General features: G+C 37.0%; 53 protein-coding genes and 1 tRNA gene (2 of these 54 running past the window's edge). 29 read left to right on the top strand and 25 right to left on the bottom strand.

What is annotated here, in order from left to right; all coding sequences use genetic code 11:
* Positions 1-1,396: the 3' portion of a TonB-dependent siderophore receptor gene (locus EHE21_RS04760; protein ID WP_194952000.1), read on the top strand. It extends 767 nt beyond the left edge of the window; 1,396 of the gene's 2,163 nt are visible here — the last part of the coding sequence; the start codon falls outside the window, past its left edge; the stop codon is at positions 1,394-1,396.
* Positions 1,397-1,486: 90 nt separating this feature from the next.
* On the opposite strand, the gene dinB is transcribed toward EHE21_RS04760, so the two are convergent.
* Positions 1,487-2,542 (bottom strand): DNA polymerase IV, encoded by a 1,056-nt coding sequence (gene dinB, locus EHE21_RS04755; RefSeq protein ID WP_194951999.1) that lies wholly within the window; start codon positions 2,540-2,542, stop codon positions 1,487-1,489.
* 233 nt (positions 2,543-2,775) lie between these two features.
* Between dinB and EHE21_RS04750 the strand changes: the two genes are divergently transcribed.
* Positions 2,776-3,648 (top strand): glycerophosphodiester phosphodiesterase family protein, encoded by an 873-nt coding sequence (locus tag EHE21_RS04750; RefSeq protein ID WP_194951998.1) that lies wholly within the window; start codon positions 2,776-2,778, stop codon positions 3,646-3,648.
* Positions 3,649-3,741: 93 nt separating this feature from the next.
* Here the strand turns inward: EHE21_RS04750 and nqrM are convergent, their stop codons facing one another.
* From nqrM to EHE21_RS04710, 8 genes are all read right to left on the bottom strand, one after another.
* Positions 3,742-3,969 carry a (Na+)-NQR maturation NqrM gene (nqrM, locus tag EHE21_RS04745; protein WP_023580998.1) on the bottom strand — a complete coding sequence of 76 codons (228 nt, stop codon included), beginning with the start codon at positions 3,967-3,969 and terminating at the stop codon, positions 3,742-3,744.
* Positions 3,970-3,988: 19 nt separating this feature from the next.
* On the bottom strand, positions 3,989-5,011 hold the full coding sequence (locus EHE21_RS04740; protein WP_102949400.1) for an FAD:protein FMN transferase: 1,023 nt from the start codon (positions 5,009-5,011) through the stop codon (positions 3,989-3,991).
* A gap of 80 nt (positions 5,012-5,091) precedes the next feature.
* Positions 5,092-6,318, bottom strand: coding sequence for an NADH:ubiquinone reductase (Na(+)-transporting) subunit F (gene nqrF / locus EHE21_RS04735; protein ID WP_194951997.1), 1,227 nt, complete (start codon positions 6,316-6,318; stop codon positions 5,092-5,094).
* A 16-nt stretch (positions 6,319-6,334) separates the two neighbouring features.
* Positions 6,335-6,931 (bottom strand): NADH:ubiquinone reductase (Na(+)-transporting) subunit E, encoded by a 597-nt coding sequence (gene nqrE, locus EHE21_RS04730; protein WP_006534792.1) that lies wholly within the window; start codon positions 6,929-6,931, stop codon positions 6,335-6,337.
* A gap of 5 nt (positions 6,932-6,936) precedes the next feature.
* The gene (locus EHE21_RS04725) at positions 6,937-7,566 is read right to left on the bottom strand and encodes an NADH:ubiquinone reductase (Na(+)-transporting) subunit D (protein WP_088493503.1); all 630 of its coding nucleotides are present in this window, start codon (positions 7,564-7,566) and stop codon (positions 6,937-6,939) included.
* Positions 7,559-8,347 (bottom strand): Na(+)-translocating NADH-quinone reductase subunit C, encoded by a 789-nt coding sequence (locus tag EHE21_RS04720; RefSeq protein ID WP_194951996.1) that lies wholly within the window; start codon positions 8,345-8,347, stop codon positions 7,559-7,561. The genes EHE21_RS04725 and EHE21_RS04720 overlap by 8 nt, the downstream gene beginning before the upstream one ends.
* Positions 8,340-9,578 (bottom strand): NADH:ubiquinone reductase (Na(+)-transporting) subunit B, encoded by a 1,239-nt coding sequence (locus EHE21_RS04715; protein WP_099075142.1) that lies wholly within the window; start codon positions 9,576-9,578, stop codon positions 8,340-8,342. Before EHE21_RS04715 ends, EHE21_RS04720 begins: the two co-directional genes overlap by 8 nt.
* 3 nt (positions 9,579-9,581) lie before the next feature.
* Positions 9,582-10,922, bottom strand: a complete 1,341-nt coding sequence (locus tag EHE21_RS04710) for a Na(+)-translocating NADH-quinone reductase subunit A (protein WP_194951995.1) — start codon at positions 10,920-10,922, stop codon at positions 9,582-9,584.
* A gap of 415 nt (positions 10,923-11,337) precedes the next feature.
* On the opposite strand from EHE21_RS04710, the gene EHE21_RS04705 reads away from it, so the two are divergent.
* A complete protein-coding gene (locus tag EHE21_RS04705) occupies positions 11,338-12,105 on the top strand; it encodes a L,D-transpeptidase family protein (RefSeq protein WP_194951994.1) in 768 nt (255 codons plus the stop codon).
* On the opposite strand, the gene EHE21_RS04700 is transcribed toward EHE21_RS04705, so the two are convergent.
* Both EHE21_RS04700 and lpcA read right to left on the bottom strand, forming a co-directional pair.
* Positions 12,076-12,843: a class II glutamine amidotransferase gene (locus EHE21_RS04700; protein ID WP_075672373.1), complete on the bottom strand. Its 768-nt coding sequence runs from the start codon at positions 12,841-12,843 to the stop codon at positions 12,076-12,078. The genes EHE21_RS04705 and EHE21_RS04700 overlap by 30 nt on opposite strands.
* A gap of 53 nt (positions 12,844-12,896) precedes the next feature.
* On the bottom strand, positions 12,897-13,475 hold the full coding sequence (gene lpcA / locus EHE21_RS04695; protein ID WP_006534804.1) for a D-sedoheptulose 7-phosphate isomerase: 579 nt from the start codon (positions 13,473-13,475) through the stop codon (positions 12,897-12,899).
* 238 nt (positions 13,476-13,713) lie between these two features.
* Here lpcA and fadE point away from each other — a divergent pair, with 238 nt between their 5' ends.
* Positions 13,714-16,161 carry an acyl-CoA dehydrogenase FadE gene (gene fadE, locus EHE21_RS04690; RefSeq protein ID WP_194951993.1) on the top strand — a complete coding sequence of 816 codons (2,448 nt, stop codon included), beginning with the start codon at positions 13,714-13,716 and terminating at the stop codon, positions 16,159-16,161.
* Positions 16,162-16,269: 108 nt separating this feature from the next.
* On the opposite strand, the gene lysA is transcribed toward fadE, so the two are convergent.
* Positions 16,270-17,511, bottom strand: a complete 1,242-nt coding sequence (gene lysA, locus EHE21_RS04685; protein WP_194951992.1) for a diaminopimelate decarboxylase — start codon at positions 17,509-17,511, stop codon at positions 16,270-16,272.
* A gap of 112 nt (positions 17,512-17,623) precedes the next feature.
* On the opposite strand from lysA, the gene EHE21_RS04680 reads away from it, so the two are divergent.
* Complete coding sequence (locus EHE21_RS04680; RefSeq protein ID WP_194951991.1) at positions 17,624-18,550, top strand: LysR family transcriptional regulator; 927 nt, start codon at positions 17,624-17,626, stop codon at positions 18,548-18,550.
* Here the strand turns inward: EHE21_RS04680 and EHE21_RS04675 are convergent.
* Positions 18,527-19,447 (bottom strand): LysR family transcriptional regulator, encoded by a 921-nt coding sequence (locus EHE21_RS04675; RefSeq protein ID WP_194951990.1) that lies wholly within the window; start codon positions 19,445-19,447, stop codon positions 18,527-18,529. The two genes, EHE21_RS04680 and EHE21_RS04675, sit on opposite strands and share 24 nt — an antisense overlap.
* A 105-nt stretch (positions 19,448-19,552) precedes the next feature.
* Here EHE21_RS04675 and EHE21_RS04670 point away from each other — a divergent pair, with 105 nt between their 5' ends.
* Together EHE21_RS04670 and EHE21_RS04665 are read left to right on the top strand one after the other, a co-directional pair.
* Entirely contained in the window at positions 19,553-20,425 is an 873-nt protein-coding gene (locus tag EHE21_RS04670; protein ID WP_194951989.1) for an MBL fold metallo-hydrolase, read from the top strand.
* The gene (locus EHE21_RS04665; protein ID WP_194951988.1) at positions 20,413-21,081 is read left to right on the top strand and encodes a DsbA family protein; all 669 of its coding nucleotides are present in this window, start codon (positions 20,413-20,415) and stop codon (positions 21,079-21,081) included. Before EHE21_RS04670 ends, EHE21_RS04665 begins: the two co-directional genes overlap by 13 nt.
* 132 nt (positions 21,082-21,213) lie before the next feature.
* Here EHE21_RS04665 and EHE21_RS04660 read toward each other — a convergent pair whose 3' ends face one another.
* Positions 21,214-21,849: an A24 family peptidase gene (locus EHE21_RS04660; protein WP_194951987.1), complete on the bottom strand. Its 636-nt coding sequence runs from the start codon at positions 21,847-21,849 to the stop codon at positions 21,214-21,216.
* A gap of 251 nt (positions 21,850-22,100) precedes the next feature.
* On the opposite strand from EHE21_RS04660, the gene rsmE reads away from it, so the two are divergent.
* From rsmE to ruvX, 4 genes are all read left to right on the top strand, one after another.
* The gene (gene rsmE / locus EHE21_RS04655) at positions 22,101-22,832 is read left to right on the top strand and encodes a 16S rRNA (uracil(1498)-N(3))-methyltransferase (RefSeq protein ID WP_165125430.1); all 732 of its coding nucleotides are present in this window, start codon (positions 22,101-22,103) and stop codon (positions 22,830-22,832) included.
* Positions 22,833-22,842: 10 nt separating this feature from the next.
* The gene (gene gshB, locus EHE21_RS04650) at positions 22,843-23,799 is read left to right on the top strand and encodes a glutathione synthase (protein WP_075672353.1); all 957 of its coding nucleotides are present in this window, start codon (positions 22,843-22,845) and stop codon (positions 23,797-23,799) included.
* A gap of 142 nt (positions 23,800-23,941) precedes the next feature.
* A complete protein-coding gene (locus EHE21_RS04645; protein WP_023581015.1) occupies positions 23,942-24,505 on the top strand; it encodes a YqgE/AlgH family protein in 564 nt (187 codons plus the stop codon).
* Positions 24,505-24,924: a Holliday junction resolvase RuvX gene (ruvX, locus tag EHE21_RS04640; protein ID WP_194951986.1), complete on the top strand. Its 420-nt coding sequence runs from the start codon at positions 24,505-24,507 to the stop codon at positions 24,922-24,924. Before EHE21_RS04645 ends, ruvX begins: the two co-directional genes overlap by 1 nt.
* 47 nt (positions 24,925-24,971) lie before the next feature.
* On the opposite strand, the gene EHE21_RS04635 is transcribed toward ruvX, so the two are convergent.
* Complete coding sequence (locus tag EHE21_RS04635; RefSeq protein ID WP_194951985.1) at positions 24,972-25,976, bottom strand: type IV pilus twitching motility protein PilT; 1,005 nt, start codon at positions 25,974-25,976, stop codon at positions 24,972-24,974.
* A 21-nt stretch (positions 25,977-25,997) separates the two neighbouring features.
* Here EHE21_RS04635 and EHE21_RS04630 point away from each other — a divergent pair, with 21 nt between their 5' ends.
* Genes EHE21_RS04630 through hemW form a run of 5 tightly spaced genes read left to right on the top strand, consistent with a single transcriptional unit; the run spans position 25,998 to position 29,833 of the window.
* The gene (locus tag EHE21_RS04630; protein ID WP_194951984.1) at positions 25,998-26,696 is read left to right on the top strand and encodes a YggS family pyridoxal phosphate-dependent enzyme; all 699 of its coding nucleotides are present in this window, start codon (positions 25,998-26,000) and stop codon (positions 26,694-26,696) included.
* A gap of 14 nt (positions 26,697-26,710) precedes the next feature.
* The gene (proC, locus tag EHE21_RS04625; RefSeq protein ID WP_088493518.1) at positions 26,711-27,529 is read left to right on the top strand and encodes a pyrroline-5-carboxylate reductase; all 819 of its coding nucleotides are present in this window, start codon (positions 26,711-26,713) and stop codon (positions 27,527-27,529) included.
* An 18-nt stretch (positions 27,530-27,547) separates the two neighbouring features.
* Entirely contained in the window at positions 27,548-28,105 is a 558-nt protein-coding gene (locus EHE21_RS04620) for a YggT family protein (protein ID WP_194951983.1), read from the top strand.
* An 11-nt stretch (positions 28,106-28,116) separates the two neighbouring features.
* Complete coding sequence (locus EHE21_RS04615; protein WP_194951982.1) at positions 28,117-28,710, top strand: XTP/dITP diphosphatase; 594 nt, start codon at positions 28,117-28,119, stop codon at positions 28,708-28,710.
* Complete coding sequence (gene hemW / locus EHE21_RS04610) at positions 28,703-29,833, top strand: radical SAM family heme chaperone HemW (RefSeq protein WP_194951981.1); 1,131 nt, start codon at positions 28,703-28,705, stop codon at positions 29,831-29,833. The genes EHE21_RS04615 and hemW overlap by 8 nt, the downstream gene beginning before the upstream one ends.
* Positions 29,834-29,948: 115 nt before the next feature.
* On the opposite strand, the gene EHE21_RS04605 is transcribed toward hemW, so the two are convergent.
* The 5 genes from EHE21_RS04605 to trmB form a co-directional block, all read right to left on the bottom strand.
* Positions 29,949-30,899, bottom strand: coding sequence for a siderophore ABC transporter substrate-binding protein (locus EHE21_RS04605; RefSeq protein WP_194951980.1), 951 nt, complete (start codon positions 30,897-30,899; stop codon positions 29,949-29,951).
* 167 nt (positions 30,900-31,066) lie between these two features.
* Complete coding sequence (locus EHE21_RS04600) at positions 31,067-31,804, bottom strand: DUF2884 family protein (protein WP_194951979.1); 738 nt, start codon at positions 31,802-31,804, stop codon at positions 31,067-31,069.
* A gap of 22 nt (positions 31,805-31,826) precedes the next feature.
* Positions 31,827-32,753, bottom strand: a complete 927-nt coding sequence (gene glsB, locus EHE21_RS04595; RefSeq protein WP_075672333.1) for a glutaminase B — start codon at positions 32,751-32,753, stop codon at positions 31,827-31,829.
* A 74-nt stretch (positions 32,754-32,827) separates the two neighbouring features.
* Positions 32,828-33,154 (bottom strand): YggL family protein, encoded by a 327-nt coding sequence (locus EHE21_RS04590; protein WP_023581025.1) that lies wholly within the window; start codon positions 33,152-33,154, stop codon positions 32,828-32,830.
* Positions 33,154-33,873, bottom strand: a complete 720-nt coding sequence (gene trmB, locus EHE21_RS04585) for a tRNA (guanosine(46)-N7)-methyltransferase TrmB (RefSeq protein WP_088493525.1) — start codon at positions 33,871-33,873, stop codon at positions 33,154-33,156. The genes EHE21_RS04590 and trmB overlap by 1 nt, the downstream gene beginning before the upstream one ends.
* A 216-nt stretch (positions 33,874-34,089) precedes the next feature.
* Between trmB and mutY the strand changes: the two genes are divergently transcribed.
* From mutY to EHE21_RS04560, 5 genes are all read left to right on the top strand, one after another.
* Entirely contained in the window at positions 34,090-35,130 is a 1,041-nt protein-coding gene (mutY, locus tag EHE21_RS04580) for an A/G-specific adenine glycosylase (protein WP_194951978.1), read from the top strand.
* Between the two features lie 29 nt (positions 35,131-35,159).
* On the top strand, positions 35,160-35,432 hold the full coding sequence (locus EHE21_RS04575; protein ID WP_006534840.1) for an oxidative damage protection protein: 273 nt from the start codon (positions 35,160-35,162) through the stop codon (positions 35,430-35,432).
* 63 nt (positions 35,433-35,495) lie between these two features.
* Positions 35,496-36,566, top strand: a complete 1,071-nt coding sequence (mltC, locus tag EHE21_RS04570; protein ID WP_194951977.1) for a membrane-bound lytic murein transglycosylase MltC — start codon at positions 35,496-35,498, stop codon at positions 36,564-36,566.
* Between the two features lie 249 nt (positions 36,567-36,815).
* Positions 36,816-36,891: transfer RNA gene (locus tag EHE21_RS04565), tRNA-Phe, on the top strand.
* A 1,694-nt stretch (positions 36,892-38,585) separates the two neighbouring features.
* Positions 38,586-39,842: a Zn-dependent hydrolase gene (locus EHE21_RS04560; RefSeq protein ID WP_194951976.1), complete on the top strand. Its 1,257-nt coding sequence runs from the start codon at positions 38,586-38,588 to the stop codon at positions 39,840-39,842.
* Here EHE21_RS04560 and EHE21_RS04555 read toward each other — a convergent pair.
* Both EHE21_RS04555 and EHE21_RS04550 read right to left on the bottom strand, forming a co-directional pair.
* Positions 39,836-40,720, bottom strand: coding sequence for a helix-turn-helix domain-containing protein (locus EHE21_RS04555; RefSeq protein ID WP_194951975.1), 885 nt, complete (start codon positions 40,718-40,720; stop codon positions 39,836-39,838). The genes EHE21_RS04560 and EHE21_RS04555 overlap by 7 nt on opposite strands.
* Before the next feature lie 273 nt (positions 40,721-40,993).
* The gene (locus tag EHE21_RS04550) at positions 40,994-42,190 is read right to left on the bottom strand and encodes an ROK family protein (protein WP_194951974.1); all 1,197 of its coding nucleotides are present in this window, start codon (positions 42,188-42,190) and stop codon (positions 40,994-40,996) included.
* 205 nt (positions 42,191-42,395) lie between these two features.
* Here EHE21_RS04550 and EHE21_RS04545 point away from each other — a divergent pair, with 205 nt between their 5' ends.
* From EHE21_RS04545 to EHE21_RS04515, 7 genes are all read left to right on the top strand, one after another.
* On the top strand, positions 42,396-43,214 hold the full coding sequence (locus tag EHE21_RS04545; RefSeq protein WP_194951973.1) for a purine-nucleoside phosphorylase: 819 nt from the start codon (positions 42,396-42,398) through the stop codon (positions 43,212-43,214).
* Between the two features lie 84 nt (positions 43,215-43,298).
* Positions 43,299-44,531, top strand: a complete 1,233-nt coding sequence (locus tag EHE21_RS04540) for a nucleoside permease (protein WP_194951972.1) — start codon at positions 43,299-43,301, stop codon at positions 44,529-44,531.
* 190 nt (positions 44,532-44,721) lie between these two features.
* The gene (locus tag EHE21_RS04535) at positions 44,722-46,335 is read left to right on the top strand and encodes a M10 family metallopeptidase C-terminal domain-containing protein (protein ID WP_194951971.1); all 1,614 of its coding nucleotides are present in this window, start codon (positions 44,722-44,724) and stop codon (positions 46,333-46,335) included.
* 331 nt (positions 46,336-46,666) lie between these two features.
* Positions 46,667-48,094, top strand: coding sequence for a serralysin family metalloprotease (locus EHE21_RS04530; RefSeq protein WP_194951970.1), 1,428 nt, complete (start codon positions 46,667-46,669; stop codon positions 48,092-48,094).
* Positions 48,095-48,258: 164 nt separating this feature from the next.
* Entirely contained in the window at positions 48,259-49,998 is a 1,740-nt protein-coding gene (locus tag EHE21_RS04525) for a type I secretion system permease/ATPase (protein WP_194951969.1), read from the top strand.
* Between the two features lie 16 nt (positions 49,999-50,014).
* A complete protein-coding gene (locus tag EHE21_RS04520) occupies positions 50,015-51,340 on the top strand; it encodes an HlyD family type I secretion periplasmic adaptor subunit (RefSeq protein WP_194951968.1) in 1,326 nt (441 codons plus the stop codon).
* A complete protein-coding gene (locus EHE21_RS04515) occupies positions 51,340-52,692 on the top strand; it encodes a TolC family outer membrane protein (RefSeq protein ID WP_194951967.1) in 1,353 nt (450 codons plus the stop codon). The genes EHE21_RS04520 and EHE21_RS04515 overlap by 1 nt, the downstream gene beginning before the upstream one ends.
* A gap of 493 nt (positions 52,693-53,185) precedes the next feature.
* Here EHE21_RS04515 and arnT read toward each other — a convergent pair whose 3' ends face one another.
* Both arnT and EHE21_RS04505 read right to left on the bottom strand, forming a co-directional pair.
* On the bottom strand, positions 53,186-54,832 hold the full coding sequence (arnT, locus tag EHE21_RS04510; RefSeq protein WP_194951966.1) for a lipid IV(A) 4-amino-4-deoxy-L-arabinosyltransferase: 1,647 nt from the start codon (positions 54,830-54,832) through the stop codon (positions 53,186-53,188).
* A 389-nt stretch (positions 54,833-55,221) separates the two neighbouring features.
* Positions 55,222-55,560 carry a carboxymuconolactone decarboxylase family protein gene (locus EHE21_RS04505; RefSeq protein WP_006534886.1) on the bottom strand — a complete coding sequence of 113 codons (339 nt, stop codon included), beginning with the start codon at positions 55,558-55,560 and terminating at the stop codon, positions 55,222-55,224.
* A 131-nt stretch (positions 55,561-55,691) separates the two neighbouring features.
* Here EHE21_RS04505 and EHE21_RS04500 point away from each other — a divergent pair, with 131 nt between their 5' ends.
* Entirely contained in the window at positions 55,692-56,081 is a 390-nt protein-coding gene (locus EHE21_RS04500; RefSeq protein ID WP_194951965.1) for a DUF1992 domain-containing protein, read from the top strand.
* A gap of 61 nt (positions 56,082-56,142) precedes the next feature.
* Here the strand turns inward: EHE21_RS04500 and EHE21_RS04495 are convergent, their stop codons facing one another.
* Positions 56,143-57,671: the 3' portion of an AbgT family transporter gene (locus tag EHE21_RS04495; protein WP_088493544.1), read on the bottom strand. Its footprint extends 46 nt past the window's final position; the window shows 1,529 of its 1,575 coding nt (coding positions 47-1,575); its start codon lies off the right edge, out of view; it ends in the stop codon at positions 56,143-56,145.

Below are 57,671 nucleotides of genomic sequence, written 5' to 3'. Positions count from 1 at the left end.
TCAGCAAGAGCCTGAAGCTGGGTATCGTAATTTTTTACCTGCTTATGGTACGGTTAAAAGCACTCCGGCTGGTACGATCCCCTTTGATTTTGATGTTAACAATCCCGATTACCATAAATCATGGCGTCAACAATATGGTATAGGCTATGAATTTGAACACGAATTTAGTGATTTACTAAAAATTGTACAAAATGCTCGATATAGCCATATTAATCAGAAATATAAATATCTTGTATTTGGCTCTTTAAGAAAAGATAACCCTTATGTTCTTGAACGCCGAGCGCAACAAGAGCAGCGTGAAACAGATACTTTAGGAATAGATACTCGTTTACAAGCCGATTTTACTACTGCAAAACTTAATCATACTGTGATTGCTGGTATTGATTATCAGTGGAGCAAAGATCAAGATAATTTGCTCCGAGCAATGGGTTCAGAGTACGATCTTGACTGGCGAGATCCTAATTATCACTATCCAATTGATATGAGTTTACAAAAACCTGCGACCGATCAGCTACAAAAACGTGATCAAATCGGGTTATATCTACAAGATCAGATCCAATGGAAAAATTGGATCTTACTTGCAGGATTACGCCAAGATTGGGCTCAAGTTCGTACTCATGATTTCTTAGCTAAAAGTTATGATCAACAAGATGATAATAAGTTAACGGGTCGTGCAGGGCTTTTATACGCTTTTGATAATGGTATTTCGCCATATATTAGTTATAGCACCTCGTTTGAACCTAATTTACAAACTCGCAGAGCACCAGGAAGTGCGCCTTTTGAGCCTAGTGAAGGCCGTCAATTAGAAGCTGGAATAAAATACCTCACACCAAATGAGCAAACATTGGCAACACTCTCTGTTTATCAATTACAACAACGTAATGTGACCAACTACAATGCTGAAAAAGCGTATTTTGAACCGGTCGGTGAAATTAGAAGCCGTGGTGTTGAAGCTCAAATTAATAGCCAATTAACTGAAAATATTTCATTTATCAGCAGTTATGCTTATACCGATACTGAAGTAAGAAAAACCATTATTGCGGGAACACAAGGAAAAGAACTCCCTAGAGTTCCTAAGCATATGGCATCACTTTGGGGTCAATATGATGAAACATCTGGGCTATTTAATGGTGCTAAAGCAGGTGTTGGTGTGAGATATGTAGGTGTATCTCAAGGTGATACCAAAAATACAGTTAGTGTACCTGCTGTGACTCTTTACGATGCGATGATTGGTTATTCATTAGGTGAGCTATCACCTTCTTTAAAAGGTGCTGAAATTCAGCTTAATATGAATAATATTGCGAATAAACATTATGTTGCATCTTGTGCTGGTGATACTGCTTGTTTTTATGGTATTGGCAGGACAATGACAGCAACTATGAATTATCGCTGGTAATACTATATAAATTAACTAAATAGATTAACTACATACATTAACTGCGTTAACCATAGTCAATCTGTTGATCGGCTATGGTTTTTTTAATTTTTATAGCGCTAAAAGAAGTTGTCGTTCTATTTGTGGATCTTGCAAGGTGACATGAAATCCGATCAAACGCACACCTCTGCCATTTCGACGCTCATGCCATGCTTGGTAGGCAATATTAATTAAATCAGCTTTCTCTAAAATAGGGTGAGTATGCTCTTGTGTCGTTAATTGAAAATCATCAAATTTTAATTTAACGCCTTGCCTTGCTATCCTTAGATCCGGTTTAACTTTTGTTAATCGTCTTTCTAATTCGCTATATAATCCATCAAGTAATGCCAAGCAATCATCCCAAGAATTAATATCTGAGGCAAAAGTACGCTCAACTCCGACTGATTTTCGAAGTCTATCTGGGTTAATTTCACGTTCATCGATGCCATGACTACGTTCCCATAAATTTTGACCAAATTTTCCAAACGCTTTTACCAAAGAAATGACATCGGTGCGACGAATATCAGCGCAAGTCTCTAATCCCATTTCTTGCAAACGAGCAAATGTTACCTTACCTACACCGGGTATTTTATTAAGTGGCAATTTTAAAATAAAATCATCGATTTGCTCTGGTGTAATAACAAATTGTCCATTTGGTTTATTCATATCAGAGGCAATTTTTGCAAGAAATTTAATCGGTGCAATACCTGCAGATGCCGTGAGATTTAACTCATCAAAAATTTGTTGGCGAATTTCTTGAGCCATCAACGTTGCTGAGCCATGACAATGCTTACTGTCAGAGACATCAAGATAAGCTTCATCGAGTGAAAGAGGTTCAATAAGGTGAGTATAACGAGAAAAGATTTGACGTATTTTTGCTGATGTCTCTTTATAGAGAGCCATCCTACCGGGTAGCACTTTTAAGTGAGGACATAACTTCAACGCTGTTGCTGTTGACATAGCACTACGAACACCAAAACGACGAGCGGGATAATTCGCCGTGCAGATCACACCTCGACTAGAAGCATTGCCTCCAACCGCAATTGGGATCTCTTTTAGTGCTGGATTATCTCGTATTTCAATCGCAGCATAAAAACAATCCATATCAACATGAATAATTTTACGCATACAATCACCTCACTTTATTTACTGTTTAAATATACAGTAAGCAAATATTAACTACAATTTTTATTCGCTCTTATCTCCCTCTATTGAGGTGTATTTCTCATAAAAATCTGAATTAGTCTGTTTATTTATAGAATTGTCACAAAGTGATGATAGATTGTTTTTGCTCGTTGATTAATTACATTAATTTTAAATATTGTTTTGTAACTATATATAAAACAAGGAAATAATTTTTCATGATCAAGTTATTCATCGCTATTTCTCTCTTTTTTTATTCTGTAATCCTTATGGCATCTCCTAAAATTATCGCACATCGTGGTGGCACAGCTGATGCCCCTGAAAATACTGAAATTGCTATAAGAACAGCGCTCTCTAATCAAGCTGATGCAATTTGGATCACTATTCAATTATCGAAAGATAATATTCCTGTCCTTTATCGCCCTAGCGATTTAAAAAGCTTAACGAATGGGCAAGGTAGTGTTTCTGAATTTACTGCACAACAACTGAAGCAATGGGATGCCGGCTATAAATTTGGTGAAGCTCAGCAATTTCCTTATCGAAATAAAGGTGTCACCATTCCCACATTGGATGAGATCTTAACTCTATTCCCCACAACACAATTTTATCTTGATCTAAAATCCCCAGATGCTGATCCAGCAATCCAAGGGGAAGCATTAATAACCGTACTTCGTAATCATAACGCACTGGATAGAACTCGCGTTTATTCTACAAATACCGCATTTCTTGATGCCTTACCGACTAATGTACAACGTTTTGAAAGCCGTGATATCACTCGTGATATTTTAGCCAATATCACAATGAGCCATGTTTGCCTGTTACCTGAAAATTTAGATATTACTCGTTGGTACGGACTTGAGCTTCACCGCAAAGTCGAGGTTGTTGAGAAGTACACATTAGGAGAAGCGCGTTCCGCTTCAGTTCTGAGTTGGGATAAAGATGCAATGTCTTGTTTTCGTGCTGGTGGCAATGCTCATATTGTCCTTTTTGGGATCAACACAGAGAAAGACTATATTCAAGCCACTGAATTGGGTGCTGATGCAGTTATGGTTGATTCACCCGCAAATATGAAAGCATTTAGAAAAGAGTAAGCGCCCTCGCTTTTATCTTAGTTTTCTTAGAAAGAAATAAAAAAGAGTGATGTAAATATATACATCACTCTTTTTCTTATTCTTATATCTTACTTAAAGAATTCTATTTTTATTAAGTAATTCTTCTCTTGCTGCATCTTTTGCCATACGTTTTTTACGTGCATCACAAGGTTCGGGGCAATCACACTCTTTCTCTATGCCCATAGCACCTAAACCGCCACAGCTACCTTGAAGGCTTTTACGTTTTACAATATAGCCTAACGCCATACCAAAGAAGGCAATCAAGAATAAGATGAAGGCAAATAGAAATATTTTTAACATAACCTTCTCTCCTTAAATTCTACTTTTTCAAGAATGGGGCGAACGCTTTACTATAACGCTCTTCAAACCCATTTTCAGTTTTCACTATCATAAAGACAGGAATATTTAGTTCGTTTGCTACTGCTAACCCTTTTTCAGGCCCTAAAACATTCAACCCTGTTGAAAGACCATCAGCACTCATGCAAGTTGGTACAATCACAGTGATAGAAACAAGGTTATGTTTAATAGGGTGACCTGTGGTTGGGTCAATAGTATGAGAAAAACGAACACCATTTTCTTCAAAATAGTTACGATAGTCACCAGAAGTGGCAATTGAGTTATCACCCGGTTCAATAATTAACTGAACACTCTGTTTCGTGCCATCATTTGCCGGTTTTTCAATCGCTATACGCCAAAGCTTGTCATTACCATTCACACCTTGGGTTCTTACTTCACCACCAATATCAACCATATAGTTAGTGATATTCTGTGAAATTAAATATTCAGCTACAGCATCAACACCATAGCCTTTAGCAATTGAAGAGAGATCAACATAAAGTTCAGGGATCTTCTTAATTAACGAATTACCTTCAACAGCAAGATAATCAATTCCAATCCACTGTTTACGTTTTGCTAATTCATCTTCAGAAGGTTGATGCGTAAATCGACCTTCTGGACCAAATCCCCATAAATTCACTAACGGCCCCACAGTCACATCTAAAGCACCATCAGTCATTTTATTAATGCGGATAGCTTCACTGACTACTTTTGCTGTTGCCGGTGAAACAGGAAATGGAGTATTAATTTCACGGCTTTGATTGAAACGACTGAGTTCAGAATGAGGACGATATGTTGACATTTGATCGTTAACTTCTTCAAGAATACGATCAATCTCTGTTTGTAAGACGTTTTGTGGAGGTGAATTACTATCCGGAACATATTTAATCGAGTAATAAGTTCCCATGGTTTCGCCTTCTAATACCTGCTGTTTTTCACCACATGCAGATAATAGAACTAATGCAGACAGCATCACTATCCAATTTATCATCTTTCTTTTTAACATAACTCTCTCTTCTGATCATGAGCGCCCACATTAGTGGGCGCTTGTCATTTCATTCATTTATGCTTTATCGGACGTTAGGATCAACCTCCAAAGTCATCCAGCATAATGTTTTCATCTTCAACGCCTAAATCTTTGAGCATTTTAATAACTGCTGCGTTCATCACTGGCGGTCCACACATATAGAATTCACAATCTTCTGGTGCTGGATGATTTTTGAGGTAATTCTCAAACAACACATTGTGAATAAATCCAGTATAGCCAGTCCAATTATCTTCAGGTAATGCATCTGAAAGTGCGACATTCCATGTGAAATTTTCGTTTTCTTTTGCAAGCATATCGAAATCTTCAGTGTAGAACATTTCACGAACAGAACGTGCACCATACCAGAAGCTGATTTTGCGTTTAGAATGTAAGCGCTTCAATTGGTCGAAGATATGTGAACGCATTGGCGCCATACCTGCACCACCACCAATAAAGATCATCTCAGCATCGGTTTTCTTAGCAAAGAATTCACCAAATGGTCCTGAAATTGTCACTTTATCGCCCGGTTTTAATGACCAAATATACGATGACATAATTCCTGGTGGCACATCAGGATTACGTGGCGGAGGTGTTGCAATACGCACGTTTAACATGATGATGCCATGCTCTTCAGGGTAGTTCGCCATTGAATAAGCACGTACAGTGGTTTCTTTAACGTCAGAAACATAACGGAATAAATTAAATTTATCCCAATCTTCACGATACTCTTCTGGTACATCAAAATCTTCATAACGTACCGTATGAGGAGGACATTCGATTTGAATAAATCCACCAGCACGGAAAGGTACAACCTCACCTTCAGGGATTTTTAACACTAATTCTTTAATGAAAGTAGCTTTATTATCATTTGAGATAACTTCACATTCCCACTTTTTAACACCAAAGATTTCTTCTGGTAATTCTAATTTCAAGTTGTTTTTTACGTTTACCTGACATGCTAAACGACAACCTTCTTTAGCTTCACGCTTGTTAATATGCGAAAGTTCTGTCGGTAAAATATCACCGCCACCTTCCAGCACTTTAACGCGGCACTGACCACAAGAGCCACCGCCACCGCAAGCTGATGAAATAAAAATACCTTCGTTTGATAATACGTTAAGTAATTTATCACCTGCTGGTGCATCAAAACTTTTTTCTGGGTCTCCATTGACCTCAACTGAAATATCCCCTGTATTGACCAGTTTTGATTTTGCGAACAAAATCAACGCTGTTAATACCAATACAATCAGGGTAAACATCACGACACCTAGAATAATTATATCCATGAGTTCTTCTCACCCTTTATAGCTGAACACCAGAGAAGGACATGAAACCTAATGCCATCAACCCTGTGGTGACAAAAGTAACGCCTAACCCTTTCATACCTGCCGGTACATCCGCGTACTTCATTTTCTCACGAATAGAAGCCAGTAATACGATGGCTAACATCCAACCAATCCCAGAGCCGAAACCATAAACAATAGATTCACTAAAGTTATAGTCACGTTGTGCCATAAATGACACACCACCGAAAATGGCGCAGTTAACGGTAATAAGTGGCAAGAAGATCCCTAGTGCGTTATACAGCGCAGGGAAATAACGGTCTAAAATCATCTCTAGGATTTGTACCAGTGCCGCAATCACACCAATGAAAGTGATAAAGTTTAAGAAACTTAAATCAACACCTTCCATCAATGCATTATCACGTAACACATAGTTGTAAACCAAGTTATTCAACGGTACAGAAAGACCCAGAACAACGGTAACAGCGATACCTAATCCAAAAGCGGTTTTTACGTTTTTAGAAACAGCGAGGAATGTACACATCCCTAAGAAGAATGCGAGCGCCATATTCTCAATAAAAACAGCACGAACAAACAGGCTTATATAATGTTCCATGGCGATTAGTCCTCTTCAACCTGTGCAGGTTTTAATGTACGTAATCCCCAAATTAGCAAGCCAATAATAAAGAACGCACTTGGTGCTAACAGGAATAAACCGTTTGGCTGATACCAGCCACCATTTTGGACAGATTCCATTACTGTAATGCCGAATAATTTACCAGAACCAAAGAGTTCACGTAAAAAACCAACAAGGATCAAGATAACGCCGTATCCTAAGCCGTTACCAATACCATCCATAAAGCTTTCAACAGGAGGTGCTTTCATCGCATAAGCTTCAGCACGACCCATTACAATACAGTTAGTAATGATAAGACCAACGAAAACAGATAGTTGCTTAGAAATTTCATACGCATAAGCTTGTAGTATTTGGTCAACAACGATAACTAATGAAGCAATAATCGCCATTTGAACAATAATACGAACACTACTTGGTATGTAATTACGAATTAGTGAAATAAAGAAGCTTGAGAATGCAGTAACCAAAGTTACCGCTATTGTCATCACTAATGCGGTTTCAAGTTTTGTTGTTACCGCCAATGCAGAACACACACCTAATACCTGTAAGGCAATCGGGTTGTTATCTAACAATGGCCCAAGTAAAACTCGTTTAATTTCTTTTGTATCAGCCATTGATCTCTCCTTCACGAACTTTTTTCAGGAATGGGCCGAAACCTTTTTCACCTAACCAGAAATCGAACATATGCTGGATACCATTTGAGGTCAGTGTTGCACCAGAAAGTCCATCAATGCCATAAGGATTACCAGCCGCTGCGCCGCTGCGCACAATTTTAATTGCAGGTACGCCTTCTTCATTAATTAAGCGCTTACCTTTCCACTGTGCTTTCCATTGAGGGTTATCAACTTCACCACCTAAGCCTGGCGTTTCACCATGAGCATAATAGGTAATACCTTTAGAAGTCACACCATCAATATCAACCGCAATAAATGCATACATCACAGACCATAAGCCAGAACCATAAACTGGTAAAACGACTTCTGTGGTTTTGCCTTGTTCATCAAGAACAAAGTACACTTCTGCGGTATTTGCACGTCGACGAATTTTAGCTGCATCGTCGGCTGGAGATAATGCAATGGAAGTATCATCACTACGTAATGCAGCGTTTAAATCAAAATTGCCTTTGCTATCAGTCAGTTCACCTGTCTGGAAATTAACAATTTTTGCTTTAATACGAGTGTCATACACTTTCAGTACATCTGTCGCACTCATTTTAGGTACGAGCAGACCCGCAACATCAAGAATATTACGTTGTTTATCAAGAAGTTTTTGCTCTTCTTGTTTAGACTTCAGTCCAACAGCGGCTCCTGCTACTACCACGGAACACACTAGACATAGAATAAATACAACGAGGAACGTTCTTGCGACGCTATCTTTGTTTTTCTCTTTAGCCACGAGCTTTTCTCCGCTTAATATTCGCCTGAACAACCACGTAATCGAACAGTGGTGCAAATAAGTTTGCGAATAAGATTGCCAGCATCATACCTTCTGGGTAAGCCGGATTGACGACACGAATAAGCACAGCCATTACGCCAATCAAAATACCGTAAGCCCATTTACCTTTATCAGTAAACGATGCGGATACTGGATCTGTTGCCATAAACATCATACCGAAAGCAAAACCACCTAATACTAAGTGCCAGTGCCAAGGCATTGAGAAGAGAGGATTGGTATCTGAACCGATGAGGTTAAACAGGTATGACATTGCAATCATGCCCACCATTACCCCAGCGACAATACGCCATGAAGCAATGCGAGCAAAAAGAATGACAGCACCACCGATTAAAATCATCAGCGTTGAAACTTCACCGATCGACCCTGGAATATATCCAAGGAAAGCATCCATCCAAGAGATAGGTTGTTGAGTGACGGTATTTACTAATGCACTTTCACCCGATACAGACCATTGTGACAATGGTGTTGCACCAGAGAAACCGTCAGCCGCAGTCCAAACTAAATCACCTGAAATTTGAGCCGGATAAGCAAAGAACAGAAATGCACGACCTGCCAATGCTGGGTTTAAGAAGTTACGTCCTGTCCCACCAAAGATTTCTTTCGCGATAACAACACCAAACGTAATACCTAATGCAGCCTGCCAAAGTGGTAATGTTGGCGGTACGATTAAGGCAAATAAGATTGATGTTACAAAGAAGCCTTCGTTAATTTCATGACCACGAATAAAGGCAAAAAGAACTTCCCAAAATCCGCCAACCGCAAAAACAACTAGATAAATAGGTAAGAAGTAAGTTGCACCAAGTAGCATCTTACTTGCCCAACCCGCATCTGTTGTTAATGATGCGCCGAGGAATTCAGCAAGGCGATAGTGCCAATCTGAAGCAATGATTTGCTGTAATTCAGCACCACTATATAACTGATTAAGTGCAGGGATCGCTTGATGACCTACGTTATACATTCCCCAAAACATTGCTGGGAAAACGGCTAACCAAACTAAGATCATCATGCGTTTTAGGTCAATAGTGTCACGAACATGACCGCCATTACGCGTGACAGTACCTGGCGTATAAAATACCGTGGTCACTGCCTCATAAAGTACGTACCATTTTGCTAATTTGCCACCGGGCTCAAAATGGTGCTCTACTTTTTCAAATAAATTTTTCAAACCCATGAGTTACCCTTCCTGCTCAATTTTGGTCAATACTTGGCGCAGTGCTGGGCCATACTCATATTTGCTTGGGCAAACATAAGTACATAATCCCAAATCTTCTTCATCCAATTCCAAACAACCTAATGCTTGAGAACTGTCAGTATCACCTACAACTAAATCACGTAATAAATGCGTTGCCATAATGTCTAACGGCATCACACGCTCATAGTTACCAATTGGTACCATTGAACGTTCGCCACCATTCATAGTAGTTGTGAATGCAAAGCGTTTATTTTTTAAGAAGTGACCGATAGTGGTACGAGTGATAGAAAATTTATCGCTACCCGGCATACCCCAACCAAATAACTCTTTATCACGACCTTCACGTAATACAGAAACTTGGTTATGGAAACGACCTAAATAGTGATGAGCCTCATCAGATTTCCATCCCCATAATACAGAGCCAGAAATAATGCGGTTTTCACCATCAACTAATTGATCTTTAGTTAACTCATAGAGATCAGCCCCTAAACGAGTACGCACTAAACGAGGTGCTTTTACTTGAGGGCCAGCTAATGCAACAACACGCTCTGTATATAAAGAACCTGTTGTAAACAGATAACCAATAGCAATAACATCTTGATAATTTAAATGCCAAACCATTTTCTTAGTACTAACAGGTTCTAAGAAATGGATATGCGTACCGACTAATCCTGCTGGATGTGGGCCTGCAAATTGGTTATAGCTAATTTGTCCGTCATTTAATTTTGTCGGTGATTTTTCACCATGACAAACATAGACTTTCCCTTCGGTTAAACGAGTTAAAACAACAAGGCCATCATTAAATGCCTTCTCATTTTGCTCAATAATAACCATAGGATCTGCTGCAAGCGGATTTGTATCCATTGCAGAGACGAAAATGGCAACAGGTGTTGTGCCTAAATGCGGAGTACGGCTATAAGGACGAGTCCTTAACGCAGTCCACATTCCCGAATTAACAAGGTTAGTTTCAACTTGTTCGCGGGTCAGGTCTGAGAGCGTTGAGCTATCATAACGGTTAAAGGTAATTTCTTCGTCGCCATCAATTTCGATAACGATAGATTGGAACACACGACGTTCGCCGCGGTTAATTGCAACGACTTTACCACAAGCTGGGCTGGTGAAAACAACACCGGCATTCTTTTTATCTTCAAAAAGAATTTGCCCTTTTTTTACATGCTCACCTTCCGAAACCATCATAGAAGGACGCATACCGACATATTCTTCACCTAGCAATGCTACGCGTCGAATCGCGGGTCCGTCTTCTATCACTTGGGCAGGCGCTCCTGCAATTGGGAGGTCGAGTCCTTTTTTAATTTTAATCATAAGATTTGCACAAGTTTATCAGTTAAACCCTAAGCTACAAATTCACCCCGAAAATGTAGCGACTCTGTAATAAAAACATCTTAAGGTGTTTTTGAACCTTAAGTTATTTATCTCCGATAATTGTTACTATTTTCTCTTATTCTGCCGAACTGAATTTTATCATCTCAGCCTAAACCTGTCTGACTATTCGAGTGATTTAGCTCAAGCAAATGGGAATATTATTTTGACTGAAACGTTAACAACTCGTATAAACCGAATTAAAATATCATTTTTCTCGACGAGCGACTAAATTTCATACAGAATATTTTGTAAAAGAAAAGAAACCATATCAGATTTTAATTTACAAATTTATTGCTTCATAGCAATCTACGATCTACTTTATCAACAAATTTTAAGCTATTTTTCTGATAAAACCATGACCAGTCACGCAAAACTACTAATCAGTTTTTTAACATTAATGTTAACTTCCTTATTAGTTAACGCTGAAAATAGTTCAAGTTTCCTAATGAAACCTGTTAAAAAAAGTACAGGCGAGCCTATCTATATTCAAATTTTCAAAGAAGAAAGCTTACTTGAACTTTATACGGAAAAATTAGATGGGCAATTAGAAAAAGTACGTACTTACCCTATTTGTAGCTATTCTGGAGGTCTTGGACCTAAAAAGTTTCAAGGTGATTTAAAAAGCCCTGAAGGTTTTTATCAGGTCAATTTCTCGCAATTAAATCCGAACAGTCGATTTTACCGAGCTATTAACCTAGGATTTCCTAATCAATATGATAAATCAAAAGGATACACCGGCGACTTTTTAATGATCCACGGGGCATGTAAATCAGTTGGTTGCTATGCAATGACAGATTCAGTAATGGACGAAATTTATCAGTATGCTGAATTGGCGCTACAAGGAGGCCAATCTACGATTAATATTCATATTTTTCCATTTAAGATGACCGCTGAAAATATGAAAAAACACCAGTACTCAAAAGATATGGATTTCTGGCAACAGCTTATGCCAGCCTACCAATATGTTGAAGAGCGCAAACAAATCCCATCTGTTACTGTTCAAGATGGGCGTTATTACGTTAATAGCACTTTGACTTCATCGAATAGTGTAAATTCAGTCCTTAACTTATCACAAAATAGCGAAAGCAAATGGCTACAGAATACGCACACCACGATCAAATAAGACAAACTCGCCAGCGGGAATACGCTGCCAAGATTCATTTCCAGTCAATGGTAATGTTGAAATAACAGAAACCACATCATCTGATTGTGTGTGTTGCTGGAAATCAATTTCTACATCTTGATCAAGTAATTTTGCTTTGCCGAAAGGTGCTTTACGCGTGATCCAGTGTAAGTTAGTTGAACAATATGCCATTACAAATCGACCGTCCGACAACAGCATATTAAAGACCCCTTTTTGCTTTAATTGAGAGGCTAAAATAGCGATAAAACGAAATACAGCAGGCCAATTCACAGGAGTTCGTTTATAGCGATTTTCAAGTTGATTTAAGATCCAGCAAAAAGCTTTTTCACTATCTGTCTGCCCTATCGCCCGAAAACGCCCTGTCTCAAGAGATTGATAACCTTTCAGTTGACCATTATGCGCATAAGTCCAGTTTTTTCCCCATAATTCACGGGTGAAAGGATGGGTATTTTCTAAAGAGACATTACCTCGATTCGCTTGACGAATATGAGCGATCACAGCCTCTGATTTAATCGGGTACTCTTGAACAAAGCGAGCGACTGGTGAAATTGCGCTGGCTTGAGGATCTTTAAATGTACGACATCCCAATCCTTCGTAGAAAGTAATTCCCCATCCATCTTTATGAGGTCCTGTCTTTCCACCTCGAGGAATTAAGCCACTTAGACTGAAGTTAATATCTGTCGGTACATTTGCACTCATGCCTAACAACTCACACATCGCTCACTCCTTCTTGTCGATGTTTATTGCTAATTTATAGCAATATCAACAAATTATTTTTCCATTTCTTTTTCAATTAATTGGATCAGAATATGGATAACTTTGATATGAATTTCTTGAATACGATCAGCGTAACCGAAATGAGGTACACGAATTTCAATATCTGCTGTACCGTCCATTTTTCCGCCATCTTTCCCCGTTAACGTAATGACTTTCATGCCTTTCTCACGCGCAGCACTAATTGCTTTGATGATATTGCCTGAATTGCCTGAGGTTGAAATACCCAACAGAACGTCACCTTCTTTACCCACTGCTTCAACATAACGAGAGAAGATATATTCATAGCCAAAATCATTACTCACACATGAAATATGGCTTACATCTGAAATAGCAATGGCAGGATAACCAGGGCGATTTTCACGATAGCGTCCGGTTAACTCTTCTGCAAAATGCATTGCATCACAATGAGAGCCACCATTACCGCAAGATAATACTTTACCGCCTGCTTTAAAAGAATCTGCTAATAACACCGCAGCTTTTTGGATAGCTTCAATATTTGCATCATCTTGAAGAAAGCGAGAGAGTGTATCTGCTGCTTCTGTTAATTCACCACGGATAAGATCTTGGTACATAGGATTTTTACTCCAGAAAGGGTAATCGAAATTTTCTGTTTCTCAGTGTAACGGATTAAATGTCATGAAAGAAGATACCTATTATCGACAAATGCTAACTTCTCTCATTTACGAATAATTTGTGAGCTATATTGTAATTAGAATGTAAATATATTGATAAAAGTTAGTGACTGGATTAGATCTAAATAACAAACAACAGGTCTGACCTCTGATCTCTTGCTAAATACAGGAGTTTATTATGACACTACTCAGTATCGTACTTTTTATTATTCTTATTGGCGTACTTAGTTATCGCAAATTCGGTATTGCGGTAAGTAGCCTCGCACTTATTGCTTATACGTTAGTAATGGGTATCGCCAATATTTGGAGTTACTGGTTACTCCTCCCCGTTGCATTGGTTTTATTACCCTTTACTATTCCTTCTATTCGTAGAGCCTATATCTCAGTACCTGCACTTAAAGCATTTCAAAAAGTCATGCCTTCTATGTCTAAAACAGAACAAGAAGCTATTGATGCAGGTACAACATGGTGGGAAGGTGAGCTTTTCCGTGGTGCTCCCGATTGGAAACAACTTCATAATTACCCTAAACCACAGTTAACAGCTGAAGAACAAGCTTTCCTTGATGGACCTGTCGAAGAAGTTTGCCGTATGACAAACGACTTTGAGATCACACATGAATTAGCTGATTTACCTCCTGAAATTTGGCAATACCTTAAAGATAATCGCTTCTTTGCGATGATCATTAAAAAAGAGTACGGCGGATTAGAGTTTTCAGCCTACGCTCAATCACGCGTATTGCAAAAACTGTCGGGAGTATCTGGTATTTTAGCCATCACCGTGGGTGTACCTAATTCTTTAGGCCCCGGCGAACTGCTACAACACTACGGTACTGATGAACAGAAAAAACGCTATTTACCCGGTTTAGCCAAAGGCGATGAAATTCCTTGTTTCGCATTAACAAGCCCTGAAGCGGGCTCCGATGCAGGAGCTATTCCTGACAGTGGCATAGTCTGTATGGGTGAATGGCAAGGCGAGCAAGTACTTGGTCTTCGTTTAACATGGAATAAACGCTATATCACGCTCGCCCCTATCGCAACCGTATTAGGATTAGCATTTAAATTACGCGATCCTGACCATCTATTAAGTGATGACGAAAACCCAGGCATTACCTGTGCGTTAATTCCAACTGATGTCAAAGGTGTTGAAATCGGTCATCGTCATTTCCCACTGAACGTACCATTTATGAATGGACCGACTCGTGGTAAAGATGTTTTTGTTCCTATCGATTACATCATTGGTGGACCAAAAATGGCAGGTCAGGGCTGGAGAATGCTGGTGGAATGTCTCTCTGTTGGTCGAGGTATCACTCTCCCTTCAAACTCTACTGGCGGATTAAAAAGTGTGGCTATGGCAACAGGTGCTTATTCTCGTGTCCGTCGTCAGTTCAAAATTCCAATTGGTAAAATGGAAGGCATTGAAGAGCCATTAGCTCGTCTGGCTGGTAACGCCTATCTTTTAGATTCGGCGGCAACCTTAATTACTACGGGTATTATGCTGGGAGAAAAACCTGCCGTATTATCCGCTATCGTAAAATATCATTGTACTCACCGAGCACAACGTGGCGTTATTGATGCAATGGATATCGTTGGTGGTAAAGGGATCAGCCTTGGGCCATCAAACTTTGTCGCACGTTCTTATCAAGGTTCTCCAATTGCCATCACGGTTGAAGGTGCCAATATTTTAACTCGTAGCATGATCATTTATGGTCAAGGTGCTATCCGTTGCCATCCTTATGTATTAGATGAAATTGCAGCGGCACGAGACAATAACCTACACGATTTTGACCGTGCTTTATTTGGTCATATCGGTCACGTGGCAAGTAACACCTTACGCAGTCTATGGTTAGGTATCACCAATGGACGATTAAGTAATTCGCCAACTAATGATGAAACTCGTCGTTATTATCAACAAATTAACCGTCTGAGTGCCAATATGGCGCTGTTATCTGATGTTTCAATGGGTGTTTTAGGCGGAAGCTTAAAACGTCGTGAGCGTATTTCAGCACGCTTGGGTGATATATTAAGTCATATCTTCCTCGCATCTGCCGCACTTAAGCGTTATGAAGATGAAGGTCGCCATACCGCCGATTTACCTCTCGTACATTGGAGCGTAAAAGAGTGTTTATACCAAGCTGAAAATGCGATTGACGAACTGCTACGCAATTTCCCAAGCCGTGCTGTTGCTGGCACTATGCGAGCAATTATTTTCCCACTGGGTAAAGCTCAAAAATTACCATCAGATAAATTAGATAGCAAAGTGGCGCAACTTATCCAACAACCGTCTGAAACCCGTGATCGCATTGGTAGAGGTCAATACTTAACACCAAGCGAGCATAATCCACATGGTTTAATGGAAGAAGCACTGCTGGATATTTTAGCGGCTGAACCTATTTTCGACCGTATTTGTCGCCTCTATGAGAAGAAATTTAACTTTACTCAATTAGATAAATTAGCAGACAAAGCACTGGCTGATAAACGAGTAACTCAAGAAGAAGCTGATATCTTACGTAAAGCAGAACAGAGTCGCTTACGGAGTATCAATGTTGATGAATTTGACTTTGATGCATTGGCGGTGCCAGCAAAAAAGCCGAAAACTGACAAAGTCAAAACAGACAAAGCAGCCTAACAATCGAGATAAAGGGAAATATTTCCCCTGATAGAACACAAACACCTCATCACTTTTAGTCATGAGGTGTTTTTTATTAAGAACAAACTATTAAGACCAAAAAATTAATTAGAGATCTAACTCCAATGCTAATAACTCTTCTATTGTTTGGCGACGACGAATTAATTGAGGAACGCCTTCTGTTATCAACACTTCAGGAATAAGTGGTCGGCTATTATAATTTGATGACATTGACGCACCATACGCCCCCGTATCATGGATCACTAAATAATCGCCCACCTGTGCTTGAGGCAATAAACGAGGAACAACCGTACCGCCTTCTTGCTGAGTAAAAACATCACCCGATTCACACAACGGACCTGCCACAATAGTCTCTTGTAATTCTGTCATTGGTTTTATTTGACCATGACTGTCTAAAACTGAAATCTGATGATAACTGCCATACATTGCAGGACGCATTAAATCACTAAACCCAGCGTCCACCAGCACATAATGACGGCTTCCCATTGATTTAACGGCTCTCACTTGTGAAATCAATACACCGGATTCAGCCACTAAAAAACGTCCCGGCTCAATCTCTAACTCAACAGAATGCCCTAAGTGTTGTGCAATACGTTGGCGTGCTTTATCCCATAAAGAAAAATAGTGATCCAAATCGACCGTTGCATCACCTTCTTGATAAGGCGTTGATAATCCGCCTCCTGCCGAAATCGCTTGAATATCAACTTGAGAGGTAAGCACTTGCTCTACCATTGCATCGCAGACACTAGCAAGATGTTGATAGTCAACACCCGAACCAATATGCATATGAAAACCAACTAGAGTTAGATTATATTGCTGGATCACAGCTAACGCTTCTGGCACATCTTCATACCAAATACCATGCTTACTGTTTTCACCACCTGTATTGGTTTTTTGACTATGCCCATGACCAAATCCGGGGTTAACCCTTATCCAAACTGCATGACCTTGGTTACGCTCACCTAATTGACGGAGCATATCAATAGAGCCTGCATTAACAGGAATATCTAACTCAACAACACGTTCAATGGTTCTTTCATCAAGTAAATCAGCCGTAAAAACAATCTCACTTTTTTCTCTGCCACCTTGATAACCGGCAACTAAAGCGCGTTCAATCTCCCCCAATGAAACAGAGTCAACTTTGACACCCTGTGCTTTCATTAAACGTAAAATATGAATATTGGAGCACGCCTTTTGAGCAAATCGAACTACATCAAAAGATTTAAGCTGGGCAATACGCTGAGAAATTGTATCGCCTTGATAAATCCATAATGGCGTTCCATAGGTTTGTGCTAATTGGTATTGAGCCATAGTTATTGATGTTGTCATGTTATCTACTCATAGAAGTCACTGGTGAATAAAATCATTATTTATGAACTTACAAGGGAATAAAAATATCAAATAAGCTACACTCTATTCATCGGTGATATAGGAATACAAGATGAAAGCTCCTTTTAATTGGCGACATATTGAAATTTTTCATGCAGTGATGACCACTCAAAACCTTACTGAAGCCGCAGAGTTACTGAAAACGTCACAACCTACTGTCAGTAGAGAGCTATCTCGTCTTGAACATCTATTAGCATTTAAATTATTTGATAGAATAAAAGGCCGCTTACAGCCCACAACTGAAGGATTACGCTTTTTTGAGGAAGTACAGCGTTCTTATTATGGTTTAGATAGAATAATTAACGCTGCTGAAAATATTCGTCATTTTAACCAAGCAGAATTGAATATCACCTGCTTGCCCGCATTTGCTCAATCATTATTACCTTCAATCTGCCGACAATTTCTAGATAAATATCCTGACGTCAATTTAACTATTGTCCCTCAAGAATCCCCTTTATTAGAAGAGTGGTTATCCGCACAACATTACGATTTAGGATTGGTAGAACACACACAAACGCCAGCTGGAACGCGACAAGAAACTATACTTACACTCAATGAAGTCGCAGTTTTACCCAAGTCACATCCATTGTGTAAAAAACCATTGTTGTACCCTACTGATTTTCAAAATGAACGTTTTATTAGCCTGTCAGCCAATGATAGCTACCGACAATTAATTGATACCGTATTTATTAAAAATAGAATTGCACGACAGTTAGTAATGGAAACGCAAAGTGCCGCCTCTATTTGTGCAATGGTGAGTGAGAATATCGGCATTTCAATTGTTAACCCTATTACCGCACTTGATTACTTAGATAAGTCTATTTGCCTTCGTCCTTTAAGCTTTACTATCCCTTTTACCATCAGCTTAATTACCCCATCACATCGCCCTTCATCACAACTTGTTACCTATTTTATTGATGTAATGAAAGAAATATTATCAGATTATCCTAAACGGCTAACCCAAGCTTTTACCCGATAAAGCAAGCCAATAAGGTGATGATGAAAACCACTCTACTAAGAAATCCAGCAATACTCTAACGGCTGCGGGCATATTTTGCCGGCTCGCTAAAACCGCATAAATTCCCATCGGCTGAGCTTGATAGTCAGACAAAATTTGTTCTAATTCACCACTTTCAATATAAGGTTTGGCTGAGTAATAAGGTTGTAACGATATACCAGCTCCTTTTAATGTTGCTTGCAATAAAACAACCGATTCATTTGCGCTTAAATTCCCCCCAACAGGTACTGAATAACGTTCGTCACCTAAATTAAATTCCCACAAGCTACGACCAAAAAATCGGTAAGTTAAACATTGATGCTGAGCGAGTTCATCTGGCGTTTGAGGTATACCTTTTTTTGCTAAGTAATCTTTATGAGCACATACCACAGAAAGACATGTCGCGAGCGAGCGTGCGATTAAGTTAGGCTCAAGGTGATTCGTAATACGCAATGCAATATCAATACGTTCTTCCACCAAATTCACGGTTTGATTAGTAATTTGCAAATCAACCGCAATTAAAGGATAACGCTGCATAAATTCACATATTGCCACTGACAAAATACTGTTTGCTAATGATTGTGAACTGGTAATACGAACAAGCCCACTGATTTGATGACGCTCTTTAGGAATATTAGCGGGTATACGTTCGGCCATTTCTAATAGCTGTACACTCTGTTCATATACTATTTCGCCTACTGATGTTAGGCTTTGTTTGCGTGTTGTTCTATGCAATAAGCGCACTCCTGCCCACTCTTCCATCTCATTTAAATAACGCGTCACCATAGCTCTAGACATACCTAGATAATCAGCAGCTTTTATCATGCTTCCCTGCTTCACAATAGTTACAAACACTTCTGATGCTTTTATTTTATCCATTTGATTTACTCGATTTACGCAACAATCAATTGCCTAAAATAGGGTTTTTCTCTTGTTTTATGCAACATATTATAGTCAGCAACAACATTATGGAGAAAACAAAAGATGAAAAAATTACTTCCTTTAACACTTGCAACTACCGCATTCTTCGCAACATCAGCATTAGCGACTGATTTAACATTAGATATTTATAACCCAGGAGAAGCGAGTGTTTTCCCTGTTTCTTCTGAAATTATTTATGGCGATAAAGATGCCGTTTTAATTGATGCACAATTTCAAAAAAATGATGCTCAAGCTTTGGTTGATAAAATAAAAGCCTCTGGAAAAAATCTGACTTATATCTATATCAGCCATTCTGATCCTGACTTTTATTTTGGGTTAGATGTTATTACTGATGCATTTCCAAATGCTAAAGTGATTGCAACAGCACCCACAATTAAAGCCATTAATGAAACTCAAGCAGGAAAACTTGCCTACTGGGGACCTGTACTTAAAGAAAATGCCCCTCAGAAAATCATCATTCCTGAAGTATTAAAAGGCGATAGTTTTTCTCTAGAAGGTGAAACCATTTCAGTCAAAGGTTTAGATGGACAATCTCCAGATAGAACATACCTTTATGTTCCAAAACTTAATGCAGTAATGGGTGGTGTTTTAGTCTCTGAAAATATTCATGTTTGGTTAGCCGATACTCAAACTGTGGAAGAGCGCCAACATTGGGTTAGTTCGTTACAGCAAATAAAATCGCTATCCCCAAAAACCGTTATTCCTGGTCACTATTTACCAAAAGCAACGTATGATCTACAAGCCGTTGACTTCACAATGAATTACCTAACTGAGGCTGAGAAAAATCTTGAAAAAACGAAAAATTCAGATGAATTTATTGCAGCAATAGAAAAAAATCATCAGAATTTAGCAGATAAATCAAGCCTAGAACTTAGTGCAAAAGTACTAAAAGGAGAGATGCAGTGGCCTCAGTAGCAAGCAATACAGGTAATACCCAAGGTACTAAAATATTGCACTATGTTTATGATCCTCTTTGTGGTTGGTGCTACGGCATTGCTCCCCTGATTGAAGCGGTAAGCAATACGTTTCCAAATACCATTAAGTTACATGGTGGTGGATTGTTTACACCAGCAAGAGCTGTAACGGGTGGTCAATCATGGAAAGAGCATGTTACGCCAATTGATGAGCGTATTAGTCAATTATCAGGTCAAGTTTTTAGTCATGCATATCATGACGCTCTTGGTAACACTGAAATGGTATTAAACTCACTGCTACCTATTTCAGCCGTTCTTGTTGCTGAAATAATGGGAAAGCGAGATGTTTATTTACTAAAAGCATTGCAAGAAGCCTATTACCTTGATGGCTTAAATATCAGTGATAAAGACACTCTGCTATTTATTGTGAAAAAACTTGGTTTTGATGTTGAGCAGTTTGCATCTTTACTGTCTGAAATTAGCGAAACACAAATTCAGCAACATTTAAGCCAGACACAACAATTAATGTCCCAAGTTAATGGCCGCGGTTTTCCGACTTTATTTATTGAAGATAACCAAGGTTACCACCTGATACCAGTTGAAAAATATTTAGGTGATACAAAACGTTGGCAGCAATTTATAAAAGAAAACCTATAATCTTCTTTTCAGTGTGCTGATTAATTTCCGCACACTGCCTTCTTTATTTCGATTCTTATTATTTTCTTATACATATCTAGAAAAAGTTCGAACCCCCTTAAAATAAATAAAAATCAATTAGTTGAAATAATTTCAAGATGAAAAATTGAAACCTAATACCATTAATGTTGAAAATGAAAGGCAAGAGCCAAATGCCACTTTTTTGATATGATCTTTTGTTGCGATTAATACCGCACAATACACACTTAATCCGAGAAAAGAGCCCAACAAAAGAATATACGGCAATTTTTCAAATCCACACCATGCCCCAATAGCACCAAATAATTTCACATCACCAAAACCTAAAACACATTTTTGGCAAATAAAATATCCCCATAAATAGATGCTATAAAAAAGTCCAACACCACCTAAAAAACCATAAAAAGCATGATTGAAAGGTATTAATCCATATACTGTGTAATTACACAATAACCCTAAAAATATTAGCCAATAAGTCAACGTATTAGGCAGAAGAAAATAATCAGCATCAAAGAAAGAGAGCATCAACAAATAAAAGCTTAATACTGAAAGTATTATCAATAAAGAAAATGAGTTAATTGAAAAAAACCAGTATAAACAAACGATAATGTAACTCAGTGTAAGTTGTTTACGTCGAGTTTTAGCTAACAAAAATAATAATGGAAAAGGTAGGCAAAACTTAATAAAAGCAAGAAAATCATTCAAAAAAGAAAACAAAGGTATTTTTATAAAACAACGGCTTAATGGCATAAATATCTACTCCTTAGATACATCGTTATCCTTGTTAAGCTACTGTATAAGAGGCTCCATTTAATGCCGAGATTTTTCTTTAGAATGACAATGAAAACATGAAATTTTGCGACAAAACACGCAATAAGATCCACGCTATAATAACGACAAAAGCAAAGTGATAACTTGCATGCCATAATGTCATGCGTATGATGCATATCACATATTTTATTTATCACGGTTAACCATCTTTTACGTAAGGGTTTCACGTTATGCGTATTCCTCGCATTTATCATCCAGAACCACTCACAGCAGGTACTCAAACAGCATTAGATGAAGAAGCATCTAATCATGTTGGGCGTGTATTAAGAATGTCTACGGGGCAAAAACTAGCACTGTTTGATGGTTCAAATCAGGTATTTGATGCTGAAATCATAGAAAGCACAAAAAAGTCAGTCACTGTGCAAATCAATGAAGGCATTGTTGATGATAAAGAATCCCCTCTCGACCTCCATTTAGGACAAGTGCTTTCACGAGGCGAGAAAATGGAGTTTACTATTCAAAAATCAGTTGAGTTAGGTGTTAATACGATCACTCCACTGATCTCAGAACGCTGTGGTGTTAAACTTGACCCTAGCCGTTTAGAGAAAAAACATCAGCAATGGCAAAAAATTATTATCTCGGCATGTGAACAATGTGGCAGAAATAGCATCCCACAATTAATGCCGGTGATGTCATTAGAAGAATGGTGTGCTCAAGATGATGGTAGTTTAAAACTCAATTTACATCCTAGGGCTAACCAAAGTATTAATACCTTACCCTTACCTGTTAAAAAAGTGCGCTTATTGATTGGCCCTGAAGGTGGACTTTCCCCTGAAGAAATCGCCATGACAGCAGAGCACCATTTTACTGATATTTTATTAGGTCCTCGTGTATTAAGAACTGAAACAACAGCGCTCACCGCAATCACCGCTTTGCAGGTTCGGTTCGGCGATCTGGGATAAAGGAGAAGTAATGATTAAATTAGGTATTGTGATGGACCCAATTTCATCCATCAAAATCAAAAAAGACACCAGCTTTGCCATGTTATTAGAAGCGCAACGTCGTGGCTGGGAAATTCATTATATGGAGATGAACGATCTTTACCTACACCAAGGTGAAGCACGCGCTCACACTCGTTTACTCAGCGTAGAAGAAAACCCAGAAAAATGGTTTGAGTTTGGCAAAGAGCAAGATATTGCTTTAGGTGAACTTGATACCATTTTGATGCGTAAAGATCCGCCTTTTGATACCGAATTTATTTACGCAACCTATATTTTAGAACGTGCTGAAGATATGGGAACACTGATAGTTAATAAGCCACAAAGCTTACGTGACTGTAATGAAAAACTCTTTACTGCATGGTTCCCAACATTAACACCAGACACCTTAGTGACTCGTGAAGCTAAGCATTTACGCGCTTTTCATGAAAAACACGGTGATGTCATTTTCAAACCATTAGATGGCATGGGTGGTGCATCAATCTTCCGCTTGAAAAAAGACGATCCTAACGTAGGTGTTATTATTGAAACACTCACAGAACACGGTCATCGTTTCTGTATGGCACAAAATTTCCTACCTGAAATTGTCGATGGTGATAAGCGCATTCTAGTTGTCGATGGTGAACCTGTTCCTTATTGCTTAGCGCGAATTCCTGCAAAAGGTGAAACTCGAGGCAACTTAGCCGCTGGTGGTCGTGGCGAAGCTCGCCCATTAACAGAAAGTGATTGGGCTATTGCGCGTCAAGTTGCACCTATCCTTAAACAAAAAGGTCTTATTTTTGTTGGATTAGATGTTATTGGCGATCGCTTGACTGAAATTAATGTCACAAGTCCAACATGTGCGCGTGAAATTGAAGCGGCTTATCCTGATGTTTCTATTACAGGCATGTTAATGGATGCAATTGAAGTACGCTTAAACAAGAAAAACTAACTTTTAGACACTGAGATTAAAGGGTTTAAAAGTATGAACCTAGCCCCCACATATTAATCAATAAGCGGTATACATTAAGAAATACAATGTATAAAAGGGCTAGGTTTTTTAATAAAAATGATCAGGGAACAGTACTACTATTATGAATTTACTTAACCATTTTCTTATTGCTATGCCTTCATTAAGCGATCCGTTATTTGAACGCTCGGTCGTCTATGTTTGCGAACATAATGAAAACGGTGCGATGGGTTTAATTATTAATAAACCTATTGAAGATATCTCTGTGGAAGGTGTATTAGATCAACTGGAAATTTTTTCGACTGATAGAGATGAAGCAATTAGCTTACAAAAACCCGTGATGTCAGGAGGTCCAGTTGCAGAAGAGCATGGTTTTATCTTGCACACTCCAGTTTCAGGCTTTAGTTCTAGTATCAAAATTAGTGACAGCACGATGATCACAACTTCCAAAGATGTATTAGAAACCTTAGGTACAGCAAGACAACCAGAAAAAACATTAGTCTCTTTGGGTTATTCTAGTTGGGAACAAGGCCAATTAGAGAAAGAAATTTTAGAAAATAGCTGGCTAACAGTTGAAGCTTCACCTCAAATTATTTTTGATACCCCTATTGCTGAACGTTGGCATAAAGCCGCTGAATTAATTGGGATTAATATTCACACCATTTCACCGATAGCGGGTCACGCATAATGTCAAACAGAACGGTAATGGGCTTTGATTTCGGTACAAAAAGCATTGGTGCCGCTATCGGTCAAGAAGTTACAGGAACAGCAAGACCTTTAGCCTCATTTAAAGCAAAAGATGGTATTCCTGATTGGACTCAAATAGAAAAAATCATAAAAGAGTGGCAACCTGATCTCGTGGTTGTCGGCTTACCTCTTAATATGGATGGCACCGAACAGTTAGTCACAACTCAAGCTAAAAAATTTGCTAATCGCCTTCATGGTCGATTTGGTGTACAAATTGCCTTGCATGATGAACGCCTTAGCACCGTAGAAGCTCGCGCTCATCTTTTTGAGCGTGGCGGTTACCGTTCCTTAGATAAAGGCAGTGTAGATGCCGCATCTGCCGTTATTATTCTTGAAAGCTGGTTTGAACAGCAATGCTAAAAATAGCTTCCAACTAATCATAGTCACCTATTTTTACTTATAAGTTATCACTCAGCTTGAATTAAACCTTCATGTTGGCGTTGCTGCCGACTTAACATGAAGGTTTGCATACCGTATTCACTACCTGTTTGCATTAATGTTGTCACTTGGTGGTATTTTCCTTCTCTAATAAGATGCGAAATACCCTGTGTGACCTGCATTATTTCAAATAACGCCACACGTCCGCCTTCAATTGAAGAAACTAACTCTTGTGAAATTATCGCCCTTAAACTGCACGCTAATTGTGATGAAATCCATTGTCGCTCATTACCTGTAAATACATTTGTCACGCGCTCAAGTGTTTGTGCCGCCCCTTGAGTATGCAATGTAGCCAGCACCAAATGCCCTGTTTCTGCTGCCGTTAATGCCAACTTAATACTTTGTGCATCTCTTAACTCGCCTAACATAATGACATCTGGATCTTGGCGCAGAGCGCTCTTTATCGCATTTGCAGTATGTTGAACATCTCGCCCTATTTCCCTTTGCTGCACAATGCTTTGCTTATTGCTATGTATAAATTCAATAGGATCTTCTAATGTCAAAATATGCTGACGTTGATATTGGTTTAAATGATTGATCATTGCCGCTAATGTCGATGATTTCCCACTTCCTGTTGCACCAGTCACCAAAATAAGTCCATGAGAATAGTTGTCTAAAAGTGTTGAAACCGACTTGGGTACTCGAAGTTTATCTAAAGAAGGAATTTGTGTTTCAATTATTCTTAATACAGCTGAAATGCCTTTTTGTTGGCGAAATAAATTAACACGAAGTCGCTGCCCACAAGACAGCGTGAGTGCTGTATCAACTTGCCCTTCATTCTCAAAAATTTGCTTTTGAGTGTTGCTCAAAAAAGGCAAAAACCACGCTAATAGACTATCGGAAGTGATAGGTTTACATTGATTTTGTTGATAAAGTATTCCATTGATCCGCAATCGTGGTACATCACCACAACAAAGGTGCAGATCCGAGGCGTTATGCTTTACACTATATGCAATTAAATTTTCCATTTTCATCTTATTATCTCCTGAGTTGCCATGAATACTATTAAACAGAATCTCGTCAATGTCAGGTCTCACATTGACACAGCAGCGCAGAAATGCGGCCGTTCTTCAGAAGAAATAACACTACTTGCAGTGAGTAAAACAAAACCTGCGAGTGACATCGAAAAAGCAATAGCGTGTGGACAAACTGAATTTGGTGAAAACTATGTCCAAGAAGGTGTTGATAAAATCAATTATTTTGCTGATAACCACACCTTAGTTTGGCACTTTATCGGCCCTTTACAGTCAAATAAAACACGTCTTGTTGCTGAAAATTTCGATTGGTGCCATACCATTGATAGATTGAAAATCGCTCAAAGATTAAGTGACCAACGTCCTGACTCATTGCCACCAATAAATGTCCTTATTCAAATCAATATTAGTGATGAGAACAGTAAATCAGGTATTAATCTGACTGAACTTGATGGGCTAGCGGCACAAATTTCTATTCTATCAGGTATTAAATTGCGCGGATTGATGGCTATTCCAGCACCTGAAAGCAATTATGACAAACAAGTTGAAGTACTAAAAAAAATGCATCTTGCATTTAAACAATTGCAATCTCAATATCCCGATATAGATACCTTATCTATGGGAATGACAAGTGATATGGAGGCTGCTATTGCTTGTGGTTCAACACTCGTTCGTATTGGAACAGCAATTTTTGGCGCAAGAGATTACGCGACTAAGTAAAAATAGAGGTTTATATGGAACATCGTAACATCGCATTTATTGGCGCTGGAAATATGGCTCAAGCCATTATTGCAGGATTGGTTCAAGGTGGATATCCAGCAAATAAAATAACCGTCAGCTCACCTTCTGCCATTCGCCGTGAACCACTAGAAAAAGAGTTCGGTATTCATAGTACTAATGACAATATTGATGCGGTTCAGAAAGCGGATGTTATTGTGTTGGCAGTAAAGCCACAAATGATGGAAGAAGTTTGTAAGCCCTTACAAAATATCGATATGAGCAAAAAGTTAGTCCTCACTATCGCTGCTGGCATCCCCGCTACTCGTTATAACGACTATTTTGCAACTCAATTACAGCTTGTTCGTATTATGCCAAATACTCCGGCTCTTGTAGGTAAAGGCTTAAGTGGTATGTTCGCTCACAATTCACTTTCATCTCAAGATAAACAGTTTGCCGATGAATTAATGAAAAGTGTCGGAACAACCGTTTGGGTAGAGCAAGAATCTGCCATCAATGATATTATCGCCGTTGCTGGTAGTGCACCCGCTTATTTCTTCTTGTTTATGGAATCAATGCAACAAGAAGCAGAACGTTTAGGTTTTTCACCTGAAGTGGCAAGAGCTATTGTGCAACAAGCAGCAAGTGGTTCTACCGCCTTAGCAGAGAAACAACACATGTTACCTTTCTCAACTTTACGCGAGCAAGTAACATCAAAAGGTGGAACGACAGCAGCTGCACTTATGCAGTTTTATGAAGGTAAACTACCTGAAAACGTCGCTTCTGCCATGCAAGCTGCGATTAAACGTGCGCAAGAAATGGAAAAACAATTTTAATTTCATCAGGGCCAACTAATGAATTTTTTAAATTTCGTCATTCTGACTCTTCTTCAACTCTACACATCCGTACTGCTATTACGTGTTTGGATGCAATGTGTCAGAGCTGATTTTTATAATCCTTTTTCACAATTTATCGTCAAGATCACACAGCCAATTGTTCGCCCATTGAGAAGTATTATTCCTTCTATTGGTCCTATTGATACAGCTTCAGTTTTATTAGCCTACATATTAATTCTGCTAGGTATTATCGTCCCATCTTACTTATCAGGAACATCTATTCCTTTATCTTTAATGTTCCCATTCGCCTTTATTGAACTGCTTACAGCAGCAGGTAAGATGATTTTCTGGTTGATCATTATCCGCGCAATTCTTAGCTGGGTAAGCCAAGGTCGTAATCCAATTGATCATCTTTTATTTCAATTAACAGAACCTTTAATGGCACCAATCCGTCGTGTCATTCCGGCGATGGGTGGTTTAGATTTCTCTGCAATGATTGTTATTCTTGTGCTTTACGCCCTGAACTATCTGCGCGTAGACGTTTTACAATGGCTACTTAGCGTAACGCTTTACTAAGGATAACACTCATGCAAAAAGTAGTGCTCGCAACTGGAAATCCGGGAAAAGTTAAAGAGCTAGCCTCTTTACTTTCTGCTTTCGGTTTAGATATTGTTGCTCAAACAGAGCTTGGTGTTGATTCTGTTGAAGAAACTGGCCTAACTTTTGTTGAGAATGCGCTGATTAAAGCTCGTCATGCAGCAAAAGTAACCGGTCTACCAGCTATTGCTGATGACTCCGGTATTTCAGTAAATGCTTTAGGCGGTGCTCCGGGTATTTACTCAGCACGCTATGCAGGTGTTGATGCAAGCGATCAGCAAAATCTGGATAAATTGCTTGATGCAATGAAAGATGTTCCTGCTGAAAAACGCCAAGCACAATTTAACTGTGTATTAGTTTATATGCGCCATGAAAACGATCCAACTCCGCTGATTTTTCACGGTATTTGGCACGGTGTATTAAGCACAGAAATGCACGGTGAAGGTGGATTTGGTTACGATCCTATTTTCTTTGTTCCTGAATTAAATTGTACTGCGGCACAATTAACTAAAGAGCAAAAAAATCAGTATTCACATCGTGGTAAAGCACTTAAATTAATGTTGGATGCCCTTAAGAATGCTTAAGTTGCCTCCATTAAGTTTGTATATTCATATTCCTTGGTGTGTACAAAAATGCCCTTATTGTGATTTCAACTCACACACGCTAAAAGGCGAAGTTCCACATCAGGAATATGTGCAACATTTACTCAATGACTTAGATGCCGATCTTATTCACGTTGGCTCCCGTGAAGTCCAAACCATATTTATTGGTGGCGGTACACCTAGCTTATTAAGCGCTGAGTCAATGGCTGATTTACTCTATGGCGTTAAAGAGCGCATTGCTGTTAGTCCTAATGCAGAAATTACGATGGAAGCTAACCCGGGAACCGTGGAAGCTGAACGCTTTGCTGGCTTCCAACGTGCGGGTGTAAATCGTATTTCTATTGGTGTGCAAAGTTTTGGCAACGATAAGCTTATTCGCTTAGGACGCATTCATGATGCTGATGAAGCTAAAAATGCGGCTCGTTTAGCCAAAGAATTAGGCTTACGTAGTTTTAATTTAGATTTAATGCATGGATTACCAGACCAATCATTATCTCAAGCACTTTCGGATTTACAGCAAGCAATAGAGTTATCCCCACCACATTTGTCTTGGTATCAATTAACCATTGAACCCAATACACAATTTGGCTCTCGTCCACCGAAATTACCTGATGACGATATGCTGTGGGATATTTTCTCAGAAGGTGACAAATTACTGACAGCCGCAGGTTATCAACAATATGAAACATCAGCATATTGTAAGCCGGGCTTTCAATGTGAGCATAACTTAAATTATTGGCGTTTCGGGGATTATTTAGGTATCGGTTGTGGTGCTCATGGAAAAATAAGCTTTGAAGATGGTCGCATCATGCGAACAGTAAAAACCAAGCATCCTAAAGGTTTTATGGAAGGTCGTTATCTCCACCAGCAAAATTTTGTTGATAATGATGACCGTCCATTTGAATTTTTTATGAACCGTTTTCGTCTGTTAGAAGCATTCCCTAGACAAGATTTCAGTGATTACACGGGGCTTTCTGAAGAAGTTATTCGCCATCAAATAGATGAAGCTTTGGCCTTAGGTTATATCAGTGAATCAGACACTCACTGGCAAATTACACCTCATGGCAAACTCTTCCTCAATTCATTGCTTGAGTTATTCCTTTAATATTGCTGATTTCAAATAATTAGCTTAAAAAAATGCCCATACTGATTAATCACAGTTGGGCATTTTTCTTTATTACAAACCTTAAAACATCATAAAAATCTTAAGGTTAAATCAATTAAAGTGCGTTTTCTACCGCTTCAATTTGTTTAGTTAAACTGTCTAAACCACCGCCAGAAAGATACCAAAGATCAGCTTGTAGATAAATAATACCGCTATTTTTATAAGCCGAGGTTGTTTTGATTACCTCATTTTCAAATGTTGCTTTGTCTAATTTATCAGCGCCAATAGCTTCGCTACGATCCACAATTAAAATAACATCAGGATTAGCTTTTGCGATCATTTCAGGTGTTACAACACGACGTTTGCCTTTCTCTTCTTCAGCAACAGGCGGTAATTCGGCTCTTTTGGCTTTAACAACATCATAAACAACACTTTGATTATTAGGCATTAAATTGCCAGCGTTATGTAATAGTACTAAAACTTTTTTGTCAGATCCTGCTGCTTTTTTCTGGGCTTGCTCAATAACAGTATTTAATTTAGCAATTTGCTCTTGAGTCACTTGTTGTTTATCAAATAATTCACCTAATAATTTGATATTTGACTCAACTGAATTGAGATAGTTTGCGCTGTTAGTACCTAAATTAACGGTTGGTGCAATTTTCGCTAAAGCCTCATATGATGCACCTTGGCGACCCGTAATAATAATTAAATCAGGTTTAATTTCGGCTAATTTTTCTAAGTCAGGCGCTTTCATACCACCTACATTAGCAACGTTGCTTGCAATACTTCCTTTAATATAGGCAGGCGCATTACCTAACGGTAGCCCAACTACTTTATCGGCTAAACCTAACTGAACTAAAGAATCATAAAGACCAAAATCAAATAGAACCACTTTTGAAGGGTTCTTAGTGACCGACGTTTCACCTAATAGGTGTTTAATCACCATCTTGTCATTGTGCTGACTAATAACTTGGTTAGGTTGGTATTCGATTGGCGTTTTGCTTAACGCAGAGAAACTGGTTACAGAAAGGATAGATGCGATAACTAAAGGAAGGATCTTCTTCATTAATTTTGCCCTGTTTAAGTGGAATACTCAAACAGGGCATTCTAAACAGCTCATCTCATAAGTCAATTGAATAAGAATGATTTTCATTATTGTTTTCAATTGTTGTGAGATAGAAATTTATATACTCTAAATAATTCAAGATCTCGCTTGAAGAATGACGAGTATCATTATTTTTTTAGAGAATTAACAAGCTCCACTCGTTGACTCTCCATTTGGGTTATTTTGCTACAAGCTTGCTGACCAAATTGAGTAAATGCAGCTTCTTGCTGTTTCCACTCCTGATCTATAATTTTTTGAAAACCATCTAAGTTTCCTAATAGTCCGCCCAAGGCTTTTTTACTGTCACCACCAGCTGCTGCTAATAACTGTTTTTTTCCCAATTCATTAATGCTGTCTTGCAACATACCACCTAGGCTACTTTCTACGATTTCACGACCTTTGGCTTCGACTTCTTTTATGGCTTGAGAATGGAATGTAATGTTATTCGGTTCTATGCTGACCACTCTATCCATTTGCTGATTAAGATCTTTCTCTAATCTACTTAATCTATTAAGGATATTGCTATCTTTACCAAAAGCTTCAATCACCACTTTATCAAGCACTTTGCGAGAATCTTGCAGTTTTACCCCTGTTTCAGTTCTTAACCAAGGTACGTCTCGTCTTACTGTGGCTTGATATTTCTTTGCTAGTTCTTGTTGCTGTGGTGTCAATGAGGCACTTTTTTCATTTTGAAATAGTGTGCCGTCAGGATAAATCACCATTAAACCATGCGAACCTGCGACTTCAACAAATTCAGAGGTTATGCGTAAATCATCTTTTGGCATTACAGCACAATCAAAACTTGGTGATGCATTTGCTGTACCCGCAACAAAAAACAGTGTGACAGCAATATTTCTTAAATTCATAACAACTCTCCTGAAAACACACCTAAAAAATTGAACGCCCTACTTTGTTTGCTAATAATTCAAGTGCTGCACAACCTGCTAATGAGTTACCTGATTTATCCAGCTCTGGTGACCAAACTGCAACCGTAAAGGCATCTGGAACAACAGCAATAATGCCACCACCTACGCCTGATTTTCCGGGAATACCGATACGAAACGCAAATTCACCGGCACCATCATACATGCCACAAGTTAACATTAACGCATTTATTTGGCGGGTTTGTCTTGGCGTAATAATCTGATTTTTATTACCCACACATGTACCTTGATTAGCCAAATAACTAAAACATCGCACTAACTCGGTGCAACTCATCTCTATTGAACAATAGTGAAAATAGGTTTCCAGTACTGTAATAACATCGTTCTCAAAATTACCGAAAGATTTCATCAGGTAAGCAATAGAGGCATTTCGACTAAGATGCTCCATCTCTGATTTTGCGACCACTGAGTTATAACAAATATCAGGAGTATCAGTGAGAAAACGGATCACTTCTAACATTCTTTGCTTAGGCGCACTTAATCGAGACTGCAACATATCAGTGATAACAATGGCACCCGCATTAATAAAGGGATTACGTGGTATTCCTTTTTCCATTTCTAGCTGTATCAAGGAATTAAAAGGAAGCCCTGATGGCTCTTTTCCTACACGTTGCCAAATTTCATTTTCTTCATAACGTGTTAAAGCAAGCGTTAAGCTAAGTACTTTAGAAATAGATTGGATTGAAAAACGCTTATCTGCCATGCCTGATTGATAGAGTTCACCATCAACCGTATAAACAGCCATAGCAAGCTGCTCTGGAGGTACTTGAGCTAATGCGGGGATATAATCCGCGACTTTTCCTTGCCCGATTAATGGGCGAATTTGTTGCAAAATATCTGACAGTAATGCGTTAGATAACGTTGTAGTCACAGTCCCTTCCCCAGACAGACAAGGGCATCCTTTTGGATGCCCTTGTTATTATTTGCTAAATGTATAACTTTCTATCAATCCCACCAAACATCAAATAGTTCAGAGGTCTGTACATCTTGCATTTTGCTTTCTTTTAGGAAGTTTTCGACTAATTGGCGATGCTCTTCTGTACATTTACCAATTTGTTGTAAGCAGATTAAGCCTTCCCAGCTCAGGTAACCACTTGCATCAAATGCCAGCCCATTTGGCTCAATAACTTTGAGGATCAGTTCATCAACAAAGCGATCTACTTCCTCAATTGGGGTATTTTCTGGGAAAGTCCATTTAACTGAGAAACCTAATTCCTGAAATTCATCGATACGCATTTTTTTGCGTAAGCGGCGACTACGTTGTTTAGCCATTATTTTACCCTCTTAAACATAAGATCCCAGACACCATGCCCTAAGCGATGACCGCGTTTTTCAAACTTAGTCACAGGGCGTGTTTCTGGTCGTGGTACATAATCCTGAGTTTCTGATAAATTCTGATAACCTTCAACACTTGTCATTACTTCAAGCATATGTTCTGCATATGGTTCCCAATCTGTCGCCATATGAAAAACACCATCTAACGTTAATTTTTTTAAAATTAATTCTGCAAAAGGCACTTGAACAATACGACGTTTATTATGACGCGCTTTGTGCCATGGATCAGGAAAGAATAACTGAACCATTTTTAAGCTATTATCTGGGATCATATGATTGAGCACTTCAATCGCATCGTGACACATGACTCTCAGATTGCTTAATTGTTCTTCTTCAGCACTTGCCAGACAAGCACCAACTCCCGGTGCATGTACTTCAATACCGAAATAATTATTTTCTGGTGTATTTTTTGCCATAGTCACGAGCGATGCGCCCATGCCGAAGCCAATTTCTAAAATTACAGGCGCTTCGCGTCCAAAAACCTGACTGAAGTCGATGGGTTCCGGTTGATATTCAATGCCAAAGGCAGGCCACTGTGTTTCTAATGCTTGCTCTTGACGAGGCGTTAAACGGCCTTGTCTACGAACAAAACTACGAACGCGTCGTAAAGCACGTCCTTCTTCGTTGAATTCCGGAGAAATTACATTCTTGATCATGTCTAATACTGTCAGTCGTTAGGCCAATTATTTACTTAAAATCGTTATAATGTCGCAATAGTGCAACTTAACCGACATTATCCAAAGATCACTAAGTTTAGCAAGAGTCACTCATAGAAGCATCACTCTATAAGATAAATATTAAGAGTGTTTACAGTTTATTCTCTCTGTGGTGCAATCTTACCTTAATCAGAACATGAGTTAATAAAATAAAACATGATGGAAGCTCTGCAATTTTCGCAAGTCGTACTCAATTGGTATCACAAATATGGGCGCAAAACGCTCCCTTGGCAGCAAGAAAAAACGCCTTATCACGTATGGTTATCTGAGGTAATGTTGCAACAAACTCAAGTTGCGACGGTTATTCCTTATTTTGAGCGTTTTATTGCACGTTTTCCTGATGTCAACGCATTAGCTAAAGCGCCGCTCGATGAAGTACTTCACCTTTGGACAGGCCTTGGTTATTACGCAAGAGCCAGAAACTTACATAAAGCGGCACAACACATTGTAGATAAACATCAAGGGCAGTTTCCTGATACCTTTGAGGACGTTTGTGCCTTACCCGGTGTTGGGCGTTCAACCGCTGGTGCTATTTTATCGTTATCACTGAAAAAACCTTATCCAATTCTTGATGGTAATGTGAAACGTGTTTTAGCACGCTGTTATGCCGTCGAAGGCTGGCCGGGTAAAAAAGAAGTTGAAAATAAGTTGTGGGAGATCAGCGAAAATGTCACCCCAACCGAAGGTGTAGAGTATTTTAATCAGGCAATGATGGATTTAGGTGCAATGGTTTGCACAAGAAGTAAGCCTAAATGTGAGTTATGCCCATTAAATACTGGTTGTATCGCTTATGCTCAAAATAATTGGGCGGATTATCCTGGGAAAAAACCGAAAAAAGTTATCCCAGAAAAAACAACTTATTTTCTTATTTTACAATATGATAATCTTGTTTGGTTGGATAAAAGACCACCAGCAGGAATATGGGGTGGGTTATTTGCCTTTCCTCAATTTGAAACAAAAGCGCTTTTAGAGCAGTGGCTAACTGAGCATGGACTCGATAATAATGAATCAGAACAACTGATTTCATTTCGACATACTTTTAGCCACTTTCATTTAGATATTGTGCCAATTTGCGTAAAACTCTCAACGTTTACCTCTATGATGGAGGAGCAAAAAGGACTTTGGTATAACTTACAGACACCTGCAACCGTAGGGTTAGCAGCACCTGTAGAGAATTTACTTAGACAATTAGCCTAAGCTAATACCTGCGATATTGAGGATTTATTATGAGCAGAACTATTTTTTGTACTTTCCTGAACAAAGAAGCTGATGGACTTGATTTTCAGTTGTACCCAGGAGAAATTGGAAAGCGCATTTTCAATGAGATCTCAAAAGAAGCATGGGCTCAATGGATGGCAAAACAGACCATGCTTATTAATGAGAAAAAACTTAACACCATGAATCCTGATGATCGCAAACTATTAGAACAAGAAATGGTACGATTTTTATTTGAAGGCCATGATGTTCATATTGACGGCTACACACCACCTGAAAAATAATATTCACTTTTCCAGAGCCTTTAAGGCTCTGGTATTTTATTCACCATAGCGATGCAATTGACCATGAAAAAAATCCTTCTCTTGCTGATTATCGCCCCTCTACTCATTTCATGTAGTAGTCAACCATCAAAAACATTTGAACCCGATTACGCAAAGGATACTAATGCGTTCGATATTCTTATGGGGCAATTTGCCAATAATATCGAAATGATTTGGGGTATGAAGGAAGTATTAATCGCAGGCCCTAAAGACTACGTAAAATATACCAATGCTTATAAAACACGTAGCCATATTAATTTTGAAGCCGGTACGATTACGATAGAAACTTTAGGTGATGATGCACCTCAATTTCAATTGCATAAGGCGATAGTCACAACATTATTAATGGGCGAAGATCCAGGCTCTATTGATCTCTACTCTGACGTTAATAATATTCCTCACAGTACAGAACCCTTTTTATTAGGACAAGTACTCGATAACACAGGGCAACCTATACGTTGGGAATGGCGCGCCAATAAATTTGCAGATTATCTGATTGCCAATAAATTACAAAAACGTCAATCCGGTATAAACACAATTTGGTATGTCACCCTCAATCTTGTTCCTAACCACCTTGATCAACGTGCTCATAAATATTTACCGCTAGTACAACAAGCAGCAGCTAAATATGGTGTTGAGCCATCACTAATTTTGGCAATTATGCAGATTGAATCCAGTTTCAATCCATATGCAGTAAGTAGTTCTGATGCACTCGGTTTAATGCAGATTATGCCAGCAACGGCAGGTCGAGATGTCTTCCGAATGCAAGGAAAATCAGGACAACCAAGTCGTAGTTACTTATTTGATCCCGCTAATAATATCGATGCAGGTGCGGCTTATATTTCGATACTGCAAAATAGCTACCTTGGAGATATCAAAGATCCTGTTTCACGCCGTTACGCCGTTATACAGGCTTATAACGGTGGTGCAGGTAGCGTGTTGCGGATATTCCATAACGATAAGAAACAAGCAGCGGCCATGATTAACAACTTAGAGCCAACACAGGTGTATACCACATTGCGTAATAAGCACCCTGCTGACCAATCTCGTCGTTATCTTGAGAAAGTCAGTACAGCTCAACGTAACTATCGTTAGTTGATACTTAGTCTAAAAAACAAAGCTTCCTCAATAATTTGGGGAAGCTTTTTTGTTACTGAAGCTTAGTAAATGACTTTATCGTCATGTATTTTTTAAGTATCACAAAACACTTTCACTTTATTTTTACGCATTTTCCGCGACAAATAGCGTTTTATTAATCAATAAGTTTAAAAAAACAGCAATCAAACAGTTTTGTGATAAATAACGTTGACGAGCAAGGCGATATCGGGTTTAATACGCCCCGTTGCCCGAATAGCTCAGTCGGTAGAGCAGGGGATTGAAAATCCCCGTGTCCTTGGTTCGATTCCGAGTTCGGGCACCACTATTTAGAAAAACCAGCCTTAGGGCTGGTTTTTTGCTTTCTGCGCTTTATAAATTTTTGAGACTTCTTTCTTAGTTCTAGATAGTGTGCCATTCGACAGTACATATCATCTATCGGTGATTTAGTCAGAACCTTTTCTTTTTGGCTCCCCGTGCATTTTGCTTGATTAAAAGTCAACTACCGATTTGAATTCCCCCCTTTTTCAATCGTTCCCATCCATATTACGCCCCGTTGCTACATTAACAGGTAGCCTTTCATTTTCAGTATCCCAGTTTCACGCCAAGGTTCTGTTCCTTGTTCTAATACTTAAATAATCTTATTTGTCACTATACGATAAAGATCATTTTGCTGTGAGGATGTACGACCTATTAATTCCTTTTTCATAGACAATTCCTGTTAAAAAAGGAATTGCCACCAAATTGGGAAGTAATACCCATTTGGGTTGAAATAAAGAAAGTTGATTTAATTAATATGCAATCACTCTAAGGCATTCCTTTCAGATCGTGGAAATATTGGCTGTTGTTAAAAACAACGAGATAATATTTAAAGGGTAAACGATAGGTTACTTTCTTTTGCCAAACGTAAGAGATATACAAAGGTAAAGAGCAAAAAACAGACAACTATACCGAATAATATCTTTATTACCTGTTCTTATAAACAACTCACCAAGAAAATATTTATCACCAAATTTAAATATAATAAGACAACTACTACCAATAAAATAAATAAACAATAGATATATTAAATTTAAAAATCTACTCTCTTTATTAAGAAGGTAAAGTTGCAACTTATATAAGACATATAACAGTAAAAATGAAGATATATAGAATAGAAAAAGCTCCAACCAACCAAACGGAAATGGTGATAACACATCAAAATCATTCACCTTTATTCTCTTCCTTATATAAGTCGTGTGTAGAATAAATAGCCATATCAACGCCTAGAGTACTACATAATGTACCGACAGATCCCACACAAAAAGCAACAACTACTTATTTCTAACTCTGTTCAATCAATCAACTACTCTAGTTAATTTAAAAATATCACTCTTATAAAAGCATTACTATAATTAGTATCTAGTTCAGCTTTAGCCATATTTTTCACATCCTTGTTGAAAATAAAAATTCAAGCTATATCTTATCCAAATTATCGGCTGTTATAGTGTAATATTTAACAAATCTTATCAATAGTTAATAGCTACTTTTCCAACTCACCTAAAGATAAAAGTCCATATTACTAAAATAAAATAAAAAATGGATTTTAATTATAAATATATAAGATAGGATGTTTATCATATTAACAATATTACTTTCAATATCGTTAAAGTCTATCACAAATGATATTTCACACTAATAAAAAATCACTACCAATACTAATTCTTATTTTCATTTAAAACTTAAAATATATACCCCTTTATACACTTAAAATAAAAGTGATCGCTTTTATAACATTTATCACACAAATTAAGTTCATTTAAGAAATACTCTAGATATATATCTCCTTTTAATTAATACCTACCTCACAGAATATGAAATTCGCCTGAATTGTCATTGACGAAATATAGCTACAGCAGTAAATATAATAGGCAATGATCATAAAAACAGTGACCATCTTTAAAGATGGCTTTTTTAATCCTTAAATTGTCTCATTTTTTAGACAAAGAGATATTACAGAAACCACGGGAGAATTCTCTTATGACTCAACAAGATACAGCACCTCATTATTCAATTGATGATATGAAAGCGTTAATTGAAACAATGCAAATTTATAAAAAAGATAACAGTGGCAAAGGGATCACTCGTATTGCCTATGGCGAAGAAGATGAAGCCGCGCATCTGTATCTTGCTGGTTTAATGAAAGAAGCTGGCCTTGAAGTTTATCGTGATGGCATTGGTACACTTTACGCACGCCTACCAGGTAAAGATCGCTCACTACCCGCTGTAGGTACAGGATCTCATCTTGATACCGTACCTCAAGGTGGTGCTTATGATGGAGCCTTGGGTGTTATCGCTGGATTTTATGCCTTAATGCAATATAAACCACAACAACTTAAACGAGACCTTGAGCTGGTTGTTTTCCGTGCAGAAGAATCTAGTCGTTTTGGTTTTTCATGTATTGGCAGTAAGGTTTTAACAGGCAAAATAGATAGAGCTCGCTGGGAACAAAATAGAGATGATGATGGCAATAACTACTTTGAAGTTCTGAAGTCTTTAGGCTACCAACATGATAATTTTGATGATTGTTTAATCAAAAAAGATCGTTTTAGCGCCTTTGTTGAGCTGCATATTGAGCAAGGTAAACGCCTTGAGAATGACAAGAAAACTATCGGTATTGTCAACGGAATAGCTGCGCCAACTCGTTTCTCGGTTACAGTTAATGGCCATGCAGATCACTCTGGTGCGACACCAATGTACCAGCGCCAAGATGCTCTAGTTGCAAGTGCTGGCATTATTACAGATATCAATCGTGCAGCCTGTACAGAGGCAGTTTATGGCACTGTTGGTACAGTTGGTAAACTCAATGTTGTACCAAACTCCATGAACGTTATTCCAGGGCAAGTAAAATTCTCAGTGGATATTCGTGGTATTGATACTGAAAGTATTCAACGTGTTGTACAGCGTTTAAATAATAGTGTCGAAAAAGCAGAAAAGGATTTTGGTGTCGCTATTGATGTTCAACCAATTTCTGCTGAATCGCCAGTAAAACTAGATGATTCAATTTGCCAAGTTATTGAAGGCTTGTGCCAAAAACACGATATCAGCTATATGACAATGCTAAGTGGTGCAGGTCATGACTCAATGAATATGGCGCCACTTTATCCAACAGCGATGATCTTTACGCCATCTGTTGCGGGTATTAGTCATCATCCTGATGAATTTACCGAATTTAGTGATATTGCGGTTGCAGCAGATTTATTAGCTGAAACATTAGGTACATTAGCAAATCAATAATCGCTAACTATTTGTTTTAAAAGATTAATAGCATCATCACCTTTAGTGGCTTTTAACCATAACTTATCAAAGAGGGACTGGTACTGAAATATTGCCTCAGTTGAAGAAGTCACAGTCGCGATGCCCGTACTGACATTAGGGAACTCACCTAAACGGAACGGGCTAACGGCTAAAGAAAGAGGCACTTTATCTTGATAAAATAGTTGGAAAGTTAAAGACGGCATAGTATCTGAAATAATTGCAATATTAAGATAACTATTTTTTTGCTCTAACTTTTCAATTAAATGAAGGATTTCATTTTTTGCTCGTTCTTTTCTTTCTTGTTGAACTGTTTTAGTTAAATTAACCGAGCCAAGCATACCAACATAAAGAAATTTTTCGATTTGCTGTTGGCTAATAAGGTTATAAATATGAGGTGAATGTAAGGACTGATGCTTCTTACGCTCTTTTAAAATAGATAAAACTTCTTGTTGTTTTTCAGACAAAAGATTTAAAGGTGAAGCCTCTGTTAGCATTTCAACCAATGTTTTGTCATAACAATCTGAAGTTAATAAGTAAGAGAAAGGTTCGAAGTGGGTGTAAATATGTGAGGATTGAGTTTCAAGTTGGCGCATTCGTTCAAAAAAGCCATTTGCACTTGAATAATATTCTGTATTAATACCCAACAAACTGGTTAACGAGGTATTTAATAATCTAGCAAGATTATCAAGTGTCTCAATTTTAACAATTTCGCCTTTTTCTAATCGATATACAGCAGCACGAGAAATACCCAAGCTTTCAGCTACATCTTCAGCTTTTAATGAAGAGGCTATGCGATAAGCACGCAAGCGATAGCCGATGGATTGGTAATCTATTTTTTCTCTAGGTATGTAAGGCATATTTATAATTGGCTCCCAAATGCACAAAGTACCAGGGTAAAGTAACGGCACAACAATAAGACGTTAGTCGAGATAGTTTAAATTAAACCAAAAATAAAAAGAATCACCTTCCTCACAATGAGGTAAATAAAAGAAGTTTGCAGTAAAAAGTTAGTCTATATCAATAAACCTGTCTCCTAGCAGGTAACCTCACCAGGGTTAAAGCAGTAAAAACAAACAACAATAAAAAACTAAAAGGCGTTGTAATTGATATTACAGCGCCTTTTTCATTATTTAATTAACTAAATGCTCTAACACCATAGCACCAGCACCTTGAGAAACAATTTCATAAGCGTGGCTTGCTGGGTAAACTTCTGTTTTTATATTTGGAAAGAGAGAGAGTTTAGTTTCAATCGTTCTTTTAACGGTATCAAAGAATGTGTATTTGGGTATTAATGTTCCGCCACAAACAACAATATCAGGTTGGAGCATTAAAATTGTATTTGCGATAGCAAGTCCATAGTAATAAGCGGCTTCCTCTAATGCATCAATACACAAAGGATCTCGCATTTCTATTGCTTGGAAAATAGTGTGATAGTTAATTTCATCATCTGTACTGACAAGAGATGTTAATAAAGAGTGCTTTCCTCGTCTTATCTGATGAATAACATTATTTTTTATTGCATCTAAAGAGCACAGTGTATTTAAACAGCCATAAGAGCCACATTCACATAATGGTCCTTTCGCATCAATTGTCATATGACCAAAACAATTCATCGTCGCCGAGGTATCAGTTAAAAACTGATTACCAATAATAGCGCATCCCCTTACTTCGGTATCACAAGAGGTAAATAAAAATCGTTGTGTTTTTTGGCGATAATATAAACGAAATTCGGCTAAAGCGGCAAAATGCACCCCGCTTCCCACGGTAACGTAAGTAGGAATTTTTTTACGTAATAACGTCTCTAATTCACAGAATTCTTCGTCGAGGGATTTTGAAGCCAATTGATGCTCAACAACATGCTCAATAGAAATTCCTAGCCCTAAAACTTTTTCATAGCTGATTTTATTTTTTAATAACAATGCATCAATTTTAGGTAATAGCTTTTCAGTCATTTTATACGCAGATAAATAAGGCTCTGGCGATATTTTAATTTTATCCAACATATTGAGCTTTAAGTCCATTAACACAATAGTTGAATAGACTTTACTCAGTTCAATACCAATTAAAAACACCCCTTCTGTATTAATATTATACAAAATAGGTTTTCGTCCACCGGTTGATTCCCCTAACTCTGCGGTTGTAATTAATTGAAGCGCATTTAACTCGTCCAATAATCGAGCACAAGTCGCAGGTTTCATTTGTGCTAATTCGGTCAACGTTTCTGTTTTTATCGGTCCATTCTCTGCCACTAATTTATAAAGACTTTTAAGTTTCAATGCTTTTGAAGTCTTAGAAGACTGAAGTTCTTTTAAATTTTTCAATAGCATAGCGACTTCCTTTATTAAATTATTAAGCAAAGAAACGAGGAATATCGCTATCTTACTGTAAAAAAAGCAATAGTTCCTTAATCAAAACAAACAATATGATCTTAATCTCAAAATGAGAATAAGCAAGTTGTTCATTTTTGTTTATCAGGCAAAGTACTCTCAACCACTATTTAAAACGTAATGACGATTTACACAGGAGAGAGTCATGCATCAGGTTTCTGAAATCAATAAAGCAAAAGAATTTGTTCAATCTAAAACGACTGAAAAACCAACGATTGGGATCATTTTAGGCTCAGGTTTAGGCCCTTTTGCCGACACATTAGAAGATGCTGTACATATCCCGTATCACACTATTCCACACTTTGCAGCGTCTGGAGCAGTGGGGCATGCTAATGAATTAGTGATTGGTAAAATTGCAGGAAAAACAGTTGTTGCAATGAAAGGTCGTTTTCATTACTACGAAGGTGTATCACTCGATGAAGTTACCTTTCCTGTTCGTGTAATGAAAGCATTGGGCGTTGAAAAACTCATTATTACTAACGCATGTGGTGCCGTAAATACTGAATTTAATCCGGGTGATCTTATGTTAATTACGGATCACATTAACCTGACTGCAAATAACCCTCTCATTGGGCCAAATAATCCTGAACTTGGTGTTCGTTTTCTAGATGTCAGTGAAGTTTATAACAAAGCAATGCGTCAAATTGTTATTGATATCGCCAAAGAACAAGACATTACCTTGCGTCAAGGTGTCTATGCATGGTGGACAGGTCCAACGTATGAAACTCCAGCAGAAATCCGCATGATAAGAACATTGGGTGCAGATGCCGTAGGTATGTCAACCGTTCCAGAAGCGCTGATCGCTCGCCATTCAGGTATTGATACCATTGGTATTTCATGCTTAACCAATATGGCTTGCGGTATTTTAGAGCAACCTCTTAGTCATGATGAAGTCATTGAAACAGCAGAACGCGTAAAATCTACCTTCTTAAAGCTTATCAGTGAAGTGATCTCTCGCTTATAACTTTCTACCAATAAGAGAAAAAGTGGATCATAGATAGCTGCCTATGATCCACTTAAATCAATATCCCCAACAGTGGAGATTGTTATGGGTATAAAAATACAGCTCAAAGGCATGATGTTTATGCAATATTTTATCTGGGGAAGTTGGTTGATTACCCTAGGTGCATACATGATGCAAACATTAAACTTCACAGGGATTGAAGTTGGATTAGTTTATGGCTCTAAAGGTATTGCGGCTCTAATTATGCCTGGTTTATTAGGTATCATTGCCGATAAATTTATTCCTGCAAATCGTTTATATATTATTTGTCATCTTATTTGTGCTGTTGCTTTATTCTTTGCCGCTTCAGTGACTGATCCTTCGATTATGTTCTGGGTTATGTTTATTAATGCATTAGCATTTATGCCAACCATTGCACTTTCAAACTCTATTGGCTATTTTTGTTTAAATAAGCATAAATTAGATTCAGTTGCGCATTTCCCCCCTATTCGTGTATTTGGTACGATAGGCTTTATTGTTGCAATGTGGTGTGTCAGCTTATTTAGATTAGAGCTTAGCAATACTCAATTATATATTGCATCCGTTGCATCACTTTGCTTAGCGCTCTATTCATTCTGTTTACCTAAAATTCCAACAGCACAGCATAAACAATCCACATCTTGGGCCTCTCGCTTAGGATTAGATGCATTTGTTTTATTTAAAAAACCAGTCATGGCAATCTTCTTTTTATTTGCGATGTTATTAGGTGCTGTACTTCAAATTACAAATACTTTCGGTAGCCCATTTATTCATGATTTTGCTAAAAATCCTGAATTTGCAGATAGTTTAATTGTTCAATATCCATCAATTTTACTATCAGTATCACAAATGGCTGAAGTTGCCTTTATTCTAGCAATACCTTTTTTCTTAAAACGCTTTGGTATTAAAAAAGTCATGTTAATTAGTATGATTGCATGGACTTTACGTTTTGGATTATTTGCATATGGCGATCCTTCTCCTTGGGGTTTTGTATTGCTGATGCTTTCGATGATTGTTTATGGTTGTGCATTTGATTTCTTTAATATTTCAGGCTCTATCTATATTGAAAATGAAGTTAAACCTGAAATAAGAGCCAGTGCTCAAGGACTCTTTATGACCATGGTAAATGGTGTTGGTGCATATGCTGGCTCTATTCTAAGTGGTATGGTTGTTGATCACTTTACTGTCAATGGTATGAAAGATTGGCAATCAATTTGGTTAATATTTTCTTCATATACATTAATACTAGCAATTATCTTTGTGTTTGCTTTCAAGGAAAATAGAAAACTAGCTCACTGATAATCTTTATACATCACTTGCTTTCTTATTTTAATGATAATAAATCGACAAAAAGATTTATTATCATTTTTATTTATAATTAATTTTTAATTTTCAATACACTTCGATAAATTTCTTTTTTAAAAGCAAAAAAAACCATTAACACATATTATATTAAAGAAAAAAATGGACTTTCAAAAAAGGAAATAAAATGTCACATCAAGAATATTCACATGAAGTAGGTATTGTTATTGATGTAATAAAGAGCTACTCGCCTTTTAAACGATGGAATAAGAAAGATAAAGATGATAAGTTTACAGAAATAACATATAGCTTTCCTGATTGGAGTAAATTGAGAGGAGATGAATATAAAACAATCACAACACTAAATAAGTATCAAGAAGGAATAGCTGAGAAAATATTGCAACAATGGTCTGATGTTACAAACATTAAATTTATAAAGAAAAACAATAAATACGATACCAACATTAAGTTTGGTGTTTATAACAACGTGAATGAAATAACGAAAGATAACTCTCATTTAGTCCTAGGTGTTGCTAGATATCCATATAACAATACAGATCCAAATAAAAAAATAGAGAAAGCTACCGATTATAGTAGTGGAGGACATGTTTGGATAAATATATCCTCAACAGTATGTATAAAAAAGTTTAATAAAAAAGAAATGACATTAGAACAAGAAAATGAAGTGAATTTATTTAAAGAAAAATCAGACAGTGTAAAATATTATTATATAGAAACAGATACTCATATTACTTTATATAAAAATAATAATGATAGTGGTCATATTAACAATCAACCTATAATATTACCCAAAGGAAATGGAGAAACTCAAACTTATATACATGAAACAGGGCATGCTCTTGGTTTACCGCATACCTTTAAGTGGGATAATTATAATAACCCTGATGTTGAAGCCAATACTTTTAAATATACAGTGATGACATATCGATACCCAAAAATAGAAGAAGCTGATTTGGGTGGGCTTTATCCTATGTCTCCACTATTAATTGATATATATGTTATTCAAAAGTTCTATGGGGTAAATACAACAACAAGAACAGGTGATAATATCTATGGTTTTGATTCTAATACACAAAGAGAACATTATAGTTTAACTTCACCGGGCGATACCATGATCACTTGTATTTGGGATACCGGTGGTATTGATACTCTTAATTTTTATAAATATAACAAAAAGCAAAAAATAGATCTAAATGAAGGCGCTTTTTCTGATGTTGGAGGATTACAAGGTAATCTCTCTATTGCCTATGGTACTGTCATTGAAAATGTTATTGGTGGTAGCAACGACGATATTATTATTGGTAATAATGTTGATAATCATCTTTATGGTAATAACGGCAATGATATTATTTATGGTAATAATGGCAATGATGTACTTCAAGGAGGGAAAGGCAATGATTGGCTTTACGGTGGTGAGGACGATGACATTCTATATGGCTCTGATGGAAATGACATTCTTTGGGATGATCAAGGTTGTAATCAATTCAGTGGTGGAAAAGGAAAAGACATATTTATACTAGGCCTTAGTAATTATAATAGCCATAATAAAATTATGGATTTCACAAAAAGTGAAGATATCCTGCTATTCTCTGATGAGAATGATCATACTTTTACAATTAAAGATTTAGTTAAAAATAATGAAATTACTATTTCTAGCAGTTATAAGCATATAGAAAACACTACCCAAATATCCATTTCAAAAGAAATACTGTCTAAAAAGTATATTCATACAATAGAACTTGTCGGTAATTTTTCTTTTGATGATATATTTAACAGTTAACATATAAAGTAAATAAAAATTTAAACAACCTTATGATATAACTTAGATTAATTAAATATAATATCTAAGTTATATTTTTAAAAAAATAACAAAATAAAATAATAACAGAAAAAAAGATCCCTATCGGAAAGATAACTTTATTTTTATTAACTTAATTAAATTATTCTGACTTAAAACACACTTCACTTCACAATTATTTAAAAACATATTTTCCCCCTCTAGATTAATATCAATAAGTGGCTATCTTTATTATCGCTGGCGCTCGCCAGATAATTAAACTATTTTCAACATGAAAATAAACTTAACCTAAACTTGATATCCGGAGGATATTATGGGTTCTTCTTTATTAAAAAAAGCAGTAGGATTATCTAATGTCTCTGATTTATTAGATAAGAGTGGAATTTTTTATAATTTCTCAGCTAAGACTCTACCTTCTTTTGATTATGATACCGCAGGAAAACATATCGCACGTGAAGATTCCACATGGAATGGGAAATATGTTATCGGTCAAGCAGCAGAAGTAACGTATTCATTCCCAACTTGGGCAGGTAAAAAGTTTAATGATTTTGGTGATAAAAATCCCTATGGATTTAATTCAACACAGAAAGAACATGCAAGACAATCTTTAGATGCATGGTCTGATATCGCAAATATTAAATTTACAGAAGTAGGACCAAATGTAAAATCAGATATTACTTTTGGGAATATTACTGATCCATATGGCAAGTTCCAAGCTTATGCAACATTACCAAATACCCATGATTATTACGGGCGTGATGTTTCAGGCCAAGCTTGGTTTAGTGATTATTATTATGCTGGCAATACAACGCCTGAATTAGGTAACTATGGTCGCTTAACTATTATCCATGAAATTGGTCATGCACTCGGTTTAATGCACCCTGGCGATTATAACGCAGGGCAAAACGTACCAGGTTATTTAAAATCTGACTACGCTGAAGACAGTCGTCAATATACTGTTATGAGTTATTGGGAAGAATATGAAACAGGCGCGCACTTCCAAGGTGCTTATGCAGGTGCCCCTTTACTTCATGATATTTCAGCAATGCAATATCTCTATGGTGCAAATACAACAACCAGAACAGGTGATGATGTTTATGGTTTCAACTCAAACACCGGTATTGATTATTACACTGCAACAAGCAGTAACGATAAATTAATATTCTCCGTTTGGGATAGCGGTGGTAACGATACTTTTGACTTCTCAGGATATTATCAAGATCAAGTTATTGATTTACGTGAGGGTCATTTCTCTGATGTTGGCGGACTACAGAAAAACGTTTCTATTGCACAAGGCGTTACAATAGAAAATGCAATCGGTGGCTCTGGTAATGATATTATCTATGGAAATGATGCTGATAATATTCTCATCGGTGGCGGCGGTAACGACATACTGTATGGTGGCGGCGGTCAAGATACATTATGGGGTGGTACGGGTAGCAATACCTTTGTTTATAAAGAGATCTCTGACTCTTTAGTCTCTGCCGCTGACAAGATAATGGACTTCAAATCGGGTATTGATAAGATTGATTTATCAGAATTAATCGAAAATACCTTTAGCCATAAATTCCTTAACTTTGTTGATAATTTTACAGGTCGCTCAGGTGAAGCAACCATTAAATATGATCAAGCAACAAACTCAAGTGAACTTGCTATTAATGCTTATGGTTATGGATATAGCCCTGATTTCAAAATTGACATTGTAGGATTTGTTAATTACGAAACTGACTTTATTGTTTAATTTGTCATTGGGTAGGAGAGAAGTATTTCTCCTACCTTTTTTATCAATACGGAGCTATTTTTATATTTTTTCATTAAAAAAAAGATAGATTTATCGCTCCGCATTGATAGAAAAAATGCAGTAAATAGTAATAAACAGATAGGAATAAAATCAGGAATAACATTATGCCAGCAAGTAAACACAATAATGAAATAACAAATATTATAAAACAAAGAAAGAAAGTATTTCTTTCCATTGGAATATTCACAGCCTTAATAAATATTTTAATGTTAGTTCCTTCCATTTATATGTTGCAAGTTTATGATCGAGTTTTACCTTCAGGTAATGAAATGACTTTATTAATGCTAACGCTCATTATGTTAGCATTATTTATTTTTATGGGAGGATTAGAGTATTTAAGAAGCATTATTGTCATTAGAATGAGTAACAAACTTGATTTATCCTTAAACTCAAGAATTTATACTGCTGCATATCAAGCAAAATTAAATAAAACTCCCGGTATTAATTCCTCTTTAGCATTTAATGACTTAGTAACTATTAGGCAATTTATTACAAGTCATGCTATTTTTGCTTTTTTTGATTTACCTTGGTTTCCTATTTATCTTCTTGTTATCGCATTATTTAATCCATGGTTAGGATTATTTGCATTATGCGGTGCGCTCGTTTTATTTTCGTTGGCAATTCTTAATGAATATTTATCTCGATCATCATTAAAAAAGGCCAATGAGTTTGCTAATCAAGCACAAGTAATACAAGGTCATCATTTTGAACACCCACAGCCTATTGAAGCTATGGGAATGCTAGGTCATTTACGAAACCAATGGCAAATTGCTCACTTTAAATATCTACAAGCACAAACTCATGCAAGTGATAATGCAGCCGGTGTCAATGCAATAACAAAAGTCACTCGAATGGCACTGCAATCCTTAATGTTAGGATTAGGCGGATGGTTGGCAATAGATAATACAATTAGCCCAGGAATGATGATCGCAGGCTCAATACTATTAGGTCGTGCTTTAGCCCCGATTGAACAAGTTATTGGTGTATGGAAAAACTGGGATAGTAGTAAAGAAGCTTATAAAAGGTTAACTACACTACTAAACACGTATCCTGAAGAAAATAAAAAAATGGCGTTACCTTCTCCTAAAGGTGAATTAACGGTCAATATTAATCAGGCTCAATACCCTCAAACAGAACGTACACTATTAAATAATATTCATTTTTCACTTAGCCCGGGTGATGTACTTGGTATTATTGGCCCTAGTGCTTCAGGTAAATCCTCTTTAGCGAAATTTATTGTAGGTATATGGGAAGTTAAAACCGGAGCCATACGCCTTGATAATGCAGATATATATCAATGGAATAAAAGTGAAGTTGGTCAATATATTGGATACCTTCCCCAAGAAATCGCTCTTTTTCCCGGTACAATTGCCGAAAATATTGCTCGTTTTTCTGAGATAGATCCTCAAAAAGTCACTCAAGCTGCAATGATGGCAAATGTTCACGAGATGATTTTACGTTTTCCTGATGGATATGAAACCGTTATTGGTGCTCATGGTGAAGGATTATCAGGGGGGCAACGACAACGTATAGCATTAGCACGCGCATTATATGGCAACCCTACACTGGTTGTTTTAGATGAGCCAAATTCTAATTTAGATGATTTGGGCATTAAAGCGTTAATGCAAGCTATTCAAATACTTAAACAAAATAAAAAGACCGTTATATTAATTACGCATCAAAAACAATTACTCTCAGTGACCAATAAACTTTTAGTTCTTTTCGATGGTCACACTAAATTATTTGGCTCTACAACAGCCGTTATTGCTGAGTTAAATAACTCATCAGCAATAAAGAGTACGCCAACGCCAGCAACCACACCTATTACTCAAAGCAATATTTAATATTGAGAAGACTATTATGATCACAAAAAAAAATGAAATCGATATTGTTCATGGAATTTCAGATGATCCTAGGAAATTCTTAATAATAGGATGGTCAGTTATTCTTTTAGGTCTTGCTATTTTTATTTTTTGGGCTGCCTTTGCCCCCTTAGATAAAGGCGTATCTGCTAAAGGAAATGTTTCAATTTCAGGTAATAAAAAAAGTGTTCAAGCTTCAGTAGAAGGTATTATTACTGATATTTTAGTAAAGAATGGTGATAATGTAACCGAAGGTCAAACACTTATTCAATTAAGCCCTATTCAATCAAAAGCTTTAGTAAAATCCTTATCAGAACAATATGATAATTTACTTATTACTCAACAACGCTTATATGCTCAATTAAATGAAAAAACAGAGTTCACCTTAGATCTTAATGAAGAATATTACTCTCCATCAGAGAATTTAAATAAATTACTACTACTTCAAAATAAGTTACTTAATGAAAAGTATATTGAATTGCATAGTGAAATAAATGGCTACAACGCTATTATTGATGGAGTTTCTAATCGTTTAATTCATTTAAAAAGATCCACACAAAATAAGCAGCATCAAATTAATAGTTTACAAAATCAAATTAAAGATTTATACACTCTTGCTAATGAAGGCTATATTCCTCGTCATCGTTATCAAGAAATTGAGCGTGAACTCGCTGAAAATAATAACCATCTTAATGATACATTTGGACAAATAAGTACATTAGAAAAACAAAAGTTGGAGTATGAGCAAAAAATATTGCAACGCAATGCTAATTTCTACCAGTCAGCACGTACTGAGCTTAATCAAGTTCAATTACAAATAAGTGAAACAGAAAAACAACTTATCATTGAAATAGATAAACTGAAAAAGATGCAAATTACTGCCCCAATTTCAGGAATAGTAATGGATTTATCTGTTTTTACCCAAGGTGGTGTTGTAAGAACAGGTCAAACATTAATGGAAGTTGTTCCTCAAGATCATCAATTAATTATTGAGGCACGTTTAGCCCCTCACCTTATTGATAAAGTCACCCTTGGTCTTCCTGTTGATTTAATGTTTAGTGCATTCAATCAAAATACAACGCCTAAAATTCCCGGAGAGGTGACGTTAATTTCAGCGGATAGACTTCTCGATGAAAGAACGACAGAGCCTTATTACCAAGTATTTATTAATGTTAAAGATAATACTCTTCTTGCAGACAATAAAAATAAATTAAAGGCTGGAATGCCGGTTGATGTATTTATTAATACAGGCGATCGTTCATTGCTAAATTATCTCTTTAAACCTGTTTTAGATAGGATCCATACTTCATTGACGGAAGAATAATGATGCGAATAAAAAAAATCTCTGCCATTATATTTATATGGATGCTAAGTTTTCACGCTTTTGCCATCAGTTTATCTGATCTCTATTTCTTAGCAGTGAAAAATGATCCTACGTTTAATGCTGCGATTAAAGAACAGGTTGCAGGGAAAGAGTATGAAAATATTGGATTATCTCAATTACTTCCAAGTGTACATGTAAACTATCAAAATAACCCACGAAATTGGCAGCGGAAAGTTTATCCTATTAATACAAATCAAGGAGAAATGGAACGAACTGAATATCAAAATTATCAAAGCCATTCTGTCAGTGCCATTATTAGCCAACCACTCTTTGATTACACGGCATTCAGTGATTACAAATCATCAGTAATAAAAACATTACTATCAGATAGTCGTTATCAAGTTAAATTTTCCGAGCTAGTGATCAGATTAGTGGATAATTATATAGAACTGGCTTATGCACAAGATAAGTTATTATTAAATCTTTCACAGCAAGAGATTTATAAAAAACAGCTAACATCAAGTCAGCGTTTATTCGAGTTAGGCGAAGGAACAAAAACAGATATATCAGAGATCCAAACACGATTATATTTAACTCAATCTCAATATACAGATATTCAGCTTGAGTTAGATAATGCTAAAAATAAACTAAGTTCAATGATTGGTACATCACTACCTTATGCAGAGCATATAGCAAAATTAAGCAATAATCGTTTTATATTACAACCTATCACACCCAATAATTACGAGTCATGGGAAAACGAAGCTATGCAAAGCAATCTCAATATCCAAACGGCTCGTTATGAAATGGCAATAGCAAAACAAGAAGTAGAAAAAAATAGAGGTGAATTTTTCCCAACAGTGCAACTCTATGCTTCTTATTCTAATAGCGATTCTGATAGCAATAATACCGTAAATCAGAAATATCAATCAGCGAACGTTGGTTTTTATGTCAGTTTACCTCTATTTAATGGTGGAAAAACAACAGCTTCAATGCGCCAATCTACTGCGCTATATCAAATGAGTGCTTTTGAAAGAGATGCAATTATCCAGCAAATTAGACAAGAACTACGTCATCAATACCAAATATGCACAACGAGTAATATTAAATTGAATGCCTATGAGCAATCTGTTTCTTCTGCTAAATTGCAATTAGATGCAACTCAAAAAAGTTATATTGGCGGACAAAGAACAATGGTCGATGTTCTTAATGCCGAAGAATTATTATATCGTGCTCAACAAGATTTAATTAAAGCTAAATATGATTATATTCAGGCTTGGGCATTATTACATCAATATACTAATACATTAGATATTGAGAAAATAAAATTAATTGAAGGCTATTTTCAATAGAATTGCTAAATTTTTCAATAAGAAATATTAATGTAATTATAAAAGTCCTAGATCATGGATAGAAATAGGACTTTTAATTATAAGCAACTGTTGATTACTTATTTTAGCTAGCGGGTATCATCACTTCTTTTTAGTACCGTACAACATTAATACACGGTGAGTAAGAGCAATTGATGCTAGACCGATAAAACATTCAGCTAGGAAAATCAGCATAAATTACCCCCATTCATAAGTACATTTTGTTTGGGCGGGGGTTCTGATAAAGTAAAGTGACTTGTCATATAGTGCTTAGCTAACTCCGATTTAATGGACACATTTTAAACCTACCATTAAAACTAAAAAGAGCAAAATATATTTCTCAACAAAATCCATTTCTGGGCTTTGATCACATAAAAACAACACAAAAAATCAAATCTATGTCATTTTAAAGCCGATGTTAAATTTATTTGCTCTTTTAGAACCGTCTTTTGAAAAAAATAGACTTTTAAATCAGTTAATTAAAGAAAACGAATGTTAAATCACCCTGTTTTTCTACAATAGGTTTTACCTTTAACTGACTTATCACTGATAATATTTCTTTTCGCTCTGGTCGGACTAAAACAATCGCAAGCCCTTGATAGTTATTCTCTTCAATTAAGTTAACTAACTGCTTAAGATCATAATATTTATTTTGCACATCTGGATATGCTAGACCGTAAGCAAGCTCCCCTTTCGTCTCTGTTAAACGAATATCAGTGCGTTTTAATCCCCATGCTAAGGACGTTCCGATCCCGATTTCATCAGTTAAAATATAAGGCTTATCGGCTAGCTCACTATAATAGTGATTAATTGCTTTTTCAGGGGTACTTTTGCTTTCTATTTTATGAGGAATGGCATACCCAATTGCTAGACTTAATCCTATCGAGCAAAACAGAGTCAGTAAACGTGTGGGTTTAAAGAATGAAGCAATTCCCATCACACTCCAAAATAAGAAGCCCACAATACCCAGCAGCGCTTTATATTGCTCATTTGTTTCATATAACGTAAATCGTGTAGAGAACAACGAATAAGCAATAATAGAGACGCCTACAAGCCCAAAAACCGTATTTATGATCGCATTAATATTATGAATTTTTTCATTTTGTTTATTTTTTAGCTCTTCCATGTAATGTGCAATCAAGATAGAGAGCGGTACAAAACACGGTAACATATAGGTTAATAGTTTACCGCTGGAAGCAGAAAAGAAAGCAAAAAAGAGGAATAACCAAAACGAAAAATAAAGCGTTCCCTTTTTCAAGAAAATAGCCGATTTAAGAGCACCAAATAAGAACCCTAACCACGGCAAAATACCCAAAATAACAATAGGCAAATAAAACCACATAGGTTGCGATCTTGCTGAATCCTTCTCAACAAAGCGTTGAACATGCTCAATCCAAAAGAAGTAGTGCCAATAGTCAGGGGCTTGAAGTGCAACAGAAATCACCCAAGGGCCCGCAATAACAAGCATTGAGATAAGTGCTATTGGTGCATAACAAAGAACTTCTTTAAAACGAGATAAGCTAATTGCGGTTACAACAAAAACTAATGCAGGTAATACAACAGCAATAAACCCTTTAGTTAAAAAGCCTAATCCACAAAAGATACCGACTAAAATATAAGCACCGATTTTTGATTTTCTATTCTGTGCAGATAATCCACTTAAAAAGTAATACATCGCAATCGTGACAAACATTGTCACAATAGGATCAAGAATATTGTAGGTACCAATTGCTAACACAAGAAACGAAGATAAAAAGACAACTAGCGCATTAAACGCCAATGCACGGTTATGCCAAATGAGCATAGCAGCACGATAAACAAATAAGCCAGTTAATAAGGTTGAAGTCACAACAACAATACGAACAGAAAAATTACCGCCACCAAATAACCATTGGGCAATACTGTTTAACCAATACCCCAATACTGGTTTTTCAAAATAGCGAACATCCAGCATGTAAGGTACAGACCAGTTACCTGATACCAGCATTTCTCGGCTAATTTCAGCATAGCGGATCTCATCTGGTTGCCAGAGTAGTCGCGTTTCGAGAGGAATTAAATAAGTTAAAAATATAAAAATAAAAAGTAGAAACCATTTATATCTTTCTACAAAATCAACACGCATATATTCCCCGTTAAAATAAAACAATATCATCTTATACGAACTATTCACTTAGAATACCTATCCTATAAAAGATTCAATTATTATTTATTAAATTATAATTAATTAATAACTTGCTTTATTTTCAACCAACCAAAATGATACTTAAGAAAGATATTATCTATAAAAATCAATACAATGAAACATTTTCATTGAAAATTAAAATAATGAAAGATTAATTTTTTATTAAATAACTGGCGTCTTTTTATTAAAAAATTATCTAGATAGTATTAAAAAATAGAGGATAAAAATTAAACATAAACAGAAAATAAACAAAGTCTATAAATAAAAAAACCAGAAGGAACTTATTCTGGTTTTTGATTACTTTATTTAATTATATGATGATAAAAATCTTATTTACTAAACTCTTTAAAAGCGCCCATGGTGTTGGATGCATACATAACTGAAGGGCCACCGCCCATATAAATAGCAACACCTAATGCTTCAGCAAGTTCTTGTTCTGTTGTGCCAAGCTCCACAAGTGTTTTTGTATGAAATCCAATACAACCATCACAACGATTCGCGACAGCAATTGCAATGGCGATCAATTCTTTTGTTTTTGCATCTAAAGCGCCTTCTTTACCACCCGCTTTTGTCGTGCTCATAAACGCTTTCATCACTTCTGGAATATTTTGAGACAACGCCCCCATGTTGCTGGCAATGTCTGTTACTATTTCTTTGTACTTGCTCATTTTGGAGTCCTTAATAATATATCTATTTATATAATATAAAAATATAATATCAAATTATATAATCTAAGCAAGTCAATTTAATTTGTAGTGATCTTTTCTATTGCGATAGTTACTAAAAAAAGAGGTTTAAAGTGTCTATTTTAGATGAGTGGGCTGAACGCCATATCGAAAAAGCGTTACAAAAAGGGGAACTTTCATCGCTAAAAGGTGAAGGGAAACCACTGATCCTTGATGATAATAGCCATGTTCCAGAATCACTTAGAGCAAGCTATCATTTATTAAAGAATGCTGGTTTTTTACCACCTGAAATGCAAGACAGAAAAGAAGCCTTATCTCTAGCAGAAATCCTAAGTACGTTAAATGAAGCGGAAATAGAAGATGGATCACTGCAAAAGCGTTTGACATTACTTGAGTTAAAATTGCAACAAGCAGGTTTAGATACCCAATTTTTACATGCAGACTATGCCACACAACTAACAGAAAAATTAGCAAATCATAAAAAAGAAACCAGACAAAAATAATGAAATATCAAAATAAAAAAAGCCTATACATCCCTGTATAAGCTTCCGTCATCGCAGAGAATTAACCTGCTGTTGGAGAATAATACGTTGGTGAGCCAGGTCCTACTGGTAAGTTGAATACAAATACCCATAAGTAGAACAATAATGACCAACCAATTAAGAAAATCACGGAATATGGCAACATCATAGAGATCATGGTACCAATACCCGTATCTTTCTTATATTTTGTTGCGACTGCTAATATCAAACCAAAATAACTCATCATAGGTGTAATGATATTAGTGACAGAATCGCCTATTCGATATGCCGCTTGGATTGTCTCTGGTGCATAACCGGCAAGCATTAACATTGGTACAAAGATAGGTGCTGTCACAGCCCATTGTGCCGATGCTGAACCAATCATTAAATTAATAAAAGCACAGATTAAGATAAAGCCTAAGAACAGCAACCCACTTGGCATATCAATACTATTAAGTAGCGCAGCACCTTTAACAGCTATTACCTGACCGATGTTTGTCCAACCAAAGAACGCAACAAACTGAGCCGCAAAGAAAATAATCACTAAATAGAGGCCAAGTGTACTCATCGAATTCGCCATAGCGTCAACGATATCTTTATCTGTACGCATTGTCTTAGCAATCCATCCGTAGACAATACCCGGTATTGCAAAGAATAAGAAAATAAAGACAACAATCGATTTTAAGAAAGGAGAATTACCAATAAGCCCTGTTTCTTGGTTTCTCAATATGCCATTTTCAGGAACAACCGTTAGCGCCAAAATCACGCCCATCACAATAAATGTCCCTGTTGCAGCCCATAGTGCTTTCTTTTCTAGTGGCGTAACTTCAGCAGCATTCCTTAAATCATTTTCTTCATCATCAAGTTCGTTACCGTTATAAGGCCCTAGTTGAGGCTCAACGATTTTTTCCGTAATGAAGTAACCTAAGAAAGTAATAAGGAATGTACTGACAAACATAAAGTACCAGTTTGCTTCAGCACCAACGATATAGGTTGGATCTATAATACGCGCAGCTTGCTGTGTAATACCCGATAATAACGGATCTATCGTTCCTAAGAGTAAGTTAGCAGAATAACCGCCTGAAACCCCTGCAAATGCAGCCGCTAGACCAGCAAGTGGATGTCGTCCTAACGAATGGAAGATAATCGCTGATAACGGTATCAGTACCACATAACCTAATTCAGCCGCAGTATTAGACATAATACCAGCAAACACAATTGCTAATGTGGTCATTTTGCGAGGTGCTTTCATTACCACTAAACGCATCACCGCAGATAATAAACCTGCTCGTTCAGCAATACCGACACCTAATAACGCCACCAGCACCGTACCTAAAGGTGCAAATCCAGTAAAGTTTGTAACGATATTTGCCAATATACGACGGATACCATCCGCATCTAACAAACTAATAATATGGATATAGCCATCTTCTGCACGTCCTTTTGCGCCTTCTGGTCGGGGATCTTGTACCGTAACACCGAAGTATTCACCAACAGCCGAAGAGACAAGTAAAATAGCAATTAAAATAATAAATAAAATAACGGGATGGGGTAGTGCATTTCCTAGCCATT

The sequence above is a fragment of the Proteus sp. GOKU genome (assembly GCF_015475555.1).
GTDB lineage: Bacteria > Pseudomonadota > Gammaproteobacteria > Enterobacterales > Enterobacteriaceae > Proteus > Proteus mirabilis_B.
Note: the sequence above shows the minus strand (reverse complement) of the source record. Positions and strands in the feature narration are given on the sequence as shown.

Bases quoted from the DNA above. Each gene is read 5' to 3' on its own strand.
- dinB (WP_194951999.1), bottom strand. From the start codon at position 2,542: ATGCGTAAAATTATTCATGTTGATATGGATTGTTTTTATGCTGCGATT.
- EHE21_RS04750 (WP_194951998.1), top strand. From the start codon at position 2,776: ATGATCAAGTTATTCATCGCTATTTCTCTCTTTTTTTATTCTGTAATC.
- nqrM (WP_023580998.1), bottom strand. From the start codon at position 3,969: ATGTTAAAAATATTTCTATTTGCCTTCATCTTATTCTTGATTGCCTTC.
- EHE21_RS04740 (WP_102949400.1), bottom strand. From the start codon at position 5,011: ATGTTAAAAAGAAAGATGATAAATTGGATAGTGATGCTGTCTGCATTA.
- nqrF (WP_194951997.1), bottom strand. From the start codon at position 6,318: ATGGATATAATTATTCTAGGTGTCGTGATGTTTACCCTGATTGTATTG.
- nqrE (WP_006534792.1), bottom strand. From the start codon at position 6,931: ATGGAACATTATATAAGCCTGTTTGTTCGTGCTGTTTTTATTGAGAAT.
- EHE21_RS04725 (WP_088493503.1), bottom strand. From the start codon at position 7,566: ATGGCTGATACAAAAGAAATTAAACGAGTTTTACTTGGGCCATTGTTA.
- EHE21_RS04715 (WP_099075142.1), bottom strand. From the start codon at position 9,578: ATGGGTTTGAAAAATTTATTTGAAAAAGTAGAGCACCATTTTGAGCCC.
- EHE21_RS04710 (WP_194951995.1), bottom strand. From the start codon at position 10,922: ATGATTAAAATTAAAAAAGGACTCGACCTCCCAATTGCAGGAGCGCCT.
- EHE21_RS04705 (WP_194951994.1), top strand. From the start codon at position 11,338: ATGACCAGTCACGCAAAACTACTAATCAGTTTTTTAACATTAATGTTA.
- EHE21_RS04700 (WP_075672373.1), bottom strand. From the start codon at position 12,843: ATGTGTGAGTTGTTAGGCATGAGTGCAAATGTACCGACAGATATTAAC.
- lpcA (WP_006534804.1), bottom strand. From the start codon at position 13,475: ATGTACCAAGATCTTATCCGTGGTGAATTAACAGAAGCAGCAGATACA.
- fadE (WP_194951993.1), top strand. From the start codon at position 13,714: ATGACACTACTCAGTATCGTACTTTTTATTATTCTTATTGGCGTACTT.
- lysA (WP_194951992.1), bottom strand. From the start codon at position 17,511: ATGACAACATCAATAACTATGGCTCAATACCAATTAGCACAAACCTAT.
- EHE21_RS04680 (WP_194951991.1), top strand. From the start codon at position 17,624: ATGAAAGCTCCTTTTAATTGGCGACATATTGAAATTTTTCATGCAGTG.
- EHE21_RS04675 (WP_194951990.1), bottom strand. From the start codon at position 19,447: ATGGATAAAATAAAAGCATCAGAAGTGTTTGTAACTATTGTGAAGCAG.
- EHE21_RS04670 (WP_194951989.1), top strand. From the start codon at position 19,553: ATGAAAAAATTACTTCCTTTAACACTTGCAACTACCGCATTCTTCGCA.
- EHE21_RS04660 (WP_194951987.1), bottom strand. From the start codon at position 21,849: ATGCCATTAAGCCGTTGTTTTATAAAAATACCTTTGTTTTCTTTTTTG.
- rsmE (WP_165125430.1), top strand. From the start codon at position 22,101: ATGCGTATTCCTCGCATTTATCATCCAGAACCACTCACAGCAGGTACT.
- gshB (WP_075672353.1), top strand. From the start codon at position 22,843: ATGATTAAATTAGGTATTGTGATGGACCCAATTTCATCCATCAAAATC.
- EHE21_RS04645 (WP_023581015.1), top strand. From the start codon at position 23,942: ATGAATTTACTTAACCATTTTCTTATTGCTATGCCTTCATTAAGCGAT.
- ruvX (WP_194951986.1), top strand. From the start codon at position 24,505: ATGTCAAACAGAACGGTAATGGGCTTTGATTTCGGTACAAAAAGCATT.
- EHE21_RS04635 (WP_194951985.1), bottom strand. From the start codon at position 25,976: ATGAAAATGGAAAATTTAATTGCATATAGTGTAAAGCATAACGCCTCG.
- EHE21_RS04630 (WP_194951984.1), top strand. From the start codon at position 25,998: ATGAATACTATTAAACAGAATCTCGTCAATGTCAGGTCTCACATTGAC.
- proC (WP_088493518.1), top strand. From the start codon at position 26,711: ATGGAACATCGTAACATCGCATTTATTGGCGCTGGAAATATGGCTCAA.
- EHE21_RS04620 (WP_194951983.1), top strand. From the start codon at position 27,548: ATGAATTTTTTAAATTTCGTCATTCTGACTCTTCTTCAACTCTACACA.
- EHE21_RS04615 (WP_194951982.1), top strand. From the start codon at position 28,117: ATGCAAAAAGTAGTGCTCGCAACTGGAAATCCGGGAAAAGTTAAAGAG.
- hemW (WP_194951981.1), top strand. From the start codon at position 28,703: ATGCTTAAGTTGCCTCCATTAAGTTTGTATATTCATATTCCTTGGTGT.
- EHE21_RS04605 (WP_194951980.1), bottom strand. From the start codon at position 30,899: ATGAAGAAGATCCTTCCTTTAGTTATCGCATCTATCCTTTCTGTAACC.
- EHE21_RS04600 (WP_194951979.1), bottom strand. From the start codon at position 31,804: ATGAATTTAAGAAATATTGCTGTCACACTGTTTTTTGTTGCGGGTACA.
- EHE21_RS04590 (WP_023581025.1), bottom strand. From the start codon at position 33,154: ATGGCTAAACAACGTAGTCGCCGCTTACGCAAAAAAATGCGTATCGAT.
- trmB (WP_088493525.1), bottom strand. From the start codon at position 33,873: ATGATCAAGAATGTAATTTCTCCGGAATTCAACGAAGAAGGACGTGCT.
- mutY (WP_194951978.1), top strand. From the start codon at position 34,090: ATGATGGAAGCTCTGCAATTTTCGCAAGTCGTACTCAATTGGTATCAC.
- EHE21_RS04575 (WP_006534840.1), top strand. From the start codon at position 35,160: ATGAGCAGAACTATTTTTTGTACTTTCCTGAACAAAGAAGCTGATGGA.
- mltC (WP_194951977.1), top strand. From the start codon at position 35,496: ATGAAAAAAATCCTTCTCTTGCTGATTATCGCCCCTCTACTCATTTCA.
- EHE21_RS04560 (WP_194951976.1), top strand. From the start codon at position 38,586: ATGACTCAACAAGATACAGCACCTCATTATTCAATTGATGATATGAAA.
- EHE21_RS04555 (WP_194951975.1), bottom strand. From the start codon at position 40,720: ATGCCTTACATACCTAGAGAAAAAATAGATTACCAATCCATCGGCTAT.
- EHE21_RS04550 (WP_194951974.1), bottom strand. From the start codon at position 42,190: ATGCTATTGAAAAATTTAAAAGAACTTCAGTCTTCTAAGACTTCAAAA.
- EHE21_RS04545 (WP_194951973.1), top strand. From the start codon at position 42,396: ATGCATCAGGTTTCTGAAATCAATAAAGCAAAAGAATTTGTTCAATCT.
- EHE21_RS04540 (WP_194951972.1), top strand. From the start codon at position 43,299: ATGGGTATAAAAATACAGCTCAAAGGCATGATGTTTATGCAATATTTT.
- EHE21_RS04535 (WP_194951971.1), top strand. From the start codon at position 44,722: ATGTCACATCAAGAATATTCACATGAAGTAGGTATTGTTATTGATGTA.
- EHE21_RS04530 (WP_194951970.1), top strand. From the start codon at position 46,667: ATGGGTTCTTCTTTATTAAAAAAAGCAGTAGGATTATCTAATGTCTCT.
- EHE21_RS04525 (WP_194951969.1), top strand. From the start codon at position 48,259: ATGCCAGCAAGTAAACACAATAATGAAATAACAAATATTATAAAACAA.
- EHE21_RS04520 (WP_194951968.1), top strand. From the start codon at position 50,015: ATGATCACAAAAAAAAATGAAATCGATATTGTTCATGGAATTTCAGAT.
- EHE21_RS04515 (WP_194951967.1), top strand. From the start codon at position 51,340: ATGATGCGAATAAAAAAAATCTCTGCCATTATATTTATATGGATGCTA.
- arnT (WP_194951966.1), bottom strand. From the start codon at position 54,832: ATGCGTGTTGATTTTGTAGAAAGATATAAATGGTTTCTACTTTTTATT.
- EHE21_RS04505 (WP_006534886.1), bottom strand. From the start codon at position 55,560: ATGAGCAAGTACAAAGAAATAGTAACAGACATTGCCAGCAACATGGGG.